The organism is Bacillota bacterium, from assembly GCA_040757205.1.
Classification (GTDB): domain Bacteria; phylum Bacillota; class Desulfotomaculia; order Desulfotomaculales; family Desulforudaceae; genus Desulforudis.
In genome coordinates, this window is record JBFLXL010000004.1 from 1 (window position 1) to 57,671 (window position 57,671).

Annotated in this window: 45 protein-coding genes (1 of these 45 running past the window's edge); 6 read left to right on the forward strand and 39 right to left on the reverse strand. The window is 60.8% G+C overall.

Annotated elements, in window-relative coordinates:
• Positions 1 to 32: 32 nt before the first annotated feature.
• From AB1402_04195 to ilvE, 23 genes are all read right to left on the reverse strand, one after another.
• A complete protein-coding gene (locus tag AB1402_04195; GenBank protein ID MEW6540800.1) occupies positions 33 to 722 on the reverse strand; it encodes a Druantia anti-phage system protein DruA in 690 nt (229 codons plus the stop codon).
• Positions 723 to 767: 45 nt separating this feature from the next.
• A complete protein-coding gene (locus AB1402_04200) occupies positions 768 to 1,115 on the reverse strand; it encodes a HEPN domain-containing protein (GenBank protein MEW6540801.1) in 348 nt (115 codons plus the stop codon).
• On the reverse strand, positions 1,108 to 1,431 hold the full coding sequence (locus AB1402_04205) for a nucleotidyltransferase domain-containing protein (protein MEW6540802.1): 324 nt from the start codon (positions 1,429 to 1,431) through the stop codon (positions 1,108 to 1,110). The genes AB1402_04200 and AB1402_04205 overlap by 8 nt, the downstream gene beginning before the upstream one ends.
• Positions 1,432 to 2,070: 639 nt before the next feature.
• Positions 2,071 to 4,833, reverse strand: coding sequence for a S8 family peptidase (locus AB1402_04210; GenBank protein MEW6540803.1), 2,763 nt, complete (start codon positions 4,831 to 4,833; stop codon positions 2,071 to 2,073).
• A 3-nt stretch (positions 4,834 to 4,836) separates the two neighbouring features.
• Positions 4,837 to 5,871: an AAA family ATPase gene (locus AB1402_04215; protein ID MEW6540804.1), complete on the reverse strand. Its 1,035-nt coding sequence runs from the start codon at positions 5,869 to 5,871 to the stop codon at positions 4,837 to 4,839.
• Positions 5,872 to 6,024: 153 nt separating this feature from the next.
• Positions 6,025 to 8,715: a phospholipase D-like domain-containing anti-phage protein gene (locus AB1402_04220; protein ID MEW6540805.1), complete on the reverse strand. Its 2,691-nt coding sequence runs from the start codon at positions 8,713 to 8,715 to the stop codon at positions 6,025 to 6,027.
• 18 nt (positions 8,716 to 8,733) lie between these two features.
• A complete protein-coding gene (locus tag AB1402_04225; GenBank protein ID MEW6540806.1) occupies positions 8,734 to 11,643 on the reverse strand; it encodes an anti-phage-associated DUF1156 domain-containing protein in 2,910 nt (969 codons plus the stop codon).
• Positions 11,640 to 12,278 carry a DUF3780 domain-containing protein gene (locus AB1402_04230; GenBank protein ID MEW6540807.1) on the reverse strand — a complete coding sequence of 213 codons (639 nt, stop codon included), beginning with the start codon at positions 12,276 to 12,278 and terminating at the stop codon, positions 11,640 to 11,642. The genes AB1402_04225 and AB1402_04230 overlap by 4 nt, the downstream gene beginning before the upstream one ends.
• A complete protein-coding gene (locus tag AB1402_04235) occupies positions 12,278 to 15,340 on the reverse strand; it encodes a DUF499 domain-containing protein (GenBank protein ID MEW6540808.1) in 3,063 nt (1,020 codons plus the stop codon). The genes AB1402_04230 and AB1402_04235 overlap by 1 nt, the downstream gene beginning before the upstream one ends.
• A 183-nt stretch (positions 15,341 to 15,523) precedes the next feature.
• Positions 15,524 to 17,395: a TnsD family transposase gene (locus tag AB1402_04240; GenBank protein MEW6540809.1), complete on the reverse strand. Its 1,872-nt coding sequence runs from the start codon at positions 17,393 to 17,395 to the stop codon at positions 15,524 to 15,526.
• 13 nt (positions 17,396 to 17,408) lie between these two features.
• Positions 17,409 to 19,118 (reverse strand): ATP-binding protein, encoded by a 1,710-nt coding sequence (locus tag AB1402_04245; protein ID MEW6540810.1) that lies wholly within the window; start codon positions 19,116 to 19,118, stop codon positions 17,409 to 17,411.
• Entirely contained in the window at positions 19,118 to 21,325 is a 2,208-nt protein-coding gene (locus tag AB1402_04250; protein MEW6540811.1) for a Mu transposase C-terminal domain-containing protein, read from the reverse strand. Before AB1402_04250 ends, AB1402_04245 begins: the two co-directional genes overlap by 1 nt.
• Positions 21,322 to 21,984, reverse strand: coding sequence for a TnsA endonuclease N-terminal domain-containing protein (locus AB1402_04255; GenBank protein ID MEW6540812.1), 663 nt, complete (start codon positions 21,982 to 21,984; stop codon positions 21,322 to 21,324). Before AB1402_04255 ends, AB1402_04250 begins: the two co-directional genes overlap by 4 nt.
• Positions 21,985 to 22,325: 341 nt before the next feature.
• Positions 22,326 to 24,155, reverse strand: coding sequence for a glutamine--fructose-6-phosphate transaminase (isomerizing) (glmS, locus tag AB1402_04260; GenBank protein ID MEW6540813.1), 1,830 nt, complete (start codon positions 24,153 to 24,155; stop codon positions 22,326 to 22,328).
• A gap of 433 nt (positions 24,156 to 24,588) precedes the next feature.
• A complete protein-coding gene (locus AB1402_04265) occupies positions 24,589 to 26,088 on the reverse strand; it encodes a phosphoglucosamine mutase (protein MEW6540814.1) in 1,500 nt (499 codons plus the stop codon).
• Positions 26,089 to 26,248: 160 nt separating this feature from the next.
• The gene (cimA, locus tag AB1402_04270; GenBank protein ID MEW6540815.1) at positions 26,249 to 27,844 is read right to left on the reverse strand and encodes a citramalate synthase; all 1,596 of its coding nucleotides are present in this window, start codon (positions 27,842 to 27,844) and stop codon (positions 26,249 to 26,251) included.
• Between the two features lie 34 nt (positions 27,845 to 27,878).
• Positions 27,879 to 28,373: a 3-isopropylmalate dehydratase small subunit gene (gene leuD, locus AB1402_04275; GenBank protein MEW6540816.1), complete on the reverse strand. Its 495-nt coding sequence runs from the start codon at positions 28,371 to 28,373 to the stop codon at positions 27,879 to 27,881.
• 2 nt (positions 28,374 to 28,375) lie between these two features.
• Positions 28,376 to 29,638 (reverse strand): 3-isopropylmalate dehydratase large subunit, encoded by a 1,263-nt coding sequence (leuC, locus tag AB1402_04280; GenBank protein ID MEW6540817.1) that lies wholly within the window; start codon positions 29,636 to 29,638, stop codon positions 28,376 to 28,378.
• Between the two features lie 342 nt (positions 29,639 to 29,980).
• A complete protein-coding gene (locus AB1402_04285; GenBank protein MEW6540818.1) occupies positions 29,981 to 31,510 on the reverse strand; it encodes a 2-isopropylmalate synthase in 1,530 nt (509 codons plus the stop codon).
• Between the two features lie 30 nt (positions 31,511 to 31,540).
• Positions 31,541 to 32,533 carry a ketol-acid reductoisomerase gene (gene ilvC, locus AB1402_04290; protein MEW6540819.1) on the reverse strand — a complete coding sequence of 331 codons (993 nt, stop codon included), beginning with the start codon at positions 32,531 to 32,533 and terminating at the stop codon, positions 31,541 to 31,543.
• A gap of 216 nt (positions 32,534 to 32,749) precedes the next feature.
• On the reverse strand, positions 32,750 to 33,247 hold the full coding sequence (gene ilvN / locus AB1402_04295) for an acetolactate synthase small subunit (protein ID MEW6540820.1): 498 nt from the start codon (positions 33,245 to 33,247) through the stop codon (positions 32,750 to 32,752).
• Between the two features lie 92 nt (positions 33,248 to 33,339).
• Positions 33,340 to 34,995, reverse strand: coding sequence for a biosynthetic-type acetolactate synthase large subunit (ilvB, locus tag AB1402_04300; GenBank protein ID MEW6540821.1), 1,656 nt, complete (start codon positions 34,993 to 34,995; stop codon positions 33,340 to 33,342).
• A 191-nt stretch (positions 34,996 to 35,186) separates the two neighbouring features.
• Positions 35,187 to 36,068: a branched-chain-amino-acid transaminase gene (gene ilvE, locus AB1402_04305; protein MEW6540822.1), complete on the reverse strand. Its 882-nt coding sequence runs from the start codon at positions 36,066 to 36,068 to the stop codon at positions 35,187 to 35,189.
• 532 nt (positions 36,069 to 36,600) lie between these two features.
• Between ilvE and AB1402_04310 the strand changes: the two genes are divergently transcribed.
• The 4 genes from AB1402_04310 (at position 36,601) to AB1402_04325 (ending at position 40,621) form a co-directional block, all read left to right on the forward strand.
• Positions 36,601 to 37,326: an AzlC family ABC transporter permease gene (locus tag AB1402_04310; GenBank protein MEW6540823.1), complete on the forward strand. Its 726-nt coding sequence runs from the start codon at positions 36,601 to 36,603 to the stop codon at positions 37,324 to 37,326.
• Entirely contained in the window at positions 37,308 to 37,625 is a 318-nt protein-coding gene (locus AB1402_04315; GenBank protein ID MEW6540824.1) for an AzlD domain-containing protein, read from the forward strand. Before AB1402_04310 ends, AB1402_04315 begins: the two co-directional genes overlap by 19 nt.
• Positions 37,626 to 37,769: 144 nt before the next feature.
• A complete protein-coding gene (locus AB1402_04320; GenBank protein ID MEW6540825.1) occupies positions 37,770 to 38,729 on the forward strand; it encodes a serpin family protein in 960 nt (319 codons plus the stop codon).
• A 245-nt stretch (positions 38,730 to 38,974) separates the two neighbouring features.
• The gene (locus AB1402_04325; protein MEW6540826.1) at positions 38,975 to 40,621 is read left to right on the forward strand and encodes a putative manganese-dependent inorganic diphosphatase; all 1,647 of its coding nucleotides are present in this window, start codon (positions 38,975 to 38,977) and stop codon (positions 40,619 to 40,621) included.
• A 139-nt stretch (positions 40,622 to 40,760) separates the two neighbouring features.
• Here the strand turns inward: AB1402_04325 and AB1402_04330 are convergent, their stop codons facing one another.
• From AB1402_04330 to AB1402_04345, 4 genes are all read right to left on the reverse strand, one after another.
• Positions 40,761 to 41,258: a hypothetical protein gene (locus tag AB1402_04330; GenBank protein MEW6540827.1), complete on the reverse strand. Its 498-nt coding sequence runs from the start codon at positions 41,256 to 41,258 to the stop codon at positions 40,761 to 40,763.
• Between the two features lie 281 nt (positions 41,259 to 41,539).
• The gene (locus AB1402_04335; protein MEW6540828.1) at positions 41,540 to 41,830 is read right to left on the reverse strand and encodes a hypothetical protein; all 291 of its coding nucleotides are present in this window, start codon (positions 41,828 to 41,830) and stop codon (positions 41,540 to 41,542) included.
• 27 nt (positions 41,831 to 41,857) lie between these two features.
• Positions 41,858 to 43,099, reverse strand: coding sequence for a chromate transporter (locus AB1402_04340; protein ID MEW6540829.1), 1,242 nt, complete (start codon positions 43,097 to 43,099; stop codon positions 41,858 to 41,860).
• Positions 43,100 to 43,123: 24 nt separating this feature from the next.
• Positions 43,124 to 43,429, reverse strand: coding sequence for a PadR family transcriptional regulator (locus tag AB1402_04345; protein ID MEW6540830.1), 306 nt, complete (start codon positions 43,427 to 43,429; stop codon positions 43,124 to 43,126).
• A 150-nt stretch (positions 43,430 to 43,579) separates the two neighbouring features.
• On the opposite strand from AB1402_04345, the gene AB1402_04350 reads away from it, so the two are divergent.
• The gene (locus tag AB1402_04350; GenBank protein MEW6540831.1) at positions 43,580 to 43,765 is read left to right on the forward strand and encodes a hypothetical protein; all 186 of its coding nucleotides are present in this window, start codon (positions 43,580 to 43,582) and stop codon (positions 43,763 to 43,765) included.
• A 173-nt stretch (positions 43,766 to 43,938) separates the two neighbouring features.
• On the opposite strand, the gene AB1402_04355 is transcribed toward AB1402_04350, so the two are convergent.
• The 11 genes from AB1402_04355 to AB1402_04405 all read right to left on the reverse strand — a co-directional run bounded on the left by AB1402_04355 (position 43,939) and on the right by AB1402_04405 (position 56,408).
• Positions 43,939 to 44,433 carry a spore coat protein gene (locus tag AB1402_04355; protein MEW6540832.1) on the reverse strand — a complete coding sequence of 165 codons (495 nt, stop codon included), beginning with the start codon at positions 44,431 to 44,433 and terminating at the stop codon, positions 43,939 to 43,941.
• A 168-nt stretch (positions 44,434 to 44,601) separates the two neighbouring features.
• Positions 44,602 to 45,996 (reverse strand): argininosuccinate lyase, encoded by a 1,395-nt coding sequence (argH, locus tag AB1402_04360; GenBank protein ID MEW6540833.1) that lies wholly within the window; start codon positions 45,994 to 45,996, stop codon positions 44,602 to 44,604.
• Between the two features lie 79 nt (positions 45,997 to 46,075).
• A complete protein-coding gene (locus AB1402_04365; GenBank protein MEW6540834.1) occupies positions 46,076 to 47,275 on the reverse strand; it encodes an argininosuccinate synthase in 1,200 nt (399 codons plus the stop codon).
• 172 nt (positions 47,276 to 47,447) lie between these two features.
• A complete protein-coding gene (gene argF / locus AB1402_04370) occupies positions 47,448 to 48,383 on the reverse strand; it encodes an ornithine carbamoyltransferase (GenBank protein MEW6540835.1) in 936 nt (311 codons plus the stop codon).
• Positions 48,380 to 49,582, reverse strand: a complete 1,203-nt coding sequence (locus tag AB1402_04375) for an acetylornithine transaminase (GenBank protein MEW6540836.1) — start codon at positions 49,580 to 49,582, stop codon at positions 48,380 to 48,382. Before AB1402_04375 ends, argF begins: the two co-directional genes overlap by 4 nt.
• An 85-nt stretch (positions 49,583 to 49,667) precedes the next feature.
• A complete protein-coding gene (argB, locus tag AB1402_04380; GenBank protein MEW6540837.1) occupies positions 49,668 to 50,558 on the reverse strand; it encodes an acetylglutamate kinase in 891 nt (296 codons plus the stop codon).
• A gap of 53 nt (positions 50,559 to 50,611) precedes the next feature.
• Positions 50,612 to 51,835, reverse strand: a complete 1,224-nt coding sequence (gene argJ / locus AB1402_04385) for a bifunctional ornithine acetyltransferase/N-acetylglutamate synthase (GenBank protein MEW6540838.1) — start codon at positions 51,833 to 51,835, stop codon at positions 50,612 to 50,614.
• Positions 51,836 to 51,870: 35 nt separating this feature from the next.
• Positions 51,871 to 52,914, reverse strand: a complete 1,044-nt coding sequence (argC, locus tag AB1402_04390) for an N-acetyl-gamma-glutamyl-phosphate reductase (protein ID MEW6540839.1) — start codon at positions 52,912 to 52,914, stop codon at positions 51,871 to 51,873.
• A 150-nt stretch (positions 52,915 to 53,064) separates the two neighbouring features.
• Complete coding sequence (gene amrS, locus AB1402_04395) at positions 53,065 to 54,111, reverse strand: AmmeMemoRadiSam system radical SAM enzyme (protein MEW6540840.1); 1,047 nt, start codon at positions 54,109 to 54,111, stop codon at positions 53,065 to 53,067.
• 26 nt (positions 54,112 to 54,137) lie between these two features.
• Positions 54,138 to 55,550 (reverse strand): AmmeMemoRadiSam system protein A, encoded by a 1,413-nt coding sequence (gene amrA, locus AB1402_04400; GenBank protein ID MEW6540841.1) that lies wholly within the window; start codon positions 55,548 to 55,550, stop codon positions 54,138 to 54,140.
• A 39-nt stretch (positions 55,551 to 55,589) separates the two neighbouring features.
• Positions 55,590 to 56,408 (reverse strand): LysE family transporter, encoded by an 819-nt coding sequence (locus AB1402_04405; protein ID MEW6540842.1) that lies wholly within the window; start codon positions 56,406 to 56,408, stop codon positions 55,590 to 55,592.
• A gap of 127 nt (positions 56,409 to 56,535) precedes the next feature.
• Between AB1402_04405 and AB1402_04410 the strand changes: the two genes are divergently transcribed.
• Positions 56,536 to 57,381, forward strand: coding sequence for a hypothetical protein (locus tag AB1402_04410; protein MEW6540843.1), 846 nt, complete (start codon positions 56,536 to 56,538; stop codon positions 57,379 to 57,381).
• A 19-nt stretch (positions 57,382 to 57,400) separates the two neighbouring features.
• Here the strand turns inward: AB1402_04410 and AB1402_04415 are convergent, their stop codons facing one another.
• A protein-coding gene (locus tag AB1402_04415; GenBank protein MEW6540844.1) for a hypothetical protein crosses the window boundary here: on the reverse strand, positions 57,401 to 57,671 show its 3' portion. The gene runs 50 nt beyond the window's last position; only the last 271 of its 321 coding nucleotides appear in the window; its start codon lies off the right edge, out of view; it ends in the stop codon at positions 57,401 to 57,403.

A 57,671-nucleotide genomic window follows, 5' to 3' on the forward strand; every position in this document is an offset into this window, starting at 1 on the left:
ACTCGATCCAAGAGGTCCGGGGGCCGGGAACGTCAACTGTCACGGCTCCCGGTGCCATCCACTCCCGGCAATGACGAGTGCCATTGGCACGCGTCAATCAGTGACAAATAGCTCCGGCAGCAACACCAGGGCAGGATCAGGAAGCGGGTGTTGTTGGTGACGAGATGCAGGCGCTTGATGCGGGTATCCCTGTCCCAGCCAATAAAGTCGTCCCTGGCGGCGCAGCTCCAGGCGGCGGAGCCGAAGAGCAGGCAGGCGAGCGGGCGTTTCTGGTTGTCAAAGACCAGGTACTTCATGTTCTCGCCCACGGTACCTTTGAAACCGAGATAGTGGTACCGGCAGAGCAGGTGCTTAAAAAGATTCCAGGATGGGTGACCGGTCGCCACCACTTCCACCCGCAGGGGCTGCAGGTCGGAAAGCCTGCCGGTGATGGCGGCGGTATCGTGAGGCGCCTCGGTGATCAAAATGTTCCCGCCCCATACAAAGGCCTCAGATTTACGGCGGGGCAAGACGATCTGTCCCTGTTGTTCCAGTTTGAGCAAGAGATCCCGGCAGGCCATGTCCTTCATCTGGCCGGTTGGAGAGTGCCAGTTCCAGAGCCGGCAGAGTTCCCTCGACAGCCTGCTTCGGCTCCATGAAGGGTTGCCGGCAATCAACCGCCTGACGGTCTGGATGTGGTCTTCAGTTATCTCGGTTACCCGAAATTCAGCTTCTGCTATCATAGTTTCATGATACATGATCAGCAGGGCCGAGTCCAGTATTATTTTTCAGGTGCCTGAGTAGTTACGACGCATATCCCTTTCCTCCAGGATCGGCTCCATTGGGTATCTTGGCTGAACGCCGTAAGCAGCCAGGTCGGAGCATTGGTCGGCTATCGTTTTAAAGGTATGGGACAAATCCGAACAGAGTTTGCGCAATTCATTTAAATCATGTATTTTGGGCGGATTTATACCGTGCAAAACAAGATACCCCTTAAGGTATTTTTCGGCGGATTGCTGGCAGTGATAGCAGATAATTTCCACAGGGACGGGACGCATATTGAGTAAGTACTCGGCGCTGCTTAAATCCATTTCCGCAAGCCTTTGCCATTCTCGCGCGCGAGTGCGGTTATCCATACAGCATCATGCCCTCTTGGACTATCTGCCGTTCAATGGTGGGAGTGGATTTGCGTTGGTCAAAATTGTTTTTTTTGCTGACGATCACATCTACAGGCATTGTTTTTTTATCCCGTATCGCTCTGTGGATCAACCTCATCGCGTCAATTTCCCGAAGATCGGTATTCTCCGACATCACCACATAAATATCCAGGTCTGAATCAGCGTGTGGCGTACCGTTTGCGTAGGAGCCGAACAGGAATATCTGCTCCACGGGAATGATGCTCACGATGACGTCTTTAAGGATATTCAACTCATCCCGGATTCGTTTTTCCATGTCGGCGACCTCCGTCTATTTCCAGCATATCCTGATAGTTTCATTATTACCACCTATCGTGGATACGATGATTATACCACATGTCTACGTAAAATAAAGTTGTAGACTGGCCACTCAGGAGTTACAAGGTCTCCGGTAATCCATAGTATGTTGCCTCGGAAATTAAAGTTGTATACTGGTGAGCCAGGGCACCCAAGGTTTTGTGAAAATAAAGTTGTATACTGGACCAGTAGCATCCCTATTTCCCGGGCTGAATCAGCTTCCACCCTCATCAACCGTGTCTTCTGATGCACCTTGATATGAGAAGGTCTTCTTCCAGAGCTACCCCCTGCGACATCAATCAAAAAGCTATTTCCCGTTTGCCAGTTGCTGTATCTTATGCCGTAGATCCTCAGGAATAGTTAAGTCAACGGTTGGACTTGCAGCAAGAATGATTTTCGCCGCAGCGGACCACCCTCGACCAGTAGATTCGCAAGCTTCACGGATGGTACCGACGTAAATGTTAGGGGCATGAAGCAGGAAACGCTTTTCGCACAAGCGTAGCCAATCTCTGCGCACGAGAATATCAAAACCGATTGGTTTCCGGGTCCGACTAAGCGCTTTCATACCGGTGGTACTCCCCTGTCCATAATCAACTCCTTATGAATGAGGCCAATATATACGGATACGTTGTTCTACCCTTTGCCGCACTGTTTGATATAAACGGATTTGAGCGTCAGAATGCTCAAGGGACACGGCAATCGCATACCTTTGATTACCGGTTTCATTGCCAGCAAATCTTGAATTACAACCAACAAGGAGGTGCCAAATAACTGAACCATTAGGATCTGGGCGATAATTGAAGGGACGCCGACTTTGACTTTTGTAAACCGCACATTGCACCGTTGACCACTCTAATGACGTATACGGAGGTCTGGCGTTTACCACATTGGACTGTGAAATCCTGGGTTGGGTGCCCACTCCTCGGGCAAGAGACATTGCATTACGTATTTCATCCGCCGTCAGGCCACGATAGATTTGAAACCACATAGTGTTGGCCAAATAGTCCTTGCGTGTGCCACGGATAGGGGGATCATAGGCCAGCGTGACCCTCACCGACCTGCGACCGGAACGGGTAACAAACTCATCCGGAAGCTCTATCTCATAAAGGTGAAAATGATCCAGTGGAATTTCATCCTCGGCAATAAGGGTTGTGCGTTGCTCCGTGGAAAAAGCGGCCCGGTTTATGTCCGGTTGACCAAAGCCAATGGTACGCAGTATCCGCTTCTCCGCCTCTGCCTCTGTATACCCTTCTCCCATCCATCGAGCAGCCTGCTCACTAACTCGCGCCGAATGCACCGCCAAACAGCGGATAAGATTGGCACTCGGCGGAGTCCCTCTCGGATTAGCACGTCTTAGTTCATCTGCGATAACCGCACAGCAGTGCGTGACGTGGGCCGCAGACACACTTGTGCCACAGGCGACACTCAGCAATCGCGTTCCCTGGTAGTCAAACCGGAGGGAAGGTTCGCCAAGTAAAGGATCCTGTTTTCTCCAGTTCGTCCCAGCAATCAGTGAAGAGTTTCCCCCAAAAGCGGTCAGCTCAGGCTTGATCCCTCTACTGACACCCATACCACTCTCACTGAGAGTACCGCTTCGTGTAAACGGCGACGGGCAACCGGCAGGTGAACCGACCAGAGGAGGGCGATGTGCAGGTTTGGTAGTCGCTTGGAAAGATGTTTCCCCACGCGCCACAGAACCTACCGTCAGGGATAGTGCAGCAGTTGCCGGATCTATCAACGCATGCTCATCAGTTAAAAGTTGTTCCCGGACCGCTTCTTGGAAGCTTGCCGACGTGCTGGCTACCGGTATGGCCGGCGAACCCACGTTGCCACTTGAAACCACGATGACAATATCCAGTTCTCGGGCCAGTTCGTCCAACATTTGCGCCCAGGGCAGTTGCCGGCCACCCCGGTATTGCCTGAACTGGTGACCGAAAGAAATATTGAAAACGCGACAGGAGTATTCGCGCACAAAAGCAGTGATTGCTTCCCTAACCTGCGTCTCAACCCTCTTCTCGTCCCCAAAACCTACCTGGTCATTTTCCAGCCGCCGCATAACCTTTGCACTGAGTAATCGGACGCGGGGCAACCACGAATTTCGGCGCAGGCAATCCACAATGTCACCATATACGACTATTCCGGCCATATGAGTCCCGTGCCCCACCTTATCCACCGGTGTATTTTCGCCCGAATCAAAGTCACGTTCATCCACCACAACACCGGAAAGAAGAGGATGCCCAGCCACAATACCGGAATCAACCACACACGCTAAAGGCCCGTCATCCGGCAGCACCGGAACATCCGACGGAAGCTCGATAGGATCAAAAATGCTGAATTCCGGGACAAGCCCTTGCGGTGGAAGATCTACCAATGCAACCCGATCATAGTTGAGCAACGCTTCAAGCGTCTGATTCGTTCCCTGCACCCGCGCCAACAGCAAAGTATCAGCGACCGAAGTTGGTGGATCGGTAACCCGGCCACCTGCCCTTTCAACCACTTCCCGGAATTGTCCTATAGCCCTAGCAACAAGAGCTCTTCCTGGATGCCAAAGATCAACATCAAAATAGTAAAGCCCATCGGCATCGGTAAGTTCCTGGGTTTGCAGACGAATCCCGCGTCTGTCATTTGGACCTAAACTCCTCGCTCCGATCATGGAATCGAAGAGTTCACGACGCTGGTTGGCCGTCAACCTGTCCCGTTCCAACCTTGAAGCTTGATAACTCCTTAGTTCATCTTGGAATCTACTGTTCGCTTCCCGATCTTCAAATTGCACCAATAGGTTATGTAAGGTACGAAACGACTTTTTGCTCGGTTTTTGTGATGTTATCCCATACCGCAGGTTCTGTGCCTGTTGTTCATTGGACATAAACTGAATGGCTGCATCCCGCTCTGCAAAACATACTTCCAAGCGGATTGGATCAATACTTCCGCCGGAGGCCCTTTGCCGCTCTATAGACAGAATGCCCATACTATCCTGATCGACACGTTCAACAAAGGATTCCAGATGGTCAGGCGTTTCAAAGCGGAGCAGCAGTGCATAGTACGGAGGGGATACAGATTCTTTCCGTTGTTGTTCTTCAATCAATTGAACGCCAAGTCTTTCAAGGTGTTCCCGCCCGCTGATCTCCAAAAACGCCAACTCCAGCACAAGTAGGGTGGCCGGATCCACCCCGCTGATCCGCCTTCCCGCCTCATTAGTTTGGAAAGCTTCCTGAACTTGCTGATGAAGAACACGGCCGTGTTCCGCGACGTCGCGACGCAAGGGGGGGCGCGCCATACTTGGGGGTCCGGAACGTCTAACCGCAGCATCCGGTAAACGCCGCCAACGAATGTGATGATAATGTCCATCCGGTATCGGCAAAACCTACTCCCCCTTGTCCACCTTCGGTGGCCCGGATGCTCGACTCTTCAACAGAACCCGCTGTCGCCGTTCTTGCTTGGCGATCGCTCGTTCAAGGTCCTGACGGGTAAAACCGCTCACTCCTTTGAGAGCGGCATCTCTTAATACATCCATACATACTCGCTCAATCTCGGCGTGGCTCATACCCTCCAGTTTAGACACAATTGAGCGCATCGAAAACCGGGGCTTGGGCTGAGATGCCAACTTCTTATCAAGCAAGCTTTCAATCTCTGATAAATTGGGTTTTTCGAAACGAATGATTTCGTCAAAACGGCGCCATAATGCCGGATCCAATGATTGTTCAAAGTTGGTAGCAGCAATCAAGAGGGATCTTCCTGTAAATTGATCAAGTAGCTGCAAAAAGGAATTGACCACCCGCTTCAGCTCACCATGTTCTGTGACATCATCCCGGGACCTGCCTATCGCATCGAACTCGTCAAAAAGAACAACCCATAATCCTCGACTGGCATAATCAAACACCTTTCTCAAGTTGGCGGCAGTTTCACCCAGCAAACTGGAAACAACGGAATCAAACCGTACATAAAGCAATGGAAGCCCGAGTTCACCCGCCAGTGCTTCTGCAGTTGCCGTCTTTCCACAACCAGGTGGACCACAAAAGAGCACCTTATTGCCTGGTTTGAGTCCGTTGGCTTCAAGCACTTCCCATTGTCGGAACTCATTCATAATGTCCTTCAAGATTTGGTGTTGATCCTCAGTTAAAACAAGATCTTTAATATACCTGTCGGTCCACCTTACCTCAAGCAAGGGAAATCCGCGATCCGAATCCTTTGGTAACGGCTCGAAATTCAGGGATACATCAATCCCTAATGGTGTCTTGCCATTTTCGAGGATACGGGTCAGCTCGTTTGCCAGAACAAGATGGGATTTTTTTCGTTCCTCTTCAATGATTTCCCTGGCGGCATCTATGAACAGCTGCCGGTCCGCGATCTTGTAGCCCCGAAAGAGTTTTTTCAGCAAATCGGCTCTAGCCATATTCATTTTCCTTTCCCCAGAACCTGCGTGATATCTTTTGATGTAACTTACTATTCTTGCACCGCGAACGTTGAAACAGATACATCTCGCGATTCTTCTCAAGAACATTCCTACCAGGACAGTCGCCCACTTCTGTTGTTCAGCCCGATGGACTTCACTCTACCAGCCCTGCATCAGGTGGCGACGCCGGTCGGCGGCATCCAACACCGTGGCGCACGACTCCCAGGGAACCTTCTGGAGTTGATGATATTTCAGTTCGAAGGGGTGTTGTTGTACCACGGCGTCGATGGTCTGCCGGGCCTTTTCAATCCGGCCCAGGGCGATATTAATCCAGACATCCTCAAGAACATCAGGGATCTGGCCGAACAGATTATAGATTTGCTCCAGCCGCTCGGAAAGCAACTCGTGTACCCGGTCCTCCACCGACCCTCTGTAGCGCATATTGTAAATGTAAACGGTGTCTCGGATCTGACCGATACGCAATATGCGACCCTTACGCTGTTCCAATCGTGTCGGGTTCCAAGGCAAGTCGAGGTTGATCAGCGTCCCCAGGCGCTGAAGATTGAGCCCCTCGCTGGCCGCGTCGGTGCCGAGAAGTAGCTTGATTTCACCATACGCCACCAGCTTTTTTAACTCATCTCGACCAACCCGGCTGAATCCCCCGCCAACCATAATCCCTGACCGTTGTGCCCCGGCATAGATGCCGATTTTTTGTTCCGGTAGTTCCCTGGAGAGGTTCTGCGCCAGCCACCAAATCGAGTCGTAGTACTGTGAGAATATGATGCAGCCCAGATCCAGCCAGCCGCGAACCAGGAGACAATCCAGAACCACGCTGTATTTCGGATCCCGTTCTCGGTTGGCCTCCAAAGCGTGTACAAGATCCTGCAGTTTACCCCGCTCGGCAGGCGTCAGGTTTTTTAATTGCGATTGGTTGCCATCATCCTCGGTATCTTCATCTTCTTCGGAAATATCCTGCCCGTCACCCAACAGTTTTTCGGCTGTGTTTTTGCCGGCGTAAATGGTACTACCAATACGCCTCAGGAGTAGGGTCTTGAGAAAACCCGCCGCCCGCATCCGGTCACTAAGCAGTTGACAGAACGCTTCCGCCAAATTGTAAGCGTCCTGAAGGTAAGGCGGGAGACCAACGGCCTCACTATCACTTTCACCAAAAAGCTCCACCTTTATCGGTTTTAAATATGGTTCGTTCGTTTCGGGATCAATGGTGTTCTCCAGATATCCCCTGGTACGGCGGACGATGTGCCGGATAAAAGGATTATGATTCTGCATAAAGTGTCGTGATAATCTTCTTATCCGGTCGCGTTCCGGCTCACCCATTTCAAACCAGATATCTCCCGGTATGACCGTTTGATCGTCAGTCATTCGTAACAAGCGGCGGAGCAGTTCAAAATCTCGCCCTTCCGAGCGTGGCGGAAAAGGATTTCTGATCCACGCCCAGATTTCACGCTCACTATCATTATCCGACAACGCGCGCTTGCCCATTATCACGTCCAAAGCTTCTCCGGCGTGCCGCCAACGGCTGAACTCACTACCCAACACTGCGTCATTCCCTTTGGCCAAAACATCAAGAAAATCCCAGGCCTCTACGGGATTGATCTGCACTGGAGTAGCCGTAGCCAGGAGCAGGCTCTTGGTCCGGGGAGCAATTTCATAGAGAAAAGCCAGCAGGTTATTGGGTTCGGGCTTCTCATCTTCCCGTCCGGAACCAAGATTCTTGCGCCGGGCGCGGTGTACCTCGTCCACAATGACACATTCATAGGATAGTTTTTTGAGGTGTTCCGTTATCTCTGATTCGCGCGTAATCAAACCCTGCGAGACGATACCTACACGTCTGGGGCACTTCCTGATACCGTCCGGTCCCGCCGCGGGATGCTCGATACCGTTTTCATCCACCCAGTGCTTCCCGGTCCACACCGCCGAAGGCATATCCAATAGACTTCTCATTTCATCTTGCCATTGCCACAACAGCGTCTTGGGCACAAGGACCAGAATAGGTTTGTGACCGTAAAGAGCCATCAACTGCGCCGACAAGGCCAACTGTAGGGTCTTGCCCAGCCCCACCATATCGGCGAGAATCAGGCGTGCCCCGTGAGGACCGCGGTGGGCGTCAAAAGCCATTTTGACAAAGTGTTTCTGATGCTCCCACATCCCGTACTCCCGGCGGAATACGGGAGCTTCAATCACCGTTGCGGCGGGGTCCGCCTCGGACTGCCAGTCGTCCACCTTCGGAACCACCGTCCGCCGTGCCAGACGACCGATGTCCTCTACTACAAAATCGGCCAGCGGAACCGCAAAGGGGTTATCCCAAAGGGCATCGAATTCCTCCTGCACCCACTGCACAGCCTCTGAAGAGTCGTCCTCCCAGAGAATTTCGTAGTTAAGCTTCCAGGCATCATGGGTCTCGTTGGCACTGCCAATAAAAGCGGTTTTCCGCCCGTCGACCAAGGTGATTACCCCGGCCTTGCCATGCACAAGACCGAACCGGTCACGGGGCAACACTCTGACCCGGAGTTTGCCAGACCGCAAGAACTCGAACAAGCGCGCAAAACGAGTTTTGGCCGCCGGGCCGAGTTTCTCCGGCTCCGAACCGCACCATTCCTGGCGCATAGCGTACTGCGCCGCGCGTGCCGTTTCCACATCCCGGATATGCAAGTCAGAATTGCAGATTACCCGGACAAGGCCGCTGACTGTTTCCAGCGCCTCGCCGGAGACCTCCAGCACCGAGGAGCTGAAATAGCCCGCAATACGGTCATACGCCCTGGCTCCCGAAAGGCGCTCTTTCAGGAAAGAATGGTCCAGTTTTTCCCGGCGTGACGAAAACCGCTGAATCAATGTCCCCTCTCCCCGTTGTTAAACGTGGTCGTTCGCTACGGCCCCGGCCAACAGTCCGGCGGCCCTGGCGTCTTCTTTCCAGTGGGGCAGGTTGTCGTGCTCTAACCTAGCCAAATAGCGCAGGATTTGGATTAGGGTTTTCCGTCCGTCCCAGTACCGTTCTCGGAGTTCATTTCGGAACCAGTTTCGTCCGGTAACCACTTCTCCGGTACGAACCACCTCACGAATAGCAAACAGGGCGTGGCGAACCAGCGTGGCCCCGAAACCCGCCTCACCCAGATTCCGGGCGGCGAATTCGGTGGCCGTTTTTAGACGGGTCTGGTTGGCCCGGCCACTGGCCACCAACAGCCGGTATTCGCGCACCCCGAACCCCCGTGCCAACTCCTGGTAAGCACCAGCGCGGTATTCACCGCGGCTTTCTATATCCAGTCCCTTAAGGTAGAAACGTTCCTCCGGGGCAAGGGTTTTCCATAGAAAGGAATCGAAATCCCGGGGAACAAGATGGTCGCAGGCGATCTTCACGGCGTCTTCGATCATCTCTTCCAGCCGCGATTTCTCACCCCGCTGGCGTGACCGCGAGAGTTCATAAGCCACGTCAATATCCTCAATGCTCCGATAGCGGGTCAGAACCCGAAGGGCGGCGGCGTAAGCGGCTAGTTGGTAATCGGTATCACTGAAATTCGGATTTTCCTTGTCATCCAAGGCAAGCATGGCGTCAAGCTGCGCCTTAACCTCGCTCTCCACCTGGGGAAGGATTTCGTCACAGAAGGCCGTATCTGCCGAATGCTGTTTACGGAGCACGAGCAAAACAGTCCCTTGGACATAGTTGCCTTCCCTTAGTGACGTATCTGTTTCGGTAACTATGCACCAGGCAGCCGTCACCCGCAACCCAGCCGCCCAGAGAATAAGCGTCAGGTCAGCCCATACGCTGGCATCCTGGTGGGTAAACATTACAATCTGTACTCCATTGTCGGGCATATGTCTAGCTAGATTTTGGTAGCAGTCCACCATGCTCTTGCGGAAATCTTCGTCAGTACCGGTAATAGCTAACACACGTTTGCTATCACTATACCAATGCGGAAATAGCTCTAGGAGTTTTTTTCTGTAGTAAGCAAGGAAGAACTCTGACAGCTCATGATAGTTAATAGCGTCAGCATAAGGGGGGTCCGTAATCCATATCTCTGTATGTTCACCACTAGTGCGGGCGTCACTAGGAACAACCACTCCTTTTTCAAAGAGCTGGCAAGTATTTACTGAAATATTGAAATTAGCCCTAACTGCAGTTAGTCCTCTGTTTCCATAATTCATTAGGGTATTTAGGGCTTGATTTAGGAACGTTTGTTCAGTCTTTTCAGATGCCGGGGCGGGTGTCCATTTACAGAGCTTGCTATTCCAGTCTATGCACTTTCCAATACCAAGCAGTGTCATTACTTTGGATTCTAAACTATCAGCTCTTTCAGAGATTACCTCTGCAAATAATCCATTTACTAGTAACTGTCGGGGATTAAACAGCTGATGCCAGTGGGTCCAACCTCGCTCACGTATCAATCTTACCGTTTCATTACCAGGTTCAATCCGGCTGCTGGGAATATGACCCTTCTCCTGCCAGTCAGAGAAGCGTTCTCTTAACAGGGAAAGTACCAGTTCCTCCCGCCAAAGATCAGACTCATTTGGAGCCCGGTAATGGCGAAAGGTCTCCAGGTTGCCCGCCTCATCCACAACAGTCTCCACCCAGCGAATACAGTAAAGCCGCTCCTGGAACACATCATCAGGTCGGGGAACAAGGTCTTCGTTTTCCCAAAGCCGCAAACCATAATCAGTTCCGGTGCCCTGTCGCCGGTCGCCACGGAGCATAGTGATAGGGGTGGATCGGCGGCAGTGGGGACAAACTAAGTCTGAGTTGCGCACTGTACCCGCTTCCCGGGCTGTTCGCATTTCCTCGTCCGAAACTCCGGATTCAATAAGTATCTCAAAACGCCGGTTAGCCTCACCCGGTTGCAGGACCGCCACGCATCGGGTTTTCTCACCGATGACCCAGGACGGCGCTAACGGCACCCTCCAGCCACATTCGGGGCAAACCACCTCGTTGCAGTAAAGATAGGCATCTGCCCGCCAACCTTGCTCGTTGTGCTCAATTCCCCACTCGACGACTTGCCGGTCGACAGCTTCGTAAACTTCACGCCGTGCCCGCCGCACCTGTTCGGCCAATTCCAGACCGCCACCGACAATATTGAGCGCCGCCCAAGTGAGAAGCGCCGCCACGGGGTTCAAGTCCGATCCATAGGCTTTACAACCGATGCGCGCCGCCTCGAAAGGCACACTGCCCCCCCCGCAGAAAGCGTCCCCGACACGGGGTACGCGGCCGAATTGCCGCTCTCCCAACTGGCGGACCAGTTCCGGGATGCTCTGTGCCGCAGTTTCCAAGTGAGCGTTAATCTCCCTCCAGGCTTTTTCGGAAGGCCCTGTAATTTGCTCAGGACGGTCGCAGTACCGGAGTCTCTCGTCATAGGAAAGGCGCTCAAACACCAAACGTTGCAGGTCTTGGCGATCCTCCGCAGTCGTTCCGCGCTTCAACCGCGGTCTGGCTTCCGATGTCCCTGGAGTAAACCAGCGTTGGCGTTCCCGGGGAGTGAAGCGTTGATAGACCTCCTTCAGGGGAATAGCTCTAGTTTTCCGGCGCCAAAGGCCTTCGTCATCCATGGTCAGGATCTTCAGAAAAATCTCCCGGTCCCGGGTCGGATCAGCAGAGGCGGGCATTAACAGGCCGATAATCGCCGCCCGCACCAAGATCAGCGGCTTGCGCCCCCACCACTTGCCCAGCCCGGTCAGGGTCTGGCTGTAATTCGCCTTGCGCTCTTTATAGCTTTCCTTGGAAAGCTTGGACACCGGAAATTGTGTTTCGATGAACGACCGGAACGCTTTGTTCATTGTTCACCCCCCGCTTTAGGCACTTTGCAGACCTTGTAGCTGCTCCAGGGAAGCCCGTCTTCCATAAGCAGCGAAAAGAGGTCCTGGCGCACCTCGGTCTGGTAATCCGTTACCGGATTCTCAGTGAGGGCAAAGCGAACCGCTTTGCGCCAACCTCGGTTACGCCCGGTGACAGCGTGACCGGTGGCGGCGTTGGTCATAGTAAAGAGCCACCAGCGTTCTTCCGGGGTCAACCCAAGCCAGTTTTTGACGGCCACCGGGATCAGGGCCGGGTCGGCGTCCTCGACCGCCCAAGCCAAGAGCACCAATTCCTTCCCTAGAAGCCGCGACACGGGAATCTGGCCGGCTTTCCAACGTCCGGTTTTCAGCCCGTTCTTCTTCAGCCGCCGGTTGAACTCTTCCTGCACCGGCTCGGCCAAGGCATCCCACTTGCTACGGGGAAGGATTACCCGCATTTTGTCGTCCCCGTTACCCAGTGCCAGACTCAACTTGCGACGTTCTTCACTTTCGTCCCAGGTGAATTGCTCGCTGATGTAAACATAATCCTTCTTGGAAGCGGGAATAGTGACCAGGAAATGATGCACCGCCTCGGACGGCACAAAACCGAATCCTTCTGCCTTGCGTCCGTTCGCCATTACTGTTCAACCTCTCCCGCCTGGATCTCCGTCTTCACCTCGGCCACCCAATCGAGGAGGTTCTGACCGGTAGGGAAACGGATGAACATGGCTTCAATATTCACCTGACCTTCGTCAAGCAGGCCGCGCAGGTGCTCAACGGCGGCTTCCACCTTATCGCCGGTTAATTCCAGCTTGTGATCAAAAGTCAGTTCCACCCAACTCTGACCGCTAACCAAAATTCTCGGTCCGGGAACCACTCCCTTGTGCTTCTTAAGTCGAGCCAGAAATTCATATGCTTCTTTAGTGGTCATGAGCAAGTGCTCGCGTTTCCAAGTAGCCGGGAGAGTTGGATCAAGCATAGTGCCGGTGTTTTTCCATTCGATATTCAACCGATGAACATCGGACACTACGCTATCTTTTTCGGCCACCGCCAGCACTACAATTGTACCCTTGGGAACCACAAAGGGACCATCATAAACACCCCCGGCAGACCGGGGATCGGAACCGTCGGTGGTATAGCGCACCGGCGCCGGCGGTGCGGACTTCAACTCAACCATTTTATCCGGCCCGTTTTGAAAGGTGCGGGATTTGATGGTGATCCGGTTGGACCAGAATACGGGATCACCCGTCTCGTGCACGCCCTTTGTGTCCATACAAAGGAAAGAGAGCTGGAGTTCGCTGGTTTTAAAACTGTTGGGGTCCGGCACTTTCAGGGAACCGATGGTGGCCGGCCCGTTCACTTCGTAGAAAATCGCATCACCGTGAACGGGATTGAGCTTGAGGAGGACCTCGCCGGTATCCTCGTTACGGCCTTTTTCCTGGATCTGAACACCGGTCCTGGGCGGCGGGAACGGCCCCTTTTCCACATAGGCACCGTTTTCACGCCACTGGTCCTTATGCACCAAGTCGTTCTTCAGGTGGTCGAGAGCGTCCGGGCGGTGCCACTGCCAGGCAGTATTGACGGCCGCCCGCTTCTTGATTTCCGACCAGGGCATTACCTTCTGGGTGAATAGCCGTGCCTCACACTTCTTCCGGAAGGTGTCACTGGCGATATCCTCGGTGAACTTCTGCTTGACCTTGAGGGTCTCGCGCACCTGCTGTTCGCCGCGGTATTGGTTATTGGTGAAGTTCATGTAGAAGTCAGCGTTCATCAGTTGATCGCCGTGCGGGTAGGTCAGACTGGTAAACGTCTCCCGCGCGGCACTCAGGAGCCGCAGCTTGATCTTATCGTCCAGCTCCAGCGCCGCCACGCGCTGCGGGTCGTTATCAGCCACTTTTTCGTTGTCCATTTCCTCAAGGATGTGGCCGATGGCCTTGGACTCTTTGGCCACTTCCAGCAGAGACTCCAGGGTGTCCCGTTGGCCGGAAAGGAACATGATCCGGTTCTTGTAATCCAGTTCGTGGAAGAATTTCTGCAGGTCGGGATGCAATCCGCCGGAATAGGGTTCGTAGAGCACCAAGGCAACTTTGTCGGCGCTGAGTTTGATTTCATCCAAGGCCCGAAGCGCCTGGACATCCTGATAACAATCTTTTTGCGTCGGTGCAAAGATCCTCTCCAAGAAGACACGCAGTTCTTTCAAGGAGGATTCGCGGTTGTACGAATCGGCCGTCGTCTTAAGTTTGGCCACCAGATTCTGGACGTTCTTGAAGAAAAGCTTTCCCTCGCGGCTGGAATGCAGGTACCAGGCCTTAGTCGAGAGGAGGCTGAGAATTTCTTTGAGCTTGGTGATATCCCGACCCGGAGCGCACAGGTAAGCCACGATTTCCGAGAGAGAAAGCCCGAGCACTGCGTTGGGCACATTGGCTAGAGAGGAGACAAGCAAGAGTTTGCAGGCGTCCCGCGCATCGGAACCACTCAGGTTGGCGTCGATGTTTTCGGCCACAGCTTGACCGCTGGAGGCAATGTCGTGGCTGATAGCATTATCAAGCGTGGGATTGATGGACGTGATTTCAGCCAGGGTGTCACGATCATTCAGGTCGAGATCGTGGGCGTGGATAAGTGCCAGTTGATCCGCACGGGCATCCGGTTCGGTAAAGAGGCTTGAAACAACCACACGCATCAGACGAATGAGGCCGCGAGTCTGCTGAAAACCGGGGTTTTCCCGGAAGCGCGCGTAGAGATCCCTAATCGCCGGATGGAAGGGATACGATTCCCTGATGAGCTGCACAAATTTCTCCGGAGAAACATTGGTGATATCCATTTGCCTGGCATCGCGGACGGCCTGGGCGTACGCGCGGGCCACCTCCACGATTTCCGCTTCTTCAGACAGGCTTTCAAAGAGCCGTTTCCGCAAAATATGATAAACCTCATCGGTATTCAACCCCACCGGTTCCAGATTAAGCGCCACCCGGCCGACCTCATTCTCAAGGTTCTGCAACACTCGGGCAATTTGCTCAGTACCAGCTCCGTATACCGCCCTTAGATCCGAAAGCACGACACAAACGTTTGCCAGCTCATCCTTGCCCACCGCTACAAATAGATTGGCCAGAGCAGTAGTGGTAACCACAGCAAGGTCGGAATTGCCAACCGGTTTTGACTTGGCGTTTTCCAGATAAGGCGGAAGTTCATCAAGCAGGATCAGCAGGGGCTCTCCTTTCAGGAGATTGACCCAAGCCGTTTGACCCGGAGCCGAGAGAGGAGCGTAATAACTGTTGAACAACTCTTTCTTGCCCAATTGTTCGGCGATGGCGCCCCAGATTCCGAACGGAACGTCGCTTTCCCGCCCGGTAAAAGACACGACCCGGACCTCACCGAGGTTCTGGGACTGATAAAGACTGCCCATGACCTTCGGACGCAGTTCCGGATGCTTAGCCAGAAGACCCAGGGCAATCATGTTGTGCGTCTTGCCGCCGCCCATCGCCTGAGTGAGTTTAATAACCCCGGAAGCCGAATGTCCTTCGAAACGCCGGAAGGCTTCCCGAAACAGACGCTTCATGCCGTCCGTCGGGTAGTTCTCCTCAAAAAAACTGTGGGCTTCGATACGGTTCTCGACCAGATCGGTCAGGTCCAGTACCACGTCACGCCTGGCGCGATCAAAAACGCTATCGCGGGGCTTGCAAAGCTGCTTAAGGGTCTTCAAGCCCAATCACTCCCTCTCGCCGACTACTTGATCTTTTGCGGACATCATTGAGTCATTTGCTTACACTTTTCAAGCCTAATTCGACAACAAGAACCTGAGTCCCTTCCTACTTTATCCAGCAATCCTCTTTATCGCTGAAAGAGAAATTACAAGCTTTTGTCACCGCTTCCTCCTGTAACGAGATCAGTACTCCTTGCCCACCTCGGCATAGATTTCTTCCGCCACCCGGAGGGAATATCCCGGGCGGAGGCCCGCTTCGCGGACGATCTTCCAGGGACGCACCAATTCACCGCGGTCCCGTAATTGCGCTGCGGCACACCTTATCCGGCGGATTTGGAAATCTTCTTCTGTTTCGATAAGGTGGTCAAGAACAGCCCTCGTTTTCGGAAGCTTCGACAGATGCCTTTGCAGCAAGGCCAACTTCCCTGTTTTCTTCCCAATGGCACTGACCGTCAGGCGCGTTGGCTTACCCGATTGTTGTTTCATTTCCGCCGCGGCCCTGGTCACCAGTGCGGCCAGTTCCGTATCGCGTTTTTGCCAGTCTACGCGCCGATCATCACCCTTTTTCGGTGCCGGTGCCGGTGAGTACTCGTCCAGCCAAAGCCGGTCATAGCGGTAAAGCCAGGCATAGTCCGCCGGGGCAATACGCCTTAGTTCGGTCTTCGTCTTCTCTGGGAATTTCTCCATTAGTGCCAGCCAGCAGGTCCGGTAATCATTTATTTCGCCCATCCGGGCACCGGGAACTGGATTTTGATCCGGCCGGCTTTTGCCGTTACCTATCAGCCGTTGCAGGTGTCTTTTTACGGTAAGCGGGTCAACATTGAGCTTGCGCGCTACGGCCTTTGGTTTTTGCTTCCCGGTTACCGCCAGACGGATGAGTTCCTCCTCCCAGACCGGACCGAAGGACTTGATGCGCCCGATATGATAGCAGTCGTTTTCGGACCGGTCCGGCCCCCGACGTGCGTAGGTGAAACCGCATGCACAGGTGAAGGTTCCGACCGGCAGTCCTGTTTTATAGTCCCACGTAACGGTACACCTCCTGACCACCGCCCGCCGGTAGTGTGGGGCGGCGGCATTCAGGCAGGGCCAGGGCCCGCGGCCAAAGGGGCGTTGTTGCTCCTTCTTTCCCATCAGGAATTCTTCCGGTGTCAAGCCCAGAAATCTGATGAACAAGAGGTGTCGGACGGGGTGTGTGGTGGTGCGCGGCTCGCGCAACAACTTGTTTAACCAGTTCTCATTTTGGCTATAATCAATGGCACTATCCATCTCGGCCAGGAAATCCGGACCGTAGAAGCTGTGAAAAGCTTCCATCAACTCCCGCTGCCTGATCCGGCCCGTATAGGTGGCCAGATTCTTCTTCTGCAGGTGACAGATGTACCGTTCACGCAGTTCGGCCAGCCCGTGCACCGGTACCTCGTGATTGAGCAGCCAGTGCACAGACCCGGCCAGGGCAAGATAATGTGCGGCATTAACTCCGATAACGGCCTCGGCCGACTCCCTGGCCGGATCACTGTCCAAAGGATGAAAGGCGTGCTTGTTCGGCTGGCAAGAGACCGCCACATTGCTGTCGCCCAACCAGACGCGGTGCACTGGGCAGACCCGGGCCCCAAAAACCTGGTGGGTTCGGTGCCAGTATGGTTCCCCGTACCGTTCAGTATCCGCCCGGAGACATGCGGGACAATAGCGGAGAAACCTTGGCGAAGTGAGGCTGCTGGCCATGATGCCGATGGTGATGTGGATTTTCCCGCCCTCCGTGCCGTCCTTCATTAATTGCCTGATCCGGGCGGCCCGTTTCTGCGGCAGGAAAGGACGGTACAGTGGAAACAGCGTATGTTTTTCAATGATGCGATCCGGCGTATTCAACGAGCCGGGTGGAAGCCGGTCATAGAGCGCCTGCAGCCGGTTGGGCAGATCGGCGATGGCGCAAGCCGTCCGGGAACCGAAAAGATCATGCACGGTGTCTTTGTAACCCGCATTCCGGCTCCACACGTGGTAACGGGCCAAAGCACTGTAAAGAAGCTCATCCGGATAAAGGGCCGGGAAAAAAGGCAGCATCAAACTCACCTCCCTAAACAGCCAGGAATTCGTCCACCGGTTTGATTACGCCCGCTTCCTTCAAGGCTTCATAAGCGGGAAAGCCTTTCTTTTTCCCTTGCGCGGCAATTTCCCTCAGATCGCCGGAAAGGGAAGCCGTGGGCGGTTTCCGCTTGCGGCCGCTTCCGGACGGTGCCTTCGCCCAGGGGTGGTCATCCTTTTTCTCAGCGGACTTGTTCGTGGCCAGCAAAAAGGCTTCTTGCATGGCCGACTTTAAATCCCTTGCGCTTCCGTGGCGGTCCAGGGCTTGTACGGCACACGCGCGGGCAATGCGGGGTGCAAAACCAGCCTCCACCAACCAATTGGCAATCCGGACCGGATTTGAATCGGGACCGTCACCGGCAGCGTTTTGCTCAGCCTTTCTTTGGTTGCGCAAGGTATTCAGCGTTCCCTCAATAGTCACCCGTTGATTCGCTTGTTGAAAGTATTCGTCCAGGTTCGCAATCGGAGGGTGAATATCCATGATGGTGCTGAGTTTCTGATAATCCTTCCGCCGTAGCGCTTCGAGAATCGTCTTAACCGACTGCAGGCACTCGGCGGCGGCCTTTCGAATCGACCCCGGAGTGATGGTTTCGTCTTCGCCTCCGATTACGCTCCACTGGGTGATCATATACAGCTTAACGGCAATGTCCACGATTCCCTGCGATTCGTCATATAAAGCCTGGCTGAGCGCCGACGTGAGCGGTGTGGGAATATTGGTCCACTGGTAATCCCATAAACCATCGATGAAGAAATCCCAGATTTCATCCTTGGCAAAATGAGACCAGATCAGATCTCCCTGTCCGGAGCCTCTACGGGCTGAGGCAAACTCCCGGGTAACCAGCGGGAGCGCCTTGAATGTGCCCACAAGTACCACCGGAACTCCGATGGTATTGGCCAACTGCACGAAAAAGTTCAGCATCTTGGCGGCGCCGCCGCTTTTCGCCTCACTCAGCCGCTGAATCTCATCAACCACAAGTACGCCCAGGCCTAAAACGGCCGCCAAGTAGGCCATGTTCGGTATCAGTTCGTCCACCGTCCGGCGGCTGTTGCCAAACTTCTGGTAATAGCGCGTTTCGAGAATCTGGTCGATGGCCTGGAAGAAATTCAGGCAAAGTCCCTTCAGCGAACCGTCGTACGGGCATTCCAACTTGAGCCAGACCAACTGCGCACGGTCGAAGCTGTGTCCGTTGTACTCGGTATGGACAATTACCTGGGGATAAAGAGACAGTACGCTTTCCACCGCCGTGGACTTGCCCACCCCGCTGGTCCCAATGATGTGGAAGCCGGCCGCCGTGGAACGGATGACCGGCGTGTAGTTATCATCCGCCGGACCCCAGTCAATGCCGGGAAACCCCGCTCTGATCTGTTTCTTCCACTCCGCCGAAATCGGGTTGCGCGCCAAATAACCATTGCGGATCATCCGGGAAAAACGGCGTTCCAACTCCGTGTGAATGGGTAAGGGTTCCATATAATTGGCAATCGACTGCACCGCCTGGAGGCGGGCTTCAGCCGGCCACCGGCGTTCAGCTTCATCATACTTGGGTCTGCGGCGCATACGTCTGGCCGCGGTATCGGACGTATAAACCGGTGGCAGGGCCTCGATGAATGGGTTATGCTGATAGACCGCCTCCATGCTTGGACCGTAATTCGCGGGAATCCGGTTGCCGACAAAAATGTGGCCCCCGCACAGCCTTTCGACCATTACTGATCACCTCTTTCCTTACGCAGGCGCTTTAGCATTTCAAAATCCTTCTCACGCCAGGACGAGTTCTTCTCGCCCGCTCCATTTTCCGTCCGGGGAGGCTCATGAGATTTAATCTCACTTCCGGGAGCCTTGTCCTTGTCGTTCAAGATCCACGCTTCTTCCTGACGGATCTGCTCCTTTTCCTCCGCCCTATTCCGGCGGATGTTCTTAATGCGCTGCCGGTTGCTGGCCCCGCCGGAACCGGCAGCCTCCGTTTGTTCTTTGGCCTCCGCCACCACCGCCTTGATGCGGGCGTTCAGTTCCGCCTTGGACTGCATCTCGTCGGTGGCATGCAGCGCGTGCTGCATTCGTTCCAATTCCTGCAACTCCAAGACTTCCTCCAGGCGCCGCCCCTTGTACAGTTCTTGGGTTTTCAACAACCGGCACGGTTCGATTTCCCTTCCATCCCGTGGACATAGATAGATAACATCCGTACTCCGTGGATCAAAACTGACGGGAACGGTCCACTGACCATACACGCGCGCCTTTTCAAACCACTGTTCCAACAGAGCCCGCTCGCAACTGTAATACATTCCCTTGAAACGAATTCCCTTGGGAGTGACAGCCGCCTGATCTCTGGGCATCAAACTCAGCCGGACAATGTCCGGTGCCACTTCCCTCAAGTGACCGCTCCGGTTGGCTATCCCCCAATTCCATAACTCGATGGGGATCGGTTCGACCCCTTCGCTAACCATAAAATCATCCCGCGGGTACCACTCCATGCGGTGGTGCAGGTTGTATTGCAGCGCCGTGTAGATCATGATTTTCGTAAACTGATGCAAGTCCAGCGTGGCGTCTAACCGGTAGTCCCTTTCGCCCCGTTCGCGGAACCGCTCCCTGACCGCGCCGGGAAGCCAGTGAATCACCTTTAGATCGTCCAGGCGGAAGTGTTGCTCGACGATGCCCTTCCAGTCGGCGCGATACGGCGGAGTATTGGCCATGGTGATGTTCAGGGAGTCTACCAGGTGATCCGCATTGATCCCCTCCAATTCCCCCCGGTCGGCAAGGATCGCTTCGGGCAGGTGGCGGCAAGGCCATTCCTCCGGCGAAATTTCAATCCCGTATTCCGCACAGAAGGACACCTTGTCGGCAGCAGCGTTCGCCAGGGCCATCATTGCGCCAACCCAACTGGGTCCTTCCAGCCCGATATAGAGTCCGGCCACCATCCGGCTCAAGACATCAATCACCACGTATAGCACCGGTTTGCCGATAATCTGCGACCGGTTGAAACTGCTGACGAGGTAAACACTGACGATGGTGGCGTCAATTTGATAAAGGGAACCGGGACCGAAGGCCATTTGGGTTGAGTTGCCCAAAACGGCTCTTTTCCGGAGGGCGAAGCCCCGTTCCCCCTCCCGGGCGGTGATGGACTTGCGCAAATCCAGCTCTTTGGAATACCAGTACCGGTATTGTCCAAAAGTAGGCAGTTCGTTTGCGGGTGGCAGGATGGGGATCTGGACACCTTCATCCTCACGGAAACCGACGCTGAAGAATTTTTCAATCATCTGCTGGTAGGCCCGGGTGAGCGGAGCCTTGTCCTTATTGTTGTAGAACATCTTCGTCCCGGCCCGGAAGATTCTCTTTATGTCTTCATCGATATTTACACCGATCCTATCCCCATCCAACTTGACAATCTTGGGCGGCCGGCCCCGTTTTGCGCTTTTATCACTGATTTTGCGCTCGCGGCCGGGAGCACCGCAACGGTCATACGCGGGAAGCAGGGCGTTTTTTGTTTTTCCCCCGGCCCAATAGCGGCGCAGATATTTGTAGACCGTCCCCTTGTGGACACCGAAGCGCTCCGCCGTCTCCGCCACCAGGCGTCCGCGCCTCTCATCCCGGTAAATGTCCGGTTCATCCTCCACCAGATCCTTGATCATCTCCCAGGCGCGATCCCTGCGCTCACGGTGTTTCTGCAGGATTTCCGCCTCGGCGGTGATCAGCCCGGAATAGGGGTCCACCGTCCGTTTGACGGCTTCTCCATCGGCCATGGCCCTTTCGATATCCCGGGCGTCTTTCCAGAGGGGCAGGGCCTTGGGATTGAAAAGCGGCATCACCACTACTTGTTTACCGGTGGCATCAAGCCAGAGAACGCGTTCCAAAACAAATGTGTTTTCATCAATGCCCAGCCATTCGATTATTGAGTTTATAACTATGACCCCCGTCATGCGGAATCACCTGCCTGATTAATCTTCATGTAGGATCGAGTGACGGCCAAAGGTTTGCCCGTATCTATGACCGTGTTCATGTCCACCAGCCAGTACCGGTTGGCGATCAGGTGTCTTACCACCCACAAGCTGCTTCCCGGTTCCAAGCCCAACTGCTCGTCCACCGCCAGAGCCGCGTGGGCCAAGGGGTTCCTCCTTCGCTCCATCTGTTTGGAAAGCCCGTGTTCAATCTGACCGAGGATATGCGGACTGATGTCCGGTGCACTGGACAAGTCCCTGGCCTTATGGACCCACCGTACATTGGCGGCCAATGGCTCCGGGATCTCGTTTTCGGTAACAATCCCCCAATCCATCCCTTGCTCCTGCCACCAGGTTCGCTCGATTTCCAGCTTTTCCAGCGCCCGCCTGGAATTCAGATCCTTGGCCATCTTGACGGTGCGCGCCCTTAACTCGGTTCCACCCGCCGTACAAACATCGATCACAAAGTCCGTCGTCATCACGGCCGCCTCTTTGGTCTTGGGATCTGTGGGATGCTTGATCTGCAAACGCCCGGCAATCTCCAGGGTTTGGTCAAGCGGCAAAGGATATTGCTCCCGGATATCCGTAACGGCCGGAGACCATTCCAGGGTGTAGAAATATTTCAGCTCCAATTGAGACAAAAAATGATGTACCCTCCCGGTCTTCCAGCCCAATTCACGGGTGGAGAGACCTCGGGAGGATACATCCCGGATAGTCAGCCAGGGAAGGTATCCGCTACCGTGGCCTTGACCGCGGCCCTCCCTGGTCATCCTTTCAATCTTAGCCGGTGTGGTGGTTCGCTTTCGTTTGGCCATGGGAAATCAGCCTCTTTTTCCCTTTTAGCCTATTATACACCACCATGTCCGGCTAGTCTACAACTTTATTTTCATAGTCTACGACTTTATTACGTAGTCTACAACTTTATTTTCACAGTCTACAACTTTATTTTACATAGACACCAGGTGTACACCCTTGCCTACTGCTACTCCACCGTCACGCTCTTGGCCAGGTTGCGTGGTTTGTCGACGGAGCAGCCCCGGTATACGGCGGCGTAGTAGGCGAAGAGCTGGAGCGGGACCACCGCCAGGATGGGCGCCAGGACCGGGTGGGTGGGCGGCAGGTAGAGGCGGAAATCACCCAGCTCCTCGCTGTCGTGGTCGCCCTGGAAGGTCAGGGTGACCACCTCGGCGCCGCGCGCCTTCACTTCCTTGATGTTGCTCAACGTCTTCTCGAAGAGCTCCGGCTGGGTGGCCAGGGCGATCACCGGGATGCCCTCGGTGATCAGGGCCAGGGTGCCGTGTTTGAGTTCGCCGGCGGCGTAAGCCTCGGCGTGGATGTACGAGATTTCCTTGAGTTTTAAGCTCCCCTCCATGGCCACCGCGTAGTCCAGGCCGCGGCCGATAAAGAACAGGCAGTGCCGCTGGTGGTAGCGCCGCGCCAGGGCGGCGATCTCCTCCGCGCCGGCCAGGATCTGGCCCACGCCGTGGTGGAGTTCGCGCAGGGCCCGCAGGAGGTCCTCGCGCTCCTCGCCGGGCAGGGTGCCGCGCTCTCCGGCCAGCCAGACGGCCAGCAGGTAGAAGGCGGCGAGCTGGGTGACGTAGGCCTTGGTGGAAGCCACGGCGATTTCGGGGCCGGCCCAGGTGTAGAGCACGCTGTCGGCCTCGCGCGCGATGGAGCTGCCGACCACGTTGGTGATCGCCACGACCCGCGCGCCGCGGCTTTTCGCCTCGCGTAGCGCCGCCCGGGTGTCGGCGGTCTCGCCGGACTGGCTGACCACCACCACCAGGTCCCCCGGCCCGATGAGCGGGTCGCGGTAACGGAACTCGGAGGCGATGTCCACCTCCACCGGCAGGCGGACCAGTTTCTCGATGATGTATTTCCCGACCACGCCGGCGTGGAAGGCCGTACCGCACGCGGTCACGAAGACCTTCTTCAAGCCTTTGGCGAACCCGGGCTCGAAGTTCAGCTCCTCCAGCACGGCACGCCGGCAGTCGTCGTCGATCCGGCCGCGCAGGGTGTCGCGGAGTGAGCGCGGCTGTTCAAAAATCTCTTTGAGCATGAAGTGGTCGTAGCCGGCTTTCTCGGCCTGTTCGGCCTCCCAATGGACCTGGAAGATCTCCCTGTTCAGCGGCCGGCCGTGGAAATCGGAGATCCGCACCCCGTCCGGGGTGATTTCAGCGACGTCGCCGTCGTTCAAGAGGTGGGTGTCCCGCGTGTAGGCCAGCAGCGCCGGGATGTCGGAGGCGATGAAGTTCTCGCGCTCGCCCACGCCGATGACCAGCGGGCTGTCCTGGCGGGCGGTGACCAGCCGCTGGGGCTCGTCGACGGTGAGCGCCAGGAGCGCGAAGCTCCCCTCCAGCCACTCCAGGGCCTCCAGCACGGCCCGGTACAGGTCGCCGCGGTAGAACTGCTCGATCAGGTGGGGCAGCACCTCGGTGTCGGTGTCCGAACGGAACGCGTGCCCCTCGGCTTTGAGCCGGCTCCGCAGGCGGTGGTAGTTCTCGATGATCCCGTTGTGCACCACGGCGATCCGCCCGGTGCAGTCGGTGTGGGGGTGGGCGTTGAGGTCGGTGGGCGCGCCGTGCGTCGCCCAGCGGGTGTGCCCGATGCCGGACGTGGCCTCGAACCGGAACTCGGCGAGGGCCCGCACCAAGACGTCCAGGGTGCCTGCCCGCTTCTCCACGGTGAGGCCGCCGTTTTGGGGCACCACAATGCCCGCCGAGTCGTACCCGCGGTATTCCAAGCGCCGCAGCCCGTCGATCAGGACGGGCACGGCCTGCTGGTGGCCGGTGTAACCAACAATTCCGCACATCGCTAAAATCCTCCTGTTGTCTCTATGTTGTCTCTAAAGAAATGGACAAGGACCGGCAACAAAGCGCGGTCCTAAAAGCCGGGCCGCCCCGCCCGCCGCAGAAAAGCGCGTTCAAGAACGCCCCGTCCCCCGGCCCGCAAGCGGTCGATCACTCTCGGGATTAATTGCCTTAAAGGTCACCGGGCGCTTTTGTCCCGCGGGTCGCCCCGCGGTTTTGTGGCGCCGTTCACGGCCGTGACCCGAAGCCGGGAGGCATCCGCCGAATCCTTCGATGAACCTCCCCCTCGTCAACCCCCTTGCCCTGCCGGCGCGCGCTCCACAGTCAAACGTGGCACGGCGCGGGGCACACGGCACGGGGGTCCTGGCGCTGGCTTTATGCAACTGTCCTGCCGATTGCCCGTCAATCGGCCGGTTGGTTTGCGTTTAAGTACTTCTATCCCGCCTGCTGCCGGTCGATCTCGGCAACGACCCGGACCAGCTCTTCCACCACCTTTGTCAAGAGGGCTTCGTTCCGCGCCTCGGCCATGACCCGCACCAGTGGCTCGGTGCCCGACGGCCGGACCAGGATGCGCCCCTCACCGTTTAAGCCGTGTTCGTAGCGGGCGATGGCCTCCCGCAGCACCGGGCTCGCCATCACCGCGTTCCGGTCCCGCACGCGCACGTTCTCCAGGAGTTGGGGCAGCCGCTCCATCTGGGCGGCCAGCTCCGACAGGGGCCGGCCGGTCTCCCGCATCACCTTCATGAGCTGCAGGGCGGTGATGATCCCGTCCCCGGTGGTGTTGTACTCGGTGAAGATGATGTGGCCCGACTGCTCCCCGCCCAGGCAGCAACCCGACCGGAGCATTTCCTCTAAGACGTACCGGTCCCCTACTTTGGTTTGCAGCACCCGGATGCCGGCCTCGCGCAGGGCCAGGTGCAGCCCGAGGTTGCTCATCACCGTGACCACCATCGTGTTCCCGGCCAGGCGCCCGTGCCGGCGCATGTGCCGGCCGCAGATGACCAGCAGGTGGTCGCCGTCCACCAGGCGCCCCCGCTCGTCGACCGCGATCAGCCGGTCGGCGTCGCCGTCGAAGGCAAGGCCCAAGTCCGCCCCCTCCGCCACGACCGCCGCCTGCAGCGCGTGCGGGTGGGTGGAGCCGCAGCCCGCGTTGATGTTGGTGCCGTCCGGGGTAGCAAACAGCGGGACGACGCTCGCGCCGAGGCGGCCCAGCACCTGGGGCGCCACCTGGTAGGCGGCCCCGTTGGCGCAGTCGACCGCGACTTTGAGCCCGGCAAGGTCGGACGGCCCGGTCCCGCAGGCGAAGCGCACGTAGCGCTCCACGGCGTCGGGGAGCTTGCGCACCCGGCCGACGCCGATGCCGGTGGGGGTGGGCAGAGTGTCGCCGTTGCCGCACGCGCCGCTAATGCCACCGTTGCCGCACGCGCCGCTGGCACCGACCGTCAGGCTGGTGCCGCCGTTGCTGCACGTGTCGCTGGTGTCGCACGCGCCGCCTGTGCCGCCCGCGAGGCCCTTGCCGCTGGTGCCGCCGCCCGCGGCCAGGACCAACTGCTCGATGCGGTCCTCCAGCCGATCGGGCAACTTGTAGCCGTTCGCCCCGAAAAACTTGATGCCGTTGTCCTCGTACGGGTTGTGGGACGCCGAGATCACCACGCCGCCGCCGGCCTCCGGGACCCGCGCCAGGTAGGCGACGGCCGGGGTGGGCAGCACCCCCACCCGGATGACGTCCACGCCCACCGAGCAGATGCCGGCGACCAGAGCGGCCTCCAGCATGTCCCCGGAGAGCCGGGTGTCCCGCCCGATGACCAGCGCCCGCGCGCCGGTCTCCTCCCGGAGCACACAGGCGCCCACCCGGCCCAGCCTGAAGGCCAGTTCGGGCGAGAGTTCCCGGTTGGCGAGGCCGCGCACCCCGTCAGTGCCAAAAAGCACGCCCATTGGTGACAAACGCCCCCATAAATGTCAACTACTCTATCTTTATCACACATTCCGGGCCCTTTCAAGGTCCCGTTCATTTTTTGCGTGGTCCCTACTATGGTATGCGGCGGCGCGCGCCCGCGTCCGGGTTCGGACAAGGCCTAATAATGGTAAAGGCGCCCTACGGCGCCGCCTGGGCGTCGGTGGTGCTGTTTTCCTTGAGCTTCAGGATCCCGTAGGCGAAGCTGTCTGCCAGGGCCTGCCAGCTGGCCTCGATGATGTTGGGAGAAACCCCCACCGTGCCCCAGGATTTCCGGCCGTCCCCGGTCTCGATCAGCACCCGGACCACCGCCTGGGTGCCCTCTTTCTCGTCCAGGACGCGCACCTTGAAGTCGTGGAGCCGCATGTTCTTGATGCCCGGGTAGAACTGCTCCAGCGCCTTGCGCAGGGCGGCGTCGAGCGCGTTCACCGGGCCGTTCCCTTCGGCGGCGGTGTGCACCACCTGGTCGTTGACGCGGAGCTTGATGATCGCCTCGCTGTACACGTGCCCCTCGTCCCGGAGTTCGGTCAGGATGCGCATGGTCTCCAGCCAAAAGGGTTTGTGGTAGCCGTTGTAGGCCTTGCGCATCAGGAGCTCGAAGGAACCCTCGGCGCCCTCGAACTGGAACCCCTGGTGCTCCAGGTCTTTAAGCTCGCTCAGGAGGCGGCGGTACTCGGCGCTGTCCCGCTCCAGCCCGAGGTTCAGCTCGCGGTACTTGTACACCAGGTTCGACAGGCCGGACAGCTCGGAGACCAGCACGCGCCGCTTGTTGCCCACGCTCTCGGGCGGGATGTGCTCGTAGGTCTGGCGGTCCTTCAGGAGGGCGTTCACGTGGATGCCGCCCTTGTGCGCGAAGGCGCTGGTGCCCACGAACGGCTGGCGGGACTCCGGGCTCTTGTTGGCCAGTTCCGACACGTACCGGGAGAGGTCGGTCAGGTAGACCAGGTTTTCCTCGGGGATGCAGGCGAAGCGCTTCTTGAACACCAGGTTCGGGATGACGGTGCAGAGGTCGACGTTGCCGCAGCGCTCGCCGTAGCCGTTGATGGTCCCCTGCACCTGAACGCAGCCGGCCTCCAGGGCCAGGATGGAGTTGGCCGCCGCCAGGCCGCCGTCGTTGTGGGCGTGGATGCCGAGCGGCACGTCCAGGGCCCCGCGGACGTAGGCGACGATTTCTTTCAGTTCGGTGGGCAGGGTGCCCCCGTTGGTGTCGCAGAGCACCACCATGTCGGCCCCGGCGTCCTGGGCGGCGCGCAGCACGGCCATGGCGTACTGGGGGTTCGCCCGGTAGCCGTCGAAGAAGTGCTCCGCGTCAAAGAGGACCTCCAGCCTGCGGCCCTTCAGGAAAGCCACCGAGTCGGCGACCATGGCCAGGTTTTCTTCAAGGGTCGTGCCGAGCGCCCGGTAGACGTGAAAGTCCCAGCTCTTGCCGAAGATGGTCGCCGTGTGCACGCCGGAGTCCAAAATGGCCAGGAGGTTGGTGTCCTGGTCGGCGGGGCGGCCCGCCTTGCGGGTGCTGCCGAAGGCCGCGATCTTGGCCTGGCGGAAGCGCTCGTCCCGGATCTGGCGGAAGTACTCCAGGTCCTTGGGGTTCGAGCCCGGCCAGCCGCCTTCCACGTAGTGAAAGCCCATCCGGTCGAGCCGGCGAGTGATCTTGATCTTGTCCTCCACCGAGAAGGCGACACCCTCGCCCTGGGTGCCGTCTCTAAGAGTCGTATCGTAGATCTGGATTGCGCTCACGTCGGTGACGCTCCTTACTTACAGCCAGTTTATGCTACTTGGCGAATTTCCGTCTCACGTGCTCGATCAGTCCCCCGGCGGCGATGATCTCCTGCATGAACGGGGGGATGGGCTTTGCCTCGAACGCGGCGCCGGTGGTCAGGTTCCTGATGGTGCCGACGGCGGCGTCCACCGCCACCCGGTCGCCGGGGCGGATGCCCTCGACGGCCGCCGGGCACTCCAGGATGGGGAGGCCGATGTTGAAGGCATTCCGGTAAAAGATGCGGGCGAAGGTGCGCGCGATCACGCAGGACACCCCGGCCCCCTTGATGGCCAGCGGCGCGTGCTCGCGCGAGCTGCCGCAGCCGAAGTTGTTGCCGCCGACGATGATGTCGCCGGGCTGCACCTGGTCGGCGAACGCCGGGTCGGCGTCCTCCATGCAGTGCTTGGCCAGTTCGGCCGGGTCGGAAGTGTTCAGGTAGCGCGCCGGGATGATAACGTCGGTGTCGATATTGTCGCCGAACTTCCAGGCGTTGCCTTCGAGCTGCATCGTTATACCACCTCTCCGGGATGGGCAATGCGGCCGAGTACCGCCGAGGCGGCCGCCACTGCCGGGTTGGTCAGGTACACTTCGCTTTCGGGGTGGCCCATGCGGCCCACGAAGTTGCGGTTGGTGGTGGCCACCGCCCGCTCGCCGCGCGCCAGCACGCCCATATGCCCGCCCAGGCACGGGCCGCAGGTGGGGGTGCTCACCGCCGCGCCCGCCTGCACGAAGATGGACAGCAGGCCCTCCTCCAGCGCTTGGCGGTAGATCTCCTGGGTGCCGGGGAACACGATCAGGCGCACGTGGGGGTGCACCTGGCGGCGCTCCAGCACCCGGGCGGCGAGGCGCAGGTCGTCCATGCGGCCGTTGGTGCACGAGCCGATGACCACCTGGTCGATGTCCACGCGGCCGGCCTCGGTCACCGGCCGGGTGTTGTCCGGCGAGTGCGGGAAGGCCACCTGGGGTTCGAGTTTCGAGACGTCGTAGGTGACCGTGCGGGCGTAGGCCGCATCCGGGTCGCTGGCGAACAGCGCGAAGGGGCGGCGGGTCCGGCCGTGCACGTACTCCAGGGTCCGGAGGTCCGGCGCGATGATCCCGTTTTTCGCCCCGGCCTCGATGGCCATGTTCGCCATGGTAAACCGGCCGTCCATGGAGAGGTGCGCGATGGCGGGGCCGGTGAACTCCATGGCCTGGTAGAGCGCGCCCTCCACGCCGATGTCGCCGATGGTGTGGAGGATCAGGTCCTTGCCACCCACCCACTCGGGCAGCTCGCCCTCGTAGACGAACTTGACGGACTCGGGCACCTTGAACCAGGTCTCGCCCAGGGCCATGGCCGCGGCCAGGTCGGTGGAACCCACCCCGGTGGCGAAGGCGCCGAGCGCGCCGTAGGTGCAGGTGTGCGAGTCGGCCCCGATGACCACGTCGCCCGGGCCCACCAGGCCCTGCTCGGGCAGGAGGCAGTGCTCGATGCCCATGCGGCCGACCTCGAAGTAGTGGGTCAGGCCCTGGCGGCGGGCGAATTCCCGCATCTCCTTGGCCTGCTCGGCCGACTTGATGTCCTTGTTGGGCGTGAAGTGGTCGGGCACCAGGTACACCCGGTCCGGGTCGAACACGCGCTCGACCCCGATCTTCTCGAACTCGCGGATGGCGAGCGGCGCGGTGATGTCGTTGCCGAGGACGGCGTCCACCCGGGCGGAGATCAGTTCACCGGGCGCCACGCGGCCGCGGCCGGCGGCGCGGGCCAGAATCTTTTCCGTGATGGTCATACCCAAACAGCAACAACCTCCAAAAAGGGGGACTGTCCCCTTTTTCTTTTACCTGCCGAATATTTGCTTAACCCCCAAAAATAGGGGCCAGGCCCCTTCTTTACCCGGCGGTTGGCTAGACCTTAGCCAGATGTGATTCGCACCCACTATATGACGCGACCTTGCTCGGTCGCACGGACTGGCTCCATTTCCCGCAAGCAACTTTTCTTACCACGGCACAGTTGGCGCATAGGAAAACGGGGACTGGCTCCATTTCCCGCAAGCAGATTTCCTGTCTCCGCACAGTTGACGCATGGGAAATGATGCCTGTCCCCTTTCCCCGGTCAACCCGGATCAATGCTTCTTTTGTCAATCAAGTTTGCGCGTCTTTTCATCGTACACTATTTTGTTCATTATGTTAACGTAGGCCCGGGCGCTGGCTTCGAGCACGTCGGCGGACACGCCGCGGCCGGTGTAAACCCGGTGTTCCTCGTCGCGCATCTTCAGGGTCACGTTTGCCAGGGCGTCGGTGCCGCCGGTCACGGCGTCGATGACGTAGCTCACCAGAGAGTACTTGCGCCCCGTGGCCTTCTCGATGGCCTTGTAGGCCGCGTCCACCGGGCCGTTGCCACAGGCAGCCTCCTGGACGAACTCGCCGTCGACCAGGAGGCCGATCACCGCGGTGGGCTTCACCGTGGTCCCGCTGAAAACGTGCAGGTAGTCGAGTTCGTAGGTCGCCGGTACCTGACGGATGGTCTCGTCCAGGATCGCCTCCAGGTCCTCGTCGGTGATCTGCTTCTTCGAGTCGGCCAACTCCTTGAACCGGACGAAAGCCCGGTTCAGTTCCTCCTCGCCCAGTTCAAAGCCCAACTCGGTCAGGCGCTGGCGGAAGGCGTGGCGCCCGGAGTGCTTGCCGAGCACCAGGTTGGACCGGGTGATGCCGACCGCGGTCGGGCAGATGATCTCGTAGGTGGTCCGCTCTTTTAAGACGCCGTCCTGGTGGATGCCGGACTCGTGCAGGAAGGCGTTCTTGCCGACGATGGCCTTGTTGAACTGGACCGGCATGCCGGTGAGCGTGCTCACCAGCTTGGAGGTCCGGTAGATTTCCTCGCACTGGACGCCGGTGATGAGGCCGTACTTCTCGCGGCGGGTGAACAGGCTCATCACCACTTCCTCGAGGGCGGCGTTGCCGGCCCGCTCGCCGATGCCGTTTACGGTGCACTCCACTTGGCGGGCGCCGTTGCGGACGGCGGCCAGGGAGTTCGCCACGGCCAAGCCGAGGTCGTTGTGGCAGTGTACGCTTACGACCACGTTCTCGATTCCGGGCGTGTGGTCCAGGACGTGCGCGATGAACGCCCCGAACTCGTCCGGCATGGCGTAGCCGACGGTGTCGGGGATGTTGACGGTGGTCGCCCCGGCGGCGATCACGGCGGCCAGCACCCGGCAGAGGTAGTCGGGGTCGGAGCGGAACGCGTCCTCGGCCGAGAACTCCACGTCCGCGGTGTACCCCTTCGCGCGGCGCACGGCTTCGACCGCCGTCTCCAGCACGGCCTCGCGGCTCATCCGCAGCTTGTGCTGCAGGTGGACGTCCGAGGTGGCGATGAAGGTGTGGATCCGGGGCTGCTCCGCCTCGCGCAGGGCTTCCCACGCGCGGTCGATGTCCGCGGCGTTCGCCCGGGCCAGCCCGGCCACGCTGACGCCCCGCACCTCGCGGGCCACCGCCTGGACGCCCTTGAAATCGCCGGGCGAGGCGAACGGAAATCCGGCCTCGATGATGTCGACGTTCAGCCTGGCTAATTGGTGGGCGATCTGGAGCTTTTCCCGGATGTTGAGGCTCACCCCCGGGGACTGCTCCCCGTCTCTCAAGGTCGTGTCAAAGATGTATACGCGCTCGCTCATATTTCCCACCCCCAAAAGTCGCACTTGAAGCTATTTGTCCTGGAGCCAGGGCATCATCTTGCGGAGTTCGGCGCCGACTTCCTCGATCAGGTGCTCGCGTTCGTTGCGGCGCATGGCCTTGAACGACGGTTGCCCGGCCTGGTTCTCCAGGATCCACTCCTTGGCGAAGATGCCGTTTTGGATGTCGGCCAGCACGGCGCGCATCTCCGCGCGCACGTCCTCGTTGATGATCCGCGGGCCGCTGACGTAGTCCCCGAACTCGGCGGTGTTGCTGACGTTGTTGCGCATTTTGGTCAGGCCGCCCTCGTTGATCAAATCCACGATGAGCTTCAGCTCGTGCAGGCACTCGAAGTAGGCGATCTCCGGGGAATAGCCCGCCTCGACCAGGGTTTCGAACCCGGCCTTGATCAGTTCGCTCACCCCGCCGCAGAGCACGCACTGCTCGCCGAAGAGGTCGGTCTCGGTCTCCTCCGCGAAGGTGGTCTCGAACACGCCGGCCCGGGTGCAGCCGATGCCCTTGGCGTAGGCCAGGGCCAACTCCTTCGCCCGCCCGCTCGGGTCCTGGTGGACCGCGATCAGGCCCGGCACGCCCTTCCCGTCCTGGTACAGCCGCCGGACCATGCGGCCCGGGCTCTTGGGCGCCACCATGAACACGTCGACGTCGGCCGGGGGCGTGATCTGCCCGAAGTGGATGTTGAAGCCGTGCGAGAACATGAGCGCCTTGCCCGCCGTCAGGTGCGGCGCGATGTCGGCCTTGAAGACCGCGGCTTGGTGTTCGTCCGGGATCAGGATTTGGATGATGTCGGCCGCGCGCGCGGCGTCGGCCACCGGCAGCACCCGCAGGCCGTCGGCCTCGGCCCGCGCCCAATTGGCGCTGCCCGGCCGCAGGCCCACCACCACCGGCACCCCGCTGTCGTGCAGGTTTTGCGCCTGGGCGTGCCCCTGGCTGCCGTAGCCGATCACGGCCACGGTCCGGGCCTGCAAAAGCTCCAGGCGGGCGTCCTCGTCGTAGTAGACCTTCATATGTTCCATGTGGTCGTCGTGCCTGTTGTCTCCGTTGTGTCCGTTGGCCATCAGGCTTGTTTCCTCCTGTAACAAAAGGTGAGTCTCAAGAGTCTCCTGCCAGGGGTTCCCCGGCAGCATTCCCCGGTAGGGGTCCCAGACAGGGATCGGTCAGTAGGGATCCCGTAGAATCCCTCGTGAGTTCTACAGGCACGGTCTGCCTGCAACCCCCGTCTCCTAGTCTTCCACCAAAACGGTCCGGATCCCCCGCTGCATGGCGACCTTCCCGGTGCGCACCAGTTCCATGATCCCGAAGGGCTTCAGGGCGTTCTCGATGGCGTTGATCTTGCCCTCGTCCCCGGTCACCTCGACGATGCTGGTGTACTCGCCCACGTCCACGATGCGGCCCCGGAAGATTTCGACGATCTGCATGATGTCCCCGCGGGTGCCGGAGTCGGCGTTCACCTTGATCAGCACCAGTTCCCGGTCGACGTGGGGTTCATCCGTGATGTCGTGCACCCGGATCACGTCCACCAGCTTGCGCAGTTGCTTGGTCACCTGCTCCAGCACAGCCTTCTCGCCTTCGACGACGATGGTCATCCGGGAGATGCCGGGGTCGTCGGTGCGGCTCACCGAGAGGCTGTCGATGTTATATCCGCGGCGGCTGAAAAGGCCGGCCACCCGCGCCAGGACCCCCGGGTTGTTTTCCACCAGGACCGAATAAGTGCTGCGCATTTTCTCCTACCCCCTCACCTTATCCTTCTCCCGAGTCGAACCGGCCAAAGCGCCGCGCCAGCGGGCATCCCGAACCCGGCCCGTGCGAAAACCTAGCCGAGCATCCGGCTGATGGCCTCCCCGGGCGGGACAATCGGCATCACGTTCTCTTCGCGTTCCACGATGAAGTCCAGAAATACGGGCCGACTGGAGGCGATCGCCTGTTCCAGCGCCGGCCGCACCTCCGCAATTTTCTCGACCCGGATCCCCTCGGCGCCGAAGGCCTCGGCCACCTTTACGAAATCGGGGTTCACCAGCTCGGTCTGGGAATAGCGCCGGTTGTAGAACAGTTCCTGCCACTGCCGCACCATCCCCAGGTAGCTGTTGTTCAGGATGGCCACGTTTACGGGCAGTCTGTAGTTCACGGCGGTGGTCAGCTCTTGGATGTTCATCTGGATGCTGCCGTCGCCGGCGATGTCGAACACCAGTTCGTCGGGGCAGGCCACCTGCACGCCGATGGCCGCCGGGAAACCGTAACCCATGGTGCCCAGCCCGCCCGAGGAAATGAAACTTCGGGGCCGGGTGATGCAGAAGTGCTGAGCGGCCCACATCTGGTTCTGGCCCACCTCGGTGGTCACCCGGTAGCGGCGGCCCTGCAGCATGTCCGAAAGCTCCCGGATCACGGCCTGGGGCCGCAAGCCCTCACGGCTGTGGTCCAGCGGGTATTCCTTTTTCCAACGGGCGATCTTTTCCTGCCAGGCCGGGTCGGGGTTGCAGGTCAGGTTCTTGATCAGGTCGACCAGCACGGTACGCACGTCGCCGGCGATGGAGATGTCCACCGGGACGTTCTTGCCGAACTCGGCCGGGTCGATGTCGATGTGGATCACCTTGGCGTGGGACGCGAAGCTCTCGACTTTGCCGGTGACCCGGTCGTCAAAGCGCACGCCGATAGCCAGCAGGAGGTCGCATTCGTTCACAGCGTAGTTGGTGTACCGCGCCCCGTGCATGCCGAGCATGCCCAGGAACAGCGGGTGGTCGCCCGGGAGACAGCCGATGCCCATCAGGGTGACCGCCACCGGCGCCATGATGGTCTCGGCCAGCTTTTTAAGGTATTCGGACGCGCCCGAGTTAATCACGCCGCCCCCGGCGTAGATGACAGGGCGCTTGGCCTGGGCGATCAGTTTGGCGGCGGCGGCGATTTTGGCCGGCTCACCCGCGAGGCGGGGCATGTAGCCGCGCAGCCCTATCGGCCCGGGGTCCCGGTACTCGGTCTTCCCCGCGGAGACGTCCCGGGGGATGTCGATCAACACCGGGCCCGGCCGTCCGGTGGTGGCGATGTAGAAAGCTTCCTTCACGATCCGGGGCAGGTCGTTCACGTCCCGGACCAGGTAGTTGTGCTTGGTGATCGGCAAGGTGATGCCGGTGATGTCGGCCTCCTGGAAGGCGTCCTTCCCGATCATGGTGGTCGGAACCTGGCCGGTGATGGCCACCATCGGCACCGAGTCCATGGCCGCCGTGGCGATCCCGGTCACCAGGTTGGTCGCCCCCGGACCGGACGTGGCCAGGCACACCCCGGGGCGCCCGGTGGCGCGCGCGTAGCCGTCGGCGGCGTGGGCCGCGGCCTGTTCGTGCCTGGTCAGGACGTGGAGAAGGTCGGAATCGTACAGGGCGTCGTAAATCGGCAACACGGCGCCCCCCGGGTAGCCGAAAATGACTTCGACCCCCTCGTTCTTCAGGCACTCCACCAGTATTTGTCCACCGGTAAGCATGTCCTCACTCCTTCCTCATTCCGGGAATTACTCCCTGATGATCGCCTCGCTGGCCGCCGAACCGACGAGCCGGGCTTAACGGGCGAGATAACCCCTGGTGATATTTCGAAGATTCAGGCCGGGCCACGGTGGCGCTCCATCCCGGGCGCCGCCGCCGAAGCTTTCACCACGGCACCGCCGGACTATCCCCTTTAGGCGGGGAAGATCAGGGGGCCGTCGGTCTTGGTCAGTTCGCGGAAATCGGTGATCAGAATCCGGGTCATTTCTCCGGGCTGCCCGTCGCCGATGACGCGGGCGTCCACCTTGACCACTGGAATTACCTCGGCCGCGGTCCCGGTCAGGAAGCATTCGTCGGCGGTGTAGATGTCGTAACGGGTGAAAAGCGTCTCGACCACCTGAATGCCCCGCGCCCGGGCCAGTTCCATGACCGTGTTGCGGGTGATCCCCTCCAGGATGCCGATGTAGGACGGCGGCGTGATCAAAACCCCGTTCTTGATGATGAAGATATTATCCCCTGTGGCCTCCGCGACGTACCCTTCGGCGTTGAGCATTACGGCCTCGATCGTCCCCGCCAGGGAGGCCTCGATCTTGGCCAGGACATTGTTCAGGTAGTTGAGGGACTTGATCCGCGGATTCACCGCCTCAGCCAGGTTCCGCCGCGTCGGCACCGTGACGATGTCCAGGCCCCGCTTGTAGAACTCCTCGGGGTACAGCTGGATGGACGCCCCGATGCAGATCACGGACGCCCGCGGGCACTTCTTCGGGTCCAGCCCCAAGTCCCCCACGCCGCGGGTGACGACCAGCCGGATGTAGCCTTCGCGCAGGCCGTTCCTGCGCATCGTTTCCAGGACCACTTCCGCCATTTCTTCCCGGGTGATGGGGATCTCCAGCAAGATCACTTTCGCCGAATCGTAGAGACGGTCGATGTGGTCCTGGAGCTTGAACACCCGGTTGTGGTAGGCGCGGATGCCTTCGAAGATGCCGTCCCCATACAGGAGCCCGTGGTCGAACACGGAGACCACTGCCTTTTCCTTGGGCAGAAATTCACCGTCCACGTAAATGACCAGACCCATCTCTTTCATCTCCCCAGCGTTGTATTGTAGCGAATTCCCGGAAACAAACAAACCTCCGGTCCCGTGGCAGCCACAACTGCCAGGGACGAGAGGCTACGCTCGCGCGGTACCACCCTGGTTGCCGGCACCGTCGCCGGTGTCGACCGCTCTGCCGTGCCGGTTAGAGCACGGGGTTTTTTGGATAACGGGTTACCAACCCGGAAGCAACCTACTGACGCCGCTTAAGGCCTTTTCGGCCCCCCGGCGCTTTCAGCGCCCGGCTCCAGGGTGATCTCGGACCTGGGTCCCGCGCCGGTTTTCAGCTGCCCCGGCTCTCTGTGGCGGGCGATCGGCCAGGTCCTTCGTCCCTTTCTTCGCCTTTAAACGCTGTGTGAAAAGTTATAGCCTAGTATATAGAAAGCGGAACCGGGTGTCAATGATTTTTGTGCCTTTCAACCTACTGTTTCAATGATTGGCTGTCGAAAACGGCCTCCCGTTGTGTTAGAATAGCACGTGTATTATAAAGCCTCGTCAAAAGGGGTGAGACCGGCCTTTGCCGCCTGACGCCGCCGCCACCCCCAACGCCAACGCACACCCGTCCACGGAACTTGCCGCGGGCGCAACCCGGGCCGTGCCGATCATGCTCGGCTACGTCGTCCTGGCCATGGCCTTCGGGATCCTGGCCCGGGAGGCCGGCCTGACCATCCCCGAGACTATCGCCATGTCCGTGATCGTGTTCGCCGGGGCCTCCCAGTTTATCGCCGCCGGGATGTTCGCCGCCGCCATGAGTCCGGCGGCCATCATTATGACCACTTTTCTGGTGAACCTGCGGCACATCCTGATGAGCGCCGCGCTCGCCCCCCACCTGCGGGGCCTGCGGTTTCACTCCTACGCCCTGCTGGGATGGGGCGTCACCGACGAAACCTTCGCCTTGAACAGTGCCGAGTACGGCCGGCAGCCCCGCCACCACTGGTTTGTGTACGGCACCAATTTCGCCGCCTACGCCTCGTGGATCACCGGCACCATTATCGGCGCGTTTTTCGGCAGCCTGGTGCCGGGGATCGAACAGTTGCCGCTCGGCTTCGCCCTGCCGGCCATGTTCATCTGCCTGCTGGTCATGCAACTGAGTGACCGGCTGCTCCTGTACTCCGCCGTGCTGGCCGGGGGGCTCTCCCTGCTGCTGGGCCAGCTCCTGGAAGGCAACTGGAACATCATTCTGGCCACGGTCGTCACGGCCACGGCCGCTTCGGGGTGGGAAAAATGGAAAAGTTCTGGATAATCGCCGCCATGGGCGCGGTCACCTACCTGCCGCGGGCCCTGCCCCTGGCGGTGCTGGCCCGAATGAGGATCCCGGAGGGTTTCATCCGCTGGCTGCGGTTCGTACCGGTGGCGGTGCTGGCCGCCCTTTTAGCCCCGGAACTGCTCCTGCGCGACGGGGCCTTCGACCTGACCATCCGGAACCAGTACCTGCTGGCCGCCGTCCCCTGCTTCCTGGTGGCGGTGAAGACCAAGAACCTCCTGCTCACGGTCGGCGTCGGGCTGGCGACCGCCATCCTGCTCCAAGCCGTAATGCCCTAAGTTAAGGGCCTGGCCGGCCAGAACCCAATTGCGAACTGTTGCCCGCAATCAAATCATCGCAAGACCATTTAAATTAAACAGACACCCATGCCGCCTGCGGCACCATCGGAAGGATGAAAATAGGGGCTATTTACAGGGTAGGCGATGGCCGAGGTGCTTGGCGTGCAAGGGGGTGTCGGCCGAAGACCTGAACAAAGCCAATCAGGCCCTGCTCAAGGTCCTAAACTCCCCGGCCCCCGGGGTGAACTCGACGTCGCCAACTCGCTGTGGACCAAGCAGGATGTCGTGTTCGTGGCCGAGTTCCTGGAAACCGCAAAGCGCTACTACGGCGCCGAGATCGCCAAGCTCGACTTCAACGACCCCGAAGCTCCGGTGGTGATCAACAAGTGGGTGCAAGACCAAACCAACGGCAAGATCGACGGCATCATCGACCGCATCGACCGGGACGACGTGATGTTTTTGATCAACGCCATCTACTTCCTGGGCACGTGGACCACGGAGTTTGACAAGGCCCAAACCCGGGACCAGCCGTTTTACCCGGCCGGCCGCGCCCAAAAGCAGGTGCCGATGATGTCGCAGTCCGGCGATTTCCGCTACTTCCAGGACGCTAAATTTGAAGCCATCGAACTGCCCTACGGCAAAGACCAAAGCGCCGGGATGTACATTTTTCTGCCCGGGCGGGATTCGAACCTGGAGGAATTCCAACGGAACCTGAACACCGGCAACTGGGCGAAGTGGCAGTCCCGTTTCGCCACCAAGGAGGGCCGGATTTCCCTGCCGCGCTTCAGTATCGAGTACGAGAAAACGCTGAACGAAATCCTGTCCGGCATGGGCATGGGGATCGCCTTTCAGCCGTACGCCGCCGACTTCTCCAAGCTCTTCACGCCTCCGCCCTGGGCCTACATCGGCGAAGTGAAGCACAAAGCCGTTGTGGACGTTGACGAAAGAGGCACGGAGGCGGCGGTAACTTCAGTTTCGGTAAAGGTGACCTCCCTCCGTCCCGACGAGCCGTTCAATATGGTGGTCGACCGGCCCTTCTTCTTCGCCATCGTCGACAAGCAGACCGGCACCGTCCTGTTCATGGGGTCGGTGGCGAACCCCTGATTTCCTTATGGTAGCTCTTGAGGAAATATGAGACCACCTTGCCGCGTGCGGCGCCACATTTGGATTACCCGGACCCGCCGCGGCGAAGCAGGCGTCACCGCTCTACCGGCCCTTAACTTAAAGGCCTGCCCCCGCGAAGGGGGCGGGCCAAATTGTCCCCGCCGCCCGGCAGGATTCACCACCCCCGCTCCAGAAGTATTCCCGGCAGATTCACCCACCGTGTCCGAAAAGGGGGGGGTTCTTCGGTGAAACGCAAGCGGGTGCTGGTGATCGGCCACCGCTCACCGGACAGCGACAGCATCTGCGCCGCGATCGGCTATGCCTACTTTAAGAACATCCTGGACGACACCCAGGTTTACGTGCCCTGCGCCGCCGGTGCGCTGAACCAGGAAACGGAATACATCCTGGAGCGTTTCGGCCTGGAGCCGCCGGTACAAGTCGCCAGCGTCGCGGCCACGGTCGCCGACATGGATCTGAACCGGCCGATCTCCATCTCGCCCCGGGACTCCATCCTCGACGCCGCCAACCTCATCAAGGAGAAGCGCATCCGGAGCCTTCCGGTCGTGGATGAGGACGGCCGGCTGCTCGGGCTCGTGGATACGCAGCACTTGGCGGTGTTCTTCGCGGAGCGGCTCGACATCGAGGGGCTTTCGATCAGCCCGGTGCAGCTGCACCTCCTGATTTCGGCCCTGCAGGGGAAGGTGTTGGCAAACACCGGCCGGTTGACCATGCTCGGGGGGGACGTGTTCGTGGCCGCCTCCCAAAAGGTCACCACGCTGAACCGGGTGAAGAAGGGTGACATCGCCATCCTGGGGGACCGGACAGACATCCAGAAGGACCTGATCAAGGGCGGATGTGCCGCCCTGATCGTCACCGGGGACCACGCCATAAACGAGGATGTCCTGGAGTTGGCCCGCCGCCACCAAGTGCTGGTGATCAGCTCCCCTTACCGCACCTTCGCCACGGCCCAGTTGGTGAGCCTCTGCCGGCCGGTGTCCCACATCATGTCTCCCAACGTGCCGGTGGCCGAGCTGCACACCACTATCAGCGAGGTCAAGCGGCAGGTGGTGGAGTCGGACTGCCGCTGCGCCATGGTGGTGGACGAGGACGACCGGTTGATCGGGATCATCACCCGGAGTGACCTGTTGGACCCTGTGCAGAAACAGGTGATCCTGGTGGACCACAACGAAATCTCCCAGGCCGTGGCCGACATCGAGCAGGCCGACATCCTGGAGATCATCGACCACCACCGCCTCGGGGACATCTCGACCATCAAGCCGATCACCGTCTACAACGAGCCGGTCGGGAGCACCTGCACCATCGTCGCCTTGCAGCTTTGCCTGCACCAGGTGGAGGTCCCCCCAGAGATCGCGGGGGCGCTGCTGTCGGGCATCCTGTCGGACACCCTGCTCCTGACCCTGTCCACCACCACCGACAAGGACCACGTGATGGCCCACCGCCTGAGCGAGATGGCCGGGCTGAACCTGGCCGAGTACGGCAAGGAACTGCTGGCGGTCAGCGTCACCGCCGAGGGCATCCCGGCCCGGGAGATCATCACGCTGGACTTCAAGGAATACCACCTGGCGGGGAAAAAGATCGGGGTGAACCAGATCATGGTCCTGGACGACTCCGAGATCCAGGCCCGGGAGGCGGAGATCAAGGGCGAAATGGAGAAACTCTGCCGGGCGGGGGGCTATGACCTGCTGGTGCTCCTGATCACCAACCCGCTCTCGGGCAAAGGCGAGGAGATCTGGGTCGCGGGCGCCGAGCAGGAAATCGTAGGCCGGGCCTTCGGGGTCAAGGTCGAGGACGGCAAATGCTTCGTGCCCCGGGTGCTCTCCCGGAAGAAGGACTTCATCCCCCGGATTGCGACCGCCCTACGGGAACGGTAGGCGTCCATACTCTGTTCACCTTCCGGACTTGCCTTCAGGAGCCTAGTTGCAACAGGGACCTTATTAGGCTACGTTGTCCCAAGGAAGCGAATATAACTCCGCAAGCAAAAAGGCCCCGGAACCTGGGCCCAGGGCCTCGCTAGGACCATCCGATCTTGGGGGGCGGCCTGAACCGCGTGGACCGGTTCCGCCGGGAGGCGGGACGCTTGAAGCCCTTGGCGCTGTCCACAAGCACCTTCCCGAACCACACAGACGCCAAGTATACCACGAACTGACCCGGGCCGTGATTTTTCATTACTTCCCAGGGAAGGTAGCTTACCTGGGCTTCGCTAATGTCAAAGATCCGCATGATCAACAGCGTGGGAATGGCAAGCACCAGGGCGGGAAGACCCTGAACCAGGAGTTTGGACCAGTTGAAACCCGTATGTGTATCCCAGCGCTCAAAAAGCCAGGGCAGACCCAATAGGACTCCGAACATAACGTGCAGCAACGGTACCGCCGCCAGCAATACGCCAGCCAGGCCGTACTCAACCGCGACCATCAGCTGCAGCCGGCGGAGCAGCATGGAGGCCACCCAAAAGAACAGTATCAGCGCCGCAGCCCAGAAAATCTCCCTGCCAATAAGCCGTTGATTCATATGGATAATCCCCTTGAGACACAGTAACCGCCAAGCAGCGGCCGAACGGTACAGCGACTGGACTGGTTGCTTTTAGCATCAAGGCATTGTGAATTACTATTCGGCTCAGCCATACCATTCTCCTGTTTGCCTTCTAAAACTAATATTCAGAATAAACTTTTTTTGCCGTCTTTGGCTTAACAAGATGTTGTACGCGGCGCGCGGTCCGGCAGGTTGTTGCCGGCCTGGGCTCCGGGTTTCAGCCGCAAGAGGGGACACGAAACCTATTCCCGTGTCCTCTGCTATCTCTTCCGGGCATCCACGTAGGCCGCAAATTCGACCCGGCCGCCGCCGACCGCGGCTTCACCGGCAAACCGGTACATCAGGTCGTACTGCTCGTTGCGCACCAATTGCGGGTGGCGCGGGAGGTAGACCAAGGCGACGTGGGTGATCCGGGATTCACGGACGGCGAACCGCCCACCGGGAATCGCCCCGAAGAACCCGTCCACGTACACAAGGGACTCGTTTCGGAGCAGTCTCTCCCAGGCTTCGCCCGGCGTGAGCAACGGAATCTCCTCGCCCGTAAACTCCATTATGAAGCGGCACTAGTGAAACCAACTTCAGTTACCGGTCAGAAAAACCAGGATACCCCCGGCGGCCCCTGTGATGACAATTACCCACGACGGTAACTTCCAGTATTCAAGCATACCGAACAAAGCCACTGCCAGGACGAAATCGACCGGCTTATTGATTGAACTGGTCCAGATGGGATCGTAAAGGGCGGCCAGCAACAGGCCAACTACAGCAGCGTTGACGCCCATGAGCGAGCCCTGAACTTCGGGATACCGGCGGAGGGTTTGCCAAAAGGGCAAAATGCCGATGATCAACAGAAACGACGGCAAAAACACCGCCACCGTCACCAAAACGGCAACCGGCCAACCCCCCATCACGGCTCCCAGATAGGAGGCAAATGTAAACAGCGGACCCGGAACAGCCTGAGCCGCCCCATAGCCGGCCAAGAACATTTCCTTGCTCACCCAGCCCACCGGCACGACTTCCCTTTCCAGCAGCGGCAGCACCACGTGTCCCCCGCCGAAGACCAGGGCACCGGCACGATAGAAGCTGTCAAACACCGCCAGTTCCTGATACGGGATCAGCTGTCTCAAGACCGGCAAAAGCAGCAACAAAAAGAAAAATAAAGCCAAAGAGATCAGGGAGACTGCGCGGTTAACGGGTACGGTAAATCGTGAAGCATTGGGTACCTCTATTTTTTGATACAGCAGAGCGCCGGTTAGTCCTGCCAAAAGAATCAAAAGAACTTGGGCTCCGGCGGATTGCGCCATCAGAACGACGCCTGCCGTGACTATGGCGATTGTGGCCCGGTTCCGGTCCGGGATCAGGTTTCTGCCCATACCCAGCACGGCATGGGCGACGACGGCGACCGCCACAATCTTAAGACCGTGAATCAGGCCCGTGCTTTCCAGATTGAATCCCGCCAGCAGGAGGGCGAAGGCAATCATGACCAACATGGACGGCAGGGTGAAACCAAGCCAGGCCGCAACCGCACCCGGAATGCCTCCGCGCATGGCCCCGATGGCCATCCCCACCTGGCTGCTGGCCGGGCCGGGCAGTATTTGGCACAAAGCGACCAGGTCCGCATAACTGCCGTCATCCAGCCACTTGCGCCGGCGCACGTATTCGTGGTGAAAGTAGCTCAGGTGGGCGATGGGCCCGCCGAAGGAGGTCAAGCCGAGCCGGGTGGTCACAGCCAGTATTTCAATAATATTCTTTAAGCCCACTCTGTTCGGGCTGGTCGGACGGTCAACACGCGTATTTTCTATGGGATTGCCCTCAATATTCACGCCTCGACGCTCCTTTTTACGGAGTTACAGGACTTCACCCACCAATTCCCTGATTCTCCCTCGTGCTTCCTCTAAAGCCGCCTTGCCCGTCTGTGTGATACTGTAGTACTTTCGCGTCTTTCCCATAACCACGCGTTCCTCTTTTTTCAGGTAGCCCCTTCGCTCCATTTGGTGGAGGGTGGGATACAAGGTCCCGGGGCTGATTTCATATCCGTGCCCGGCTAGTTCTTGGATCAAGTAGGCGCCGTAGACCGGTTCTTGTTCGGCATGGTAGAGGATGTGAATCTTGATAAAACCCAAGAAGAATTCTCGGATCATTGACTCGCTCACGTCATCACCCCTTCGATAACGGAGATCGATATTGCTTTCCGATATTATAGCACAAAAAGGGGCTGGGAGAGGGGCTGGGAGAAAAACAGACGAAACGGCTTTTCTCGACCACTTTCCCCTTATATCCTCAGCCGGAAAGAAGCATTGAAGATGCAGCCCGTATATTTCGACCTGGCGGACAACCACCTGATTATCTATGATCCAGCCGGTTTAATCGACCACATCATTAAGGCCTCCGGGGAACTGCTTCAGCGGTCGGGGGCACGCAAGGTCCAGCACGGCAACACCTGGGAATGGCAGACCAAGGACGGTTTTTTGGGAGGGATGAACCTTTGAAGCGGGATAAATTGACGGCAGCCTATTTGAAAAAGGCCGAGGTTCGTTTCCGGGCGCGAGAGCTTCTACCGTGATCACGAAGCCTTGGTGCCGTACGACGGAGGCGGACTTGATTCAAGCAAGTCCGCCTCTGGTCAAGGGGCCACAGAAAACACAGAAACCTTGAGGAACCACTACTGCGGGTTATACATGCCCCGGCTTTGCATGTAGTTGAAGATGCCTTCTCCGTGTTGCTGCTCCTCTTTTTGGATGTGGTTCAACGCTTGGCGCATGGCGGTGTTCGTGAATTCAAAGATGGCTGTGTCGTAAGTGCCGGAAACGTATTTCTCGGTCATCAAGAGGTCGTTGCACAGGGCGGCGTCCTTCTCATTTGCCGTGGCTCCCTGCATAGGAACCGGTTGGTCCCGGAACTGCACGAACTGCTTTTGCTGTTGGAGTTGCTGTTGCCGGCTTTGCCGACCCTGCTGCAGGTTTGGCACCTCACCGTTCAGCATCTGGTTGATGGTGTTCAGGTGCTGCCTTTCCTGCTCGGCATAGTCGGCAAACAACTGCTTTAACTCGGGGTCCTGAGCCTCCTGGGCGTAGTTGGTGTACTTCTGGATGCAGATTTCCTCGTGGCTTTTCTGGTCCTGCAAAAGCATTCTTTCCTTCTGGGTTAGGTTGACCACTGCAAACACCTCCGGCAACTATCATGCCCTGACCGAAGGTGTTTTCATTCGGAGAAACAGAGACGGCCTCATCACGACATCATCCAGGCGCCATTCCTTTCCCGCCATGCAAACCCGGAGCGTGTGCCTGAATATGCCTAAAAGCGAAAGCGGTTTAGAAATGGGATCTCAAGAACTGGGCAGGCTAGACTCCTCCAGGCGCGCGCGGGCGCGGGCGATGGCGGCGCGGACCGTTTCGGGCGCCGGGCCGCCGCGCGCCTTGCGGGCGGCGAGGCAGTGCTCGACCCGGATGGCGGCGTACACGTCCTCCCCGACGGCCGCCGAGAACCGGCGGTACTCGTCCAGGGTGAGTTCCTCGAGGGTCTTGCCGTGATCGAGGGCAAAAAGGACTATCTCGCCAACGACCGCGTGGGCCTCGCGGAACGGCACCCCCCGCCCGGCCAGGTAGTCGGCCAGGTCGGTGGCGTTGGTGAACCCGCTCCGGGTCGCCCGGGCAAGAGCCTGCTCCCGGAAGCTGACGGTGGCGACCATAGCGGTGAACACCAGGAGGCACTTCTTCACCGTGTCCACGGCGTCGAACAGGGCCTCCTTGTCCTCCTGCATATCCTTGTTGTAGGCGAGCGGCAGCCCTTTGAGCATGGCCAGCAGCGCCTGCAGGTCCCCGAATACCCGGCCCGACTTGCCCCGGATCAGCTCGGCCATGTCCGGGTTCTTCTTCTGGGGCATCATGCTGCTCCCGGTGGCGAAGGCGTCGTCCATCTCGGCGAACCCAAATTCTGCCGAGGTCCAGAGCACCAGTTCCTCGCAAAACCGCGAGAGATGCACCATGATCAGGGCGGCCGCGGCGCAGAACTCGACCGCGAAGTCGCGGTCCGACACGGCGTCCAGGCTGTTTTCGGCCAGGGCGGCGAACCCCAGTTCGGCAGCCGTGTATTCCCGGTCGATCGGGAAAACGGTCCCGGCCAGGGCGCCGGCGCCCAGGGGCAGCACGTCGGTCCGGCGGCGGCAGTCGGCCAGCCGCCCGGCATCGCGGTGGAACATCTCCACGTAGGCCAGCAGGTGGTGCGCCAAGGTCACCGGCTGCGCCCGCTGGAGATGGGTGTAGCCCGGCATGAGCGTCTCGACGTGGCGTTCGGCCAGGTCCAGGAGAGTGTGCTGGAGTTCGGCCAGCAGCTCCCGGACGGCGTCGATCTCGTCCTTTAAGTACATCCGGACGTCCAAGGCCACCTGGTCGTTGCGGCTGCGGGCGGTGTGCAGTTTTTTGCCCACATCCCCGACCCGGGCGATCAGCAGCCGTTCCACCAGGCTGTGGATGTCCTCGTCATCCGGGGAAAAGGCCACCCGGCCGGCGTCAAAATCCGCGAGGACCGCCTGCAGGCCGGCCTCCAGTATGCGGGCCTCTTCGGTGCTGATGATCCCGGCCCGCCCGAGCATGCGCGCGTGGGCGGCGCTGCCGCGGATGTCGTAGGCGTACAGGCGCCGGTCAAAGGACAGGGACGAGTGGAACTCCTCCACCAGCGGGTCGCTCCCCTTGCGGAACCGCCCACCCCACAGTCTGGACATATATCTTGCCCTCCGTTATAGGGAAACTCAATCAATCGGAAACACGGGCGCAAGGTAATCGTGATCGGCCGCGGGCTCTTCAGCGGTTGCGCTTGCGGACCCGGGCCTGTATCCGGACCGGGAGCCCGAACAGGTTGATGAACCCGGCCGCGTCCTTTTGGTCGTAAACCTCGTCCTCCTCGAAGGTGGAGAGGTCCTGGTCGTACAGGGAAAACGGGGACCAGGCCCCGGCCGGGACGCAGTTCCCCTTGTAGAGTTTCATCCGCACGCGGCCGGTGACCGGTTTCTGGGTCTCGGTCACGAAGGCGTCCAGCGCCTGCCGCAACGGCGTGAACCAGAGGCCGTCGTAGACCAGCTCGGCATAGCGGACGGCGACGGTGTCCTTGAAGTGCAGGGTGTTCCGGTCCAGGGTCAGCAGTTCCAACTCGCGGTGGGCGGCCGTCAGGATGGTGCCCCCGGGCGTTTCGTAGACGCCCCGCGACTTCATCCCGACCAGGCGGTTCTCCACCATGTCCACGATCCCGACCCCGTTGGCCCCGCCGAGGGCGTTCAGCCGCTCCACCAGGGTGACCGGGTCCGCGAGGGCGCCGTCCAGGCGGGCCGGGACGCCCCGCTCGAACTCCAGCTCCACGTAGGCCGGGTGGTCGGGCGCCCGCTCGGGCGGGACGGTCAGAAGGTAGAGGTCGTCCGGCGGTGCGTTCCCGGGGTCCTCGAGCACGCCCCCCTCGTGGCTCAAGTGCCAGAGGTTCTGGTCCATGCTGAACGGGCGTTCCTTGGTGGCGGGCACCGGAATGCCGCGCGCGGCGGCGTAGGCAAAAGCCTCCCGGCGGGAGCGGATGTCCCACTCGCGCCAGGGCGCGATCACCTTCAGGTCGGGGTTCAAGGCCATCACGCTAACCTCGAAGCGCACCTGGTCGTTGCCCTTGCCGGTAGCGCCGTGGGCGACGGCTTTTGCGCCTTCGGCCTCGGCCGTCTCCACCAGGCATTTGGCGATCAGCGGGCGGGCCACCGAGGTGCCCAGGAGGTACTTGCCCTCGTACACGGCGCCGGAGCGAACCAGCGGAAAGAGGTAGTCCTCCGCGAACTCGCGCTTCACGTCCCGGACGTGCACCCCGGCGGCGCCGCTTTTGAGCGCCTTTTCGCGGACGGCGTCGTAGTCGTCCCCTTGGCCGAGGTCAGCCACCATGGCGATGACCTCGTAGCCGTAGTTCTCCTTAAGCCACGGAATGATGATCGAGGTGTCCAGGCCTCCGGAGTAGGCCAGTACCACTTTGGGCATTTCGCGTCGCGTCTCCCTTCAATTCTACCGGCGCTGTGCCGGCACCTCAGGTTGGACCACCCTGTACGCACCAAGCCGCACACGGTGCCACCCGCGATGTGACTGCTTCTGTTAAGCTACTGGTCCTGACCCTTAACATAACCGCAATAGGGTGCCGGAAGGCGGTGCTTGCTTAGAGCACCAGGGCCAGGAGCGCCTTCTGGACGTGCAGGCGGTTCTCGGCCTCGTCCCAGATCACGCTGTGCGGGCCGTCCATGACTGCGTCCACCACTTCCTCGCCCCGGTGGGCCGGCAGGCAGTGCATGAAGATGTAGTCCGGCCGGGCGTGCGCGGTGAGCGCCTCGTTCACCTGATAGGCGGCAAAGGCCTTGACCCGGGCGGCGTGCTCGCTCTCCCGGCCCATGGACGCCCATGTGTCGGTGACCACCACGTCGGCGCCGCGGACGGCGGCCACCGGGTCGGTGGTCGGCTCGACCGCCCCGCCGGCCGTCAGCGCTTCGGCGGCCGCCCGGTAGACCAGGTCCGGCGCCGGTTCGTAACCGCGGGGCGACGCCACGGCCACCCGCATCCCGAGGCGGGCCCCGCCCAGGAGGAGCGAGTGGGCGACGTTGTTCCCGTCGCCGACGTAGGCCAGCTTCAGCCCGGCCAGGCGGCCCTTGTGCTCCAGAATGGTCAGCAGGTCGGCCAAAATCTGGCACGGATGTTCCCGGTCGGTGAGGCCGTTGATGACCGGCACGCCGGCGTGGGCGGCCAGCTCCTCGACGTCGGACTGCTTGAAGGTCCGGATCATGATCCCGTCCACGTAGCGGGAGAGCACCCGGGCGGTGTCGGCCACCGTCTCGCCGCGGCCCAGCTGCAGGTCGGCGGCGTTTAAATACAGGGCGTGCCCGCCGAGCTGGAACATGCCGGTCTCGAAGGAGACCCGGGTCCGGGTTGAGGGCTTCTGAAAGATCATTGCCAGGGTCTTGCCGGCGCACAGCGGGTGGGCCTCGCCGGCCTTTTGCCTGGCTTTGAGGTCCCGGGCCAAGCCGAAGACGGCCTCCAGCTCCGGAACGGAGAAGTCCAGGATCGAAAGGAAGTCGCGCCCTTTGAGGCTCGTCAACCTCATCCCTCGCTTTCTTGGGCCAGTGCGGCGGCCAGGATGTCCGCCGCGGCGTCCACCTCGGCCGGGGTCACCGTGAGCGGCGGCAGGAAACGCAGAATCCGGTCGCCGACGGCGTTGATCAAAAGCCCCGAATCCTGGCAGCGTGCCTGGATGACCTTGGCGGCGTCGCGGTCCAGTTCGGCGCCGATCAGCATCCCCAAGCCCCGCACCTCGCGGATGAAGAGGAAACGCGATTGCAGTTCCTCCAGCCGGTGGCGCAAATGCCCGGCCGTGCGCGTCACCCGGTCGAGGAAGCCGTCCTCCAGGATGGTTTCCACCGCGGCCGCCGCAGCCGCGCAGGCCAGGGGGTTGCCGCCGAAGGTCGACGCGTGGTCGCCCGGCGTGAACGCGGCGGCCACGTCCTCCCGGGCCAGGGCGGCGCCGATCGGGAACCCGCCGCCCAGCGCTTTCGCCACGGACATGATGTCCGGCGTGATCCCGTAGTGCTCGTGGGCGAAGAGCCGCCCGGTGCGGCCGATGCCGGTCTGCACCTCGTCCAGGATCAAAAGGAGCCCGCGTTCGTCGCAGAGCGCGCGCACCCCGCGCAGGTAGTCCGGGGCGGCGACGTGCACGCCGCCCTCGCCCTGGACCGGCTCCAGCATCACCGCGCCGGTGTGTTCCCCCACGGCGGCGCGCAGGGCGTCCAGGTCGTTGAAGGGGACGTGCCTAAAGCCCGGGGGCAGCGGCTCGAACCCCTGCTGGTACTTGGGCTGCCCGGTGGCGGTGAGCGCCGCGAGCGTCCGGCCGTGGAAGGACGCCCACGCGGTGATGATCTCGTAGCGTTCCGGGCCGTGGCGCTTTTTAGCGCACTTGCGGGCCAGCTTGATGGCCGCCTCCACCGCCTCCGCCCCGCTGTTGCAGAAGAAAACGCGGTCCAGGGCGGAATTTTCCACCAGGAGCCCGGCCAGGCGCACCTGCGGCTCGATGTGGTACAGGTTCGAGCAGTGCATCAGCACCCCGGCCTGCTCCCGGACCGCCGCCACCACCCGCGGGTGGCAGTGGCCCAGGCCGTTCACGGCCACGCCGGACACAAAGTCCAGGTACCGCCGGCCCGCGGCGTCCCAGACGTAGGCGCCCTCGCCGCGCACCAGGGCCAGCGGCAGGCGGCCGTAAGTCTGCATCAGGTACCGCCCCGCCTGCGTGATGATCTCCTCCTGGTTCAAAACCACCAACCCCTCTCCTTGCTCCCCAGAGCGGCTCCCCACAAAGTCAAAAAGTGTCAGAGGAAATAGGGGACTGTCCCCCTTTTTAGGGGAGGACCATGGTGCCGATGCCCTCGTCGGTGAAGACCTCCAGCAAGACGGCGTGCGGCTGGCGGCCGTTTAAGATGTGGGTGCGGTTCACCCCGGCCCGCAGCGCCTCCAGGCAGGCCTCGACCTTGGGGAGCATCCCGCCGCTGACGACGCCTGCTTCCCTGAGGGGGCCGACCTCCTCCATTCGGATGACCGACATGAGGGATTCCGGGTCGCCCGGACGCCGCATGATCCCCTCCACGTCGGTCAAGAGCACCAATTTTTCGGCCTGCAGCGCGGCCGCGAGTTTCCCCGCCACATAGTCGGCGTTGATGTTGTAGCTTTCCCCGTCCGGGCCGACCGCGGTCGGCGCGATGACCGGGATGTAACCTTCCTTGATCACGTTCTTGATGATCTCGGGGTTCACCCGGGCCACTTCGCCCACAAAGCCGATGTCGACCGCTTCCCAACTGCCGTCGGACTTCTTGACTTCGGGCATTTTCTTAGCCGCCTCGAACAGGTCGGCGTCCTTGCCGCACAAGCCGATGGCGCGCCCGCCGGTCTTGTTGATCAGGCCGACGATTTCCTTGTTCACCTTGCCGACCAGGACCATCTCCACGATTTCCATGGTCTCGCGGTCGGTCACCCGCAGGCCGTTGACGAAGTCGGACTCCTTGCCGAGCTTGCGCAGCATGTCGGTGATGTCCGGGCCGCCCCCGTGCACCAGCACCGGGTGCATGCCCACGTACTTCATCAGCACAACGTCCTGGATCACCGCCTGTTTCAGCCGGCGGTCCGCCATGGCGTGCCCGCCGTACTTGACGACCACGATTTTGCCGTAAAACTTCTTGATGTACGGCAGAGCCTCCACCAGGATTCCGGCTTTATCAAGCGCCGTAAGCTCCATCCCCATGTTCCCGCTGCCCCCGTCCACTTTTCCAACCTCCCGCCTTCGCTTGATCAGGTTCGGTAGTTAGCATTGATCCGCACGTAGTCGTATGAGAAGTCGCACCCCCACGCCCGGGCCTCGCCGTCCCCGTCGTGAAAGTCGACCGTGACCACCACCGGGTCCCGGGCCAGAATCATACCGGCCCGCTCCTCGTCAAAATCCAGCCCCCGCCCTTCGCCGGCCACCTGGAGGTCGCCCAGGTACACGTCGAAACGGTCGGGATTGAACACGGCGCCCGAATAGCCGGCGGCGCAGATGATCCGGCCCCAGTTGGCGTCGTTGCCGAAAACAGCCGTCTTTACCAGGCTGGAACTGACCACCGCGCGGGCGGCCAGGCGGGCGTCCTCTGCACTCGGCGCACCCTTGACCCGCACTTCCAGCAGCCGGGTCGCCCCCTCTCCGTCGCGGGCGATCGCCCGGGCCAGGCGGGCGCAGACCGCGGTCAGCGCCTCCACGAAACGGTCGTAGGCGGCGCTGCCGGCGGCCGCCGGTTCGGCCCCGGACCAGCCGTTGGCGACGGCCACCACCATGTCGTTGGTGCTCGTGTCCCCGTCCACGCTGATCATGTTGAACGACCGGTCGACGGCGTAGCGCACGGCTTCCTGCAAGAGCCGCCCCTCAACAGCGGCGTCCGTGGTGACAAAAGCCATCATTGTGGCCATGTTCGGGTGAATCATGCCGGACCCCTTCGCGATGCCGCCGATGGTCACCACCGGCCCGTCCGGCACGGCTTTGAAACGCAGGGCGGCCTGCTTGGGCACGGTGTCGGTGGTCATGATCGCCTCGGCCGCATCGAGCCCCCCCTCGGCGCTCAAAACCGCCGCCGCCCGCGGGACCGCCTCCGCGATCTTCTCCAGGGGCAGGCGCTGCCCGATCACCCCGGTGGAGGCGACCAGTACCGTCTCCTCGGGGATGCCAAGCGCCGCCGCAGTCACGCGCCCCATCTCCAAGGCGTCCTCGATCCCGCCGGGGCCGTTGCAGGTGTTGGCGTTGCCGCTGTTGATGACCAGGGCCTGCAGCCGGCCGGCACGGACTCGAGGCATGGAGACCACGAGGGGCGCGCCCTTGACCCGGTTGGTCGTAAAGACCCCCGCCGCCGTTCCCGGGCGCTCCGAAAAAATTAGCGCCAGGTCCTTCTTGTTGCGTTTCAACCCGGCGTGCAGCCCGCTGGCCTTGAAACCCCCGGCGGCCGTGATCCCCCCGCCGTCCAGCCACTCAAACTCGAAATCAGGCATCACAAGCCCTCCTGGATTCTATATTCCTGTTCCTCCTAAGGATACAGCCCCGGGGACATCAGCCCCGTGGTCTCGTCCAGGCCGAACATCAGGTTCATGTTTTGCACCGCCTGGCCGGAAGCGCCCTTCACCAGGTTGTCGATCGCCGCGAGCACGATCACCCGGCCGGTGCGCGGGTCGGGGACCACCGCCAGGTCGCAGTGGTTGGTGCCGGCCACCGCCTTGGTCTGCGGCAGCACCCCGGGCAGGAGCACCCGGACGAACGGTTCCTCCCGGTAGTAATCGGCGTAAAGCTCGTATAGCTCGTCCCTGTCCGGCAGCGCCGCCGCCGGACGGGTGTAGATGGTGGCCAGGATCCCCCGGACCATCGGCACCAGGTGGGGCGTAAAGGTCACGGTCAACTCCCGCCCCGCCAGCCTTCCCAACTGCTCCTCGATCTCCGGCGTGTGCCGGTGCATCCCCACGTTGTAAGCCTGGAAGTTCTCGTTGGTCTCGGCGAAATGGGTCTTCAGGGAAAAACCCCGCCCCGCTCCGGAAACGCCGGACTTGGCGTCGATCACCATCCCGCCGGGGTCGATCAAGCCCCCGGCCAAAAGCGGCGCCAGGCCCAGGATGGATGCCGTCGGGTAGCAGCCCGGGTTGGCCGTCAAGGCCGCACCGCGGACGGCCTCACGGTTGACTTCCGGCAGGCCGTACACCGCATGGGGCAGCAGTTCGGCGGCGGTATGGGGCACCCGGTACCAGGATTCATACACCGCCTGGTCACGGAAACGAAAGTCGGCCCCCAGGTCGACCAGCTTCTTGCCCTGGGAGAGCACTTCCCGGGCCACGTCCATGGAATGCCCGTGCGGCAGGGCCGTGAAAAGCACGTCCGCCCTGTCCACCAGGCGGGGCAGGTCAAGTTCCTCGCACTGCAGGTCGGTGTAGTTCTTCAGGTGCGGGTAAACCCGCCAGTAGTGCTCGCCGACATAGCTGCGGGAAGTCAAGCCGGCCAGTTCGACGTGCAGGTGGCGGGTCAACAGACGGACCAGCTCCGCGCCCGTATAGCCGGTGGACCCCACGATTCCAACCTTGATCAATGCTCCCGACCCCCCAGAACTAATGTTCATAATTATACAAAGACATCTATAAAAATTCAACCTTAAATTTCGGAACGGGTGCCGATTTCTGAACGCCGAATTTCTGAACAATTGCGGATTTAGGGGAAGAGGGTAGTATTGAAGGGAACCTCAAAAAAGCCCCCCGCGCCGCGGCCGCCGCTCGGAGTCCGTGACGCGCGCCTCCCCGGCGATATTCAGGGCGTAGCCGCAGTGCGCGCAACGGTTGCCGGCACTCAAGTGCAATTCCCGGACAATGTACCCCGACCGCTCAATGACCTTTTTTTGGCATTGCGGGCAGTAAGTATAACCGTTTTCCACGTCCCAGACGTTCCCCAGGTACACATGGGCGAGCCGTTCTTTAGCGATCTCCCGGGCGCGCCGCATCGTCTCGAGCGGCGTCGCGGGAAGATCCAGGCGGTAGTTCGGAAAATAGCGGGACAGGTGCAAAGGAATCTCCGGGTTGATCCCGGCTATCCAAGCGGCCAGCTCCCGGATTTCCTCCGGGGAGTCGTTCTCCCCGGTGACCAGGAGCGTGGTCAGCTCCACCAGGCACCGCGGCGCCGCCGTCTCGACCGTGCGCCGGACCGGGTCCAGGCGCCCGGCACACATCCGGCGGTAGAAGTCGTCGGTGAAGGCCTTCATGTCGATGTTCATGGCGTCCACGTACGGCAGAAGCCGCTCCAACGGCTCCGGTTCAATGAACCCATTGGTGACCAGGACGTTTTTCAGGCCGGCCTTGCGGGCTTGCATTGCCGTCTCGTAAACAAACTCGTACCAGACCACCGGTTCGGAATAGGTGTAGGCGATCCCGATGCAGTGGCGGTTCTGCCGGCGGGCGAGCTCGACGATCTTGGCGGGCGTGACCCGGATGGTCGAGGGCTCCCCGTGGGCGATCTCCCAGTTCTGGCAGAACCGGCAGTGCAGGTTGCAGCCCACCGTGCCCAGCGAGAAGATCTCGTGCCCGGGGTGGAAGTGGTACAGTGGTTTCTTCTCGATCGGATCGACACCGTAAGAGGCGACCTCCCCGAAGTTCAAAGTGTGTAAAACGCCGCCCACGTTCTTGCGCACACGGCAAACACCGGTGCGGCCTTCCTTGATCACGCACCGGTTCGGGCAAAGCACGCAGGTGACGTATTGTTGCTCCGGTTCGGCGACAAAGAACTCGGCCCGGCGCAAGGGCAACCCACCTTCCTTCGCTTGGATCAGGTGTAGCGGGTGACCGTGAAGCGCTCCACCTTGATGGGCGCGTCCGGCGCGAGACCGGCTTTTTCCCGGACGATGGCCAGCTGGTCCGCAACGGTGTCGATCCCTTCCAGGTCGGGCAGGAGCACCCCCGAGCGGCGCCCGTGCGACACGACCACCCCGTACTGCTTCGGGTCCAGGGTGGACAGGTCCTCGACCGGCTCAAGCGGCGACAGCACGTCCACCGAATACTGGAGGTCCTCCAGTTCCGCCGCGCGCACGGGGAAGAAGCGCGGATCGCGGTTGGCGGCCGCCAAGGCGTTCTGCAGCACCTCTTCCACGATGGTATCCCGCGTGGGCAGGATGGTGCCGATGCAACCGCGGAGTTGACCGTGCTTCTTGATGGAGACGAACGTCCCTCCGGAACGCTGGAACTCGGGCGGAACGTCGCCCGGATCAGGCGGCTCGGTTTTGCGGCAGTGGCTCTCCACCTGCCGGCGGGCGAGGCTTGCCAGGTAACTCTCCCGGGTCCGCCGGGCGGCGAGGGCTTGAGCCCGCCGTTCCCGGAGTTCCTCCGCCAGCTCTTCCCGGCCTGCCGGCCGCGGTTCCCCGGGGACCAAGGCGGCGACCATGTAGCCCACCCCGAAGGGTGCCTCGTAGGACAGCACCTCGGAAACGAAATCCCGACCGTCCAGCGCACCCAGCATCATAATGATCGGCCGGAGGCCGCATTCGCCGGCCTCCTCGGCCAAGTCCTCATCTATTTCCACCAGGCCCCGGAGGTCTCCCCGGCGGAGCAGCTCGACCACCCGGGCGTCAAAATCTTTGGCGGCGCGGCTGTACCCCGCCGGTGCGTCCCGGGTCAACCGGTGGGACAGGTCCCCGCTGGCGATGAGGGCCGTTTTGCGCTGCAGGGCCGCGGCGGCTTCCCGTACGGCCCGGCCGAAGAGGTAGAGCTTCTCACGGGACATCAGGCCCATCCCGGCCACCACCAACGGCAGTTCCGCGCCGGCCCGCCGCAGCCAGTACAGGGGCGCGGTGACACCGTGGTCCAGGCCGGTGGAGGCCCGGCCCCGGTAGATGCGCTCGGCCTGTTCGTCGACGGCCACCGTGAGCAAGTCGTAAGCCTCGCACTTGATGCGGATCTCGGCGGCCAGTTCGAGGTCGTTGGGCAAGTCGAAGGCGACTTTCGGCGCGCCGAACCGGCTTAAGTCACCCCGCAGCCGGGAAACCATGGTGATCCCGACGCCCTCGCCGAACACCGAGCCGTGAGGCGTGATGAGCACCAGGGTCTCGGTGCCGCTCGCGGTGATCCGCCGCCCCAGTTCCAGCAAGGCGTCCTGCGAGGCCGCCGTATCCGCCGCCCGCCGGCCGCCCACCTCGGGCACCATCACCGGCGGATGCGGCACGATGCCGCACAATACCACCGTCATGGCCAAAAGCCTCCTCGAATGCCATTTATCCCAATTATTTTACCCCAGCCACCGGTTTATTACCAGCCCGCTCCAGATGAAGTAGCCGCCCAATGTAACCAGGAAGAACCCGCACACCGCCAGGATGCCGCGGTAAATCCGGGGTGTCAGGAAGCGGCCGCTTCCGGCGACCGCCGCCGCCACCAGGCTGTACCAGGCCAGGTCGGCCATGACGTGGCCGGAAAAAAAGGCGGCCAGGCCGGCCGGACCCCGTTCGAGGGAGAGGGTAATGTAGCCCAGGCCGATGGTCGCCCACCAGAGGATGAAGTAGGGATTGGCCAGGCTGGTGGCGATCCCGAGGCCCACCAGGCGCGGCGCGTAACGGGTGCCCGACGCCGCCCCCGCTTGGGTTCCGGGAACGGTAACGGCGCGGGTTTCGGGAATGGTGACCGAGGCCGCCATGGCCGCGTTGCCGTCGGCGGTTCCCGTTTTCGCCGCGCCCACCGTTGCGGTTCCGGCGCGCTCCGCGTGGATCGTGGCGGCAACAGACCCCGGCTTGCCGCCCGCGGCCACGGCCAACTGCACCCGCCCCCGGAGGGCGTCCCGGGCGATACAATACCCCATCCAGATCAGAAAGCCGCCGCCCACGACGGCGATGAACGCGGTCACCTCCGTCCGGACCAGGACGGCCGCCAGCCCGGCGGTCAGGGCCATGATCAGCGCGGCCTCCAGGAGGCCATGGCCCAGGATCAGAAGCGGGCCGGCCCGGAAGCCGTGCCGGGCGGACTCCGCCACCGCGAGGGTGAGCAGGGGTCCCGGCATCATCGCCCCGGTCAGGCCGATGACAAAGGAAGTGGCGAAAATGAGTTCGATCGGCATTGCGTTATCTCGATTCTCCTTGCCTAATCTTCAAGCCCTGGTGCGTCCGGCCCGCGACCGCGGCGGCGGGCTAAAAACCGCCTCCGGGGTGCACAATAACCGGGGATACCGGAAGGAGGCCCGGCAATTGGATTTTCCCTTCTTCGAGGTCTTCTGGATTCTCCTGGTCCTGGCGGCGCTTATGTCGGTGGCCCGCCAGCGCCAGGTGCAAAAAGCCCGTATCAAACTGATCCGCAAGATCGAAAGGAAACGCGGCGCCCGCCTGATCACCCTGATTCATCGGCAGGAGCTGATCAGCCTATTCGGCATCCCCCTCACCCGGTACATCAACGTGGAGGATTCCGAGCAGGTCCTGCGGGCGATCCGGCTCACACCCCCGCACCTGCCGATCGACCTGGTGCTGCACACGCCCGGCGGCCTAGTGCTCGCCTCGGAGCAGATCGCCCGGGCGCTCTTGCGGCACCCGGCCAAGGTCACCGTGCTGGTGCCCCACTACGCCATGTCCGGGGGCACCATGATCGCCCTGTCCGCCGACGAAATCATCATGGACGAAAACGCGGTGCTCGGGCCGGTGGACCCGCAGCTGGGGCAATTCCCCGCGGCGTCGATCATGGAAGCGGTACGCCGCAAGGGCGACGAACGGGTGTCCGACCGCACCCTGATCATGGCCGACATCTCGGCCAAGGCCTTGAACCAGGTGGAGGACTTCGTCTACTACCTGCTGGCCGGGAAAATGGAAGAGCCCACCGCTCGGGAGGTGGCGCACATGCTCGCCTCCGGCCGGTGGACACACGATTTTCCGATCACCGCCGAGAAACTGCAGGGCCTTGGCCTCCCGGTCACCACCGGGCTTTCCCGGGACATCTACCTGCTGATGGAGATGTACCCCCAGCCGGCTCAGCGGCGTCCCTCGGTGCAGTTCATTCCGGTCCCGTACGAGGAAGAGGACGTGGAACGCCGCCCGCGCCGTTAGTCCGGGCGGGGCCGAAACCCTATTCGGCCTGGTTCGGCCCGGTCACGTCCGACTCGCCTTCCCCTTCGTTCTTGACCACCGACACCTGCACCTTGGCCCGGTGCGGCAGATAGTGCCAAACCAGGGCGCTGAAGTGCTCCCGCGTTCCGGGTGCCGCCCGGTGCACCTCCTGCACCAACTCACCATCAACCCAGGTGCTGGTCCGGTACTCCAGCTCCCGGCCCAAATACGGTTCCACGCGGGCCCTGATGTCATCGGCCGTGTCCTCCAGGAACACGTGGGCGCCGTCG

Coding starts and splice junctions, on each gene's coding strand:
- AB1402_04195 (MEW6540800.1), bottom strand. CDS start 722: ATGATAGCAGAAGCTGAATTTCGGGTAACCGAGATAACTGAAGACCAC.
- AB1402_04200 (MEW6540801.1), bottom strand. CDS start 1,115: ATGGATAACCGCACTCGCGCGCGAGAATGGCAAAGGCTTGCGGAAATG.
- AB1402_04205 (MEW6540802.1), bottom strand. CDS start 1,431: ATGGAAAAACGAATCCGGGATGAGTTGAATATCCTTAAAGACGTCATC.
- AB1402_04215 (MEW6540804.1), bottom strand. CDS start 5,871: ATGAATATGGCTAGAGCCGATTTGCTGAAAAAACTCTTTCGGGGCTAC.
- AB1402_04225 (MEW6540806.1), bottom strand. CDS start 11,643: ATGAACAAAGCGTTCCGGTCGTTCATCGAAACACAATTTCCGGTGTCC.
- AB1402_04230 (MEW6540807.1), bottom strand. CDS start 12,278: ATGGCGAACGGACGCAAGGCAGAAGGATTCGGTTTTGTGCCGTCCGAG.
- AB1402_04240 (MEW6540809.1), bottom strand. CDS start 17,395: ATGCTGCCTTTTTTCCCGGCCCTTTATCCGGATGAGCTTCTTTACAGT.
- AB1402_04245 (MEW6540810.1), bottom strand. CDS start 19,118: ATGGTCGAAAGGCTGTGCGGGGGCCACATTTTTGTCGGCAACCGGATT.
- AB1402_04250 (MEW6540811.1), bottom strand. CDS start 21,325: ATGACGGGGGTCATAGTTATAAACTCAATAATCGAATGGCTGGGCATT.
- glmS (MEW6540813.1), bottom strand. CDS start 24,155: ATGTGCGGAATTGTTGGTTACACCGGCCACCAGCAGGCCGTGCCCGTC.
- AB1402_04265 (MEW6540814.1), bottom strand. CDS start 26,088: ATGGGCGTGCTTTTTGGCACTGACGGGGTGCGCGGCCTCGCCAACCGG.
- leuD (MEW6540816.1), bottom strand. CDS start 28,373: ATGCAGCTCGAAGGCAACGCCTGGAAGTTCGGCGACAATATCGACACC.
- AB1402_04285 (MEW6540818.1), bottom strand. CDS start 31,510: ATGAGCGAGCGCGTATACATCTTTGACACGACCTTGAGAGACGGGGAG.
- ilvC (MEW6540819.1), bottom strand. CDS start 32,533: ATGAAGGTCTACTACGACGAGGACGCCCGCCTGGAGCTTTTGCAGGCC.
- ilvN (MEW6540820.1), bottom strand. CDS start 33,247: ATGCGCAGCACTTATTCGGTCCTGGTGGAAAACAACCCGGGGGTCCTG.
- ilvB (MEW6540821.1), bottom strand. CDS start 34,995: ATGCTTACCGGTGGACAAATACTGGTGGAGTGCCTGAAGAACGAGGGG.
- ilvE (MEW6540822.1), bottom strand. CDS start 36,068: ATGGGTCTGGTCATTTACGTGGACGGTGAATTTCTGCCCAAGGAAAAG.
- AB1402_04315 (MEW6540824.1), top strand. CDS start 37,308: ATGGAAAAGTTCTGGATAATCGCCGCCATGGGCGCGGTCACCTACCTG.
- AB1402_04320 (MEW6540825.1), top strand. CDS start 37,770: ATGGCCGAGGTGCTTGGCGTGCAAGGGGGTGTCGGCCGAAGACCTGAA.
- AB1402_04330 (MEW6540827.1), bottom strand. CDS start 41,258: ATGAATCAACGGCTTATTGGCAGGGAGATTTTCTGGGCTGCGGCGCTG.
- AB1402_04335 (MEW6540828.1), bottom strand. CDS start 41,830: ATGGAGTTTACGGGCGAGGAGATTCCGTTGCTCACGCCGGGCGAAGCC.
- AB1402_04350 (MEW6540831.1), top strand. CDS start 43,580: ATGCAGCCCGTATATTTCGACCTGGCGGACAACCACCTGATTATCTAT.
- argH (MEW6540833.1), bottom strand. CDS start 45,996: ATGTCCAGACTGTGGGGTGGGCGGTTCCGCAAGGGGAGCGACCCGCTG.
- AB1402_04365 (MEW6540834.1), bottom strand. CDS start 47,275: ATGCCCAAAGTGGTACTGGCCTACTCCGGAGGCCTGGACACCTCGATC.
- argF (MEW6540835.1), bottom strand. CDS start 48,383: ATGAGGTTGACGAGCCTCAAAGGGCGCGACTTCCTTTCGATCCTGGAC.
- argB (MEW6540837.1), bottom strand. CDS start 50,558: ATGGAGCTTACGGCGCTTGATAAAGCCGGAATCCTGGTGGAGGCTCTG.
- argJ (MEW6540838.1), bottom strand. CDS start 51,835: ATGCCTGATTTCGAGTTTGAGTGGCTGGACGGCGGGGGGATCACGGCC.
- amrA (MEW6540841.1), bottom strand. CDS start 55,550: ATGACGGTGGTATTGTGCGGCATCGTGCCGCATCCGCCGGTGATGGTG.
- AB1402_04405 (MEW6540842.1), bottom strand. CDS start 56,408: ATGCCGATCGAACTCATTTTCGCCACTTCCTTTGTCATCGGCCTGACC.